This window comes from Burkholderia sp. AU39826 (genome assembly GCF_020419965.1).
Taxonomy (GTDB): domain Bacteria; phylum Pseudomonadota; class Gammaproteobacteria; order Burkholderiales; family Burkholderiaceae; genus Burkholderia; species Burkholderia semiarida.
In genome coordinates, this window is sequence record NZ_JAIZQG010000019.1 from 1 (window position 1) to 55,301 (window position 55,301).

Here is a 55,301-nt window from a genome sequence, read left to right on the forward strand (position 1 = left end):
GCCGTGCGTGGCGCCGCCGCGACCGACGCGGCGCGGGCCGCCGCGAGGCGGGCCGATGCTGACGGTTGCGGCGCCGGCCGCGCGGCATTCGATGCCGGCTCGGCCGTGCCGGCGACGACCGTCGCGATGGCGGCCGGGTCCGCCGCACGCGGCGGCGCGCCGTACCCAGCGTTCGCGCGGGCGGCTGCGTAGACGGGGACCGGCGCGGGAGCCGGCGCGGCGGCCGGCGGCGGCACGCTCGTCACGACCATCTGGGCGGCCGGTTGCGCCGCGTAGCCGGCGCCGGCCGCGCGCTGCGCGCCCGAAGCGGAAGCGGCGCCCGCATTCGCGCCGAACTCCCCGCCGCTCGCCGCGTTGGCGTGCGCGAGCGCGGTTTCGGCCGTCTCGCCGCGTCCGGGAATCACGATCATCCCGTCGTCCGCGCGCACGGCGGGCGCGGCGATCCACAGCGCCGCGGCGAGCGCGAATGCACGCCGGACGTGCGTGAGCCGCCCGTTCCTGTCGCGAAGTGCGCCGCTCGTCATCGCCGTGTCCTCGATCCGTTGATTCGCTTCGCATTCTAGGGAGCGCGGGCGTCGCGCAAACGATGAATAGAGGGGGCCTTTGCCGCGTTATTCGCCCGATTGCCGGTTGCGTGCCGCGCCTACCATCGCTGTCATGGAAAAAAGCCGCTCGGGCCGCCATCCGGCGCGAGGGGCGTGCAGCGCTTCATACGGAGAGACGCACACATGCTGGACAAACTCGATGCGGAATTCGCGTTCGGCCGACAGGCGCTCGACGTGCGCGCCTACCGGCAGGAACTGCTGTCGTCGAACATCGCGAACGCCGACACGCCCGGCTACCAGGCCCGCGACGTCGATTTCGCGTCGACGCTCGCGCGCTCGCTGAAGCAGACGGGCGGCGGGCTCGCGCCGAGCAACGCCGCGCCACTGCCGATGGCGCAGCCGGCCGGCGTGACGAGCGGCATGTCGATGGTGTCGACGGCGCCGGGCCACATGGCCGGCACCGCGAAGCTGATTCCGACCGGCGGCCCGTCGGACGACTACGGCCGCGCGCAATACCGGATGCCGCTGCAGCCGTCGCTCGACGGCAACACGGTCGATCTCGACGTCGAGCGCGTGCAGTTCGCGAACAACGCGCTGCACTACGAAACCGGGATGACCGTGATGACCCAGCAGATCAAGGCGATGATCGCCGCGATCTCGACGAACTCGTAAGCGCCGCTTCCGAATCCGGACCCGGACCCAAGCACAAGGAGCCTCCATGCCTTCGTTGATGAACATCTTCGGCGTCGCCGGTTCGGCGCTGTCCGCGCAATCGCAGCGCCTGAACGTGACCGCGTCGAACCTCGCGAACGCCGACAGCGCGACCGGCCCCGACGGCAAGCCGTACAAGGCCAAGCAGGTCGTGTTCGCGACCGACCCGATGGGCGGCGCGCGCACCGCGTCCGGCCAGGGCGTGGGCGGCGTGCGCGTGACGAAGGTGATGGACGACCCGTCGCCGATGAAATCGACCTACGACCCGGCGAACCCGGCCGCCGACGCGAACGGCTACGTGCAGATGCCGAACGTCGATCCGGTGCAGGAGATGGTGAACATGATCTCGGCGTCGCGCTCGTACCAGGCCAACGTCGAGACGCTGAACACCGCGAAGACGCTGATGCTCAAGACGCTGACGATCGGCTCGTAAGCCGCGCGCCGCCGACCCGACCGACCCGACACCGACAGTTCCGACAGAAGGCCACCCAGGATGACTTCCTCCAACACGACGATCGGCAGCAACGGCACCAACGTGTCGACGCTGCCGACCGACACGATGAACACCAACAAAGTGTCGTCGACCAACGGCACGTCGGCGAGCGACCTGCAGGCGACGTTCCTGAAGCTGCTCGTCACGCAGTTGCAGAACCAGGATCCGACGAGCCCCGTCGACAGTTCGCAGATGACGTCGCAGCTCGCGCAGATCAACACGGTGAGCGGCATCGCGCAGTTGAACACGTCGCTCACGTCGCTGTCGTCGCAGCTCGCGGCCGGCCAGCAGACGCAGGCCGCGCTGCTGATCGGCACCAACGTGCTCGCGCCGGGCAACAGCGTCGGCGTGAAGAGCGGCGCGGCGTCGCCGTTCGGCGTGTCGCTCGCGAACGACGTGTCGAACCTGACGATCACCGTGAAGGACAAGACGGGCGCCGTCGTCAACACGATCGACGCGGGCAAGCAGGCGGCCGGCACCGTGCCGTTCAACTGGACGCCGACGGACGCGGCCGGCAACGCGCTGCCCGACGGCACCTACACCGTGAGCGCGCAGTACACGGGCAGCGACGGCAAGACGTATGCGCCGACCGTGCTCGCGGCCGCGACGGTGCAGAGCGTGATCAAGCAGGCGGACGGCACCGCGGGGCTCGTGCTGTCGAACGGCACGACGGTGGGGCTCACCCAGGTTGCGTCGATCTTCCCGAACACGAAGTCGTCCTCGTCCGGCGACACCACCACCAACTGATTGATCGAGCTTTTTCCTAACGGAGACCGAAATGGGTTATCAACAGGGTCTGAGCGGCCTCGCCGGCGCATCGAACGCGCTCGACGTGATCGGCAACAACATCGCGAACGCGAATACGGTCGGCTTCAAGTCGAGCACCGCGCAATTCGCCGACATGTACGCGAACTCGGTCGCGACGTCGGTCAACACGCAGATCGGCATCGGCACGTCGCTGAACGCGGTGCAGCAGAACTTCGGGCAGGGCACGATCAACACGACGAACTCGTCGCTCGACGTCGCGATCAACGGCAACGGCTTCTTCCAGATGTCGAACAACGGCGTGACGACGTACTCGCGCGACGGCACGTTCCAGCGCGACAAGAACGGCTTCATCGTCGACTCGCAGGGCCGTAACCTGATGGGCTACGCGGCCAACGGCGGCGGCGTGATCAACACCGCGCAGACCGTGCCGCTGCAGGCGCCGACCAGCAACATCGCGCCGACCGCGACGACCAAGATCACCGGCCAGTTCAACCTGAACTCGCAGGACAAGGTGCCGGCCAAGACGCCGTTCGACCCGAACGACAACACGACGTACAACTATTCGACGTCGATCCAGGTGTACGACTCGCTCGGCGGCTCGCAGCCGGTGAACATGTACTTCGTGAAGTCGGCGGCCGGCACGTGGGAAGCGTATGCGAACGTGCAGGGCGCCGCGACCCCGACCGACCTCGGCACGATCACCTTCGATTCGTCGGGCGCGATCAAGAGCACGACGCTGCCGGGCTCGACCACGCCGACCACGTCGCTCGGCCAGTTCGACTTCACGGTGCCGACCACCGACGGCTCCACGACGCCGCAACAACTGACGCTCAACCTGACCGGCACGACGCAGTACGGCGGCAAGAACGGCGTGAACAACCTCGCGCAGGACGGCTACGCGAGCGGTACGCTGACGACCTACACGATCGGCGCCGACGGCAAGCTGACCGGCAACTACTCGAACGGCCAGACCGCCGTGCTGGGCCAGATCGCGATCGCGAACTTCAACAACCCGAACGGGCTGGTGAACCTCGGCGGCAACCAGTACGCCGAATCGTCGGCGTCGGGCGTGCCGCAGGTGTCGGCGCCGGGCAGCACGAACCACGGCACGCTGCAGGGCAGCGCGCTCGAGAACTCGAACGTCGATCTGACGGCGCAGCTCGTCAACCTGATCACCGCGCAGCGCAACTACCAGGCGAACGCGCAGACGATCAAGACGCAGCAGACCGTCGACCAGACGCTCATCAACCTGTAAGCGCGGATAACCGGCAGCCATGGACCGACTGATCTATACGGCGATGACGGGCGCGTCGCAGTCGCTCGACCAGCAGGCGGTGGTCGCGAACAACCTCGCGAACGCGTCGACGACGGGCTTTCGCGCGCAGCTCGCGACGTATCGCGCGGTGCCGATGAATTTCGGCGACGGCAGCAACATCGACCCGACGACGACGCGCACCTACGTGCTGGCGTCCACGCCCGGCGCCGATTACGCGCCGGGTCCGATCACGCGCACCGGCAACCCGCTCGACGTGGCCGTGCAGGGCGCCGGCTGGCTGTCGGTGCAGACGGCCGACGGCAGCGAGGCGTACACGCGCGCCGGCAACCTGCACGTCGACGAGAACGGCCAGCTCGTGAACGCGAGCAACCTGCCGGTGATCGGCAACGGCGGCCCGATCTCGGTGCCGCCGAACGCGGAAGTGACGATCGGCAAGGACGGCACGGTGTCCGCGCTGATGCCGGGCGACCCGCCCACCGCCGTCGCGATCGTCGACCAGATGAAGCTCGTCAATCCCGACCCGGCCACGCTCACGCGCGGCAACGACGGGCTGTTCCGCACCGCCGACGGCAATCCGGCCGACGTCGACCCGAACGTGGTCGTCACGCCGAATTCGCTCGAAGGCAGCAACGTGAACCCGGTGACCGCGATGGTCGCGATGATCGACAACGCGCGCGCGTTCCAGCTTCAGTCGAAGCTGATCCAGACGGCCGACCAGAACGAGCAGACGGCGAACCAGCTGCTCAATTTCAGCTGAGCGGCACGGCCCTCGCTATCAGGAGAAGATTCAAATGAACCGTTCGCTCTACATCGCCGCCACCGGCATGAATGCGCAACAGGCGCAGATGGACGTGATCTCGAACAACCTCGCGAACACCAGCACGAACGGCTTCAAGGCGTCGCGCGCGGTGTTCGAGGATCTGCTGTACCAGACCATCCGCCAGCCCGGCGCGAACTCGACGCAGCAGACCGAGCTGCCGTCGGGCCTGCAGCTCGGTACCGGCGTGCAGCAGGTCGCGACCGAGCGCCTTTACACGCAGGGCGGCCTCACGCAGACCGGCAACTCGAAGGACGTCGCGATCAACGGCGCGGGCTTCTTCCAGGTGCTGATGCCGGACGGCACCAACGCGTACACGCGCGACGGCTCGTTCCAGACCAACGCGCAGGGCCAGCTCGTCACGTCGAGCGGCTACCAGGTGCTGCCGGCGATCACCGTGCCGCAGAACGCGCAGTCGCTGACGATCGGCAAGGACGGCGTCGTGTCGGTCACGCAGCCGGGCTCGAGCAACGCGGTGCAGATCGGCTCGCTGCAGATCGCGACCTTCATCAACCCGGCCGGCCTCGAGGCGAAGGGCGAGAACCTGTTCGCGGAAACGACGTCGTCGGGCGCGCCGAACGTGTCGCAGCCGGGGCTGAACGGCGCGGGCGTGCTCAACCAGGGCTACGTCGAGGCGTCGAACGTGAACGTCGTGCAGGAACTCGTCAACATGATCCAGACGCAGCGTGCCTACGAGATCAACAGCAAGGCCGTGACGACGTCCGACCAGATGCTGCAGACCGTCACGCAGATGAAGAGCTAACCGGAAGTCCCGTCGTCGCCATGAAGCAGGTTCGCCTCCCCTCGTCAGCCACCGTCCGCGCCGCGTGCGCGGTCGCGGTGGCGGCGCTCGCCGGTTGCGCGCAGATTCCGCGCGACCCGATCATCCAGCAGCCGATGACGGCGCAGCCGCCGATGCCGATGTCGATGCAGGCGCCCGGCTCGATCTACAACCCCGGCTTCGCGGGGCGGCCGCTGTTCGAGGATCAGCGCCCGCGCAACGTCGGCGACATCCTGACGATCATGATCGCGGAGAACATCAACGCGACCAAGTCGTCGGGCGCGAACACGAACCGGCAGGGCAACACCGATTTCAACGTGCCGACGGCCGGCTTCCTCGGCGGGCTGTTCGCGAAGGCGAACCTGTCGGCGACCGGCGCGAACAAGTTCGCGGCCACCGGCGGCGCGAGCGCGGCGAACACGTTCAACGGCACGATCACGGTGACCGTCACGGGCGTGCTGCCGAACGGCAACCTCGTGGTGAGCGGCGAAAAGCAGATGCTGATCAACCAGGGCAACGAATTCGTGCGCTTCTCGGGGGTCGTCAACCCGAACACGATCTCGGGCGCGAACTCCGTCTATTCGACGCAGGTCGCCGACGCGAAGATCGAATACTCGTCGAAGGGCTACATCAACGAAGCCGAGACGATGGGCTGGCTGCAGCGCTTCTTCCTCAACATCGCGCCGTGGTGATGACGATGCGAACGACCCTGTTCAGCCGCCTGTCGGCCCACGCGCACACGGCCGCGCGGCTCGCCGTCGCGTTCGCGGCGGTGGCCGCCGCGTGCGTGCTCGGCGCCGCGCCCGCGCACGCGGAACGCCTGAAGGATCTCGCGCAGATCCAGGGCGTGCGCGACAACCCGCTGATCGGCTATGGCCTCGTCGTCGGCCTCGACGGCACGGGCGACCAGACGATGCAGACGCCGTTCACGACGCAGACGCTCGCGAACATGCTCGCGAACCTCGGCATCTCGATCAACAACGGTTCGGCCAACGGCGGCCCGTCGTCGCTGAACAACATGCAGCTGAAGAACGTCGCGGCCGTGATGGTGACGGCCACGCTGCCGCCGTTCGCGCGGCCCGGCGAGGCGCTCGACGTCACCGTGTCGTCGCTCGGCAACGCGAAGAGCCTGCGCGGCGGCACGCTGCTGCTCACGCCGCTGAAGGGCGCGGACGGCCAGGTCTACGCGCTCGCGCAGGGCAACATGGCGGTCGGCGGCGCGGGCGCCAGCGCGAACGGCAGCCGCGTGCAGGTGAACCAGCTCGCGGCCGGCCGGATCGTCGGCGGCGCGATCGTCGAGCGCGCGGTGCCGAACGCGGTCGCGCAGATGAACGGCGTGCTGCAACTGCAACTGAACGACATGGACTACGGCACCGCGCAGCGCATCGTGTCCGCGGTCAACGCGAGCTTCGGCCCGGGCACCGCGACGGCGCTCGACGGCCGCACGATCCAGCTCGCGGCGCCGGCCGATTCCGCGCAGCAGGTCGCGTTCATGGCGCGGCTGCAGAACCTCGACGTGAGCCCGGACAAGGCCGCGGCCAAGGTGATCCTGAACGCGCGCACCGGCTCGATCGTGATGAACCAGATGGTCACGCTGCAAAGCTGCGCGGTCGCGCACGGCAACCTGTCGGTGGTCGTCAACACGCAGCCGGTGGTGTCGCAGCCGGGGCCGTTCTCGAACGGGCAGACGGTGGTCGCGCAGCAGTCGCAGATCCAGTTGAAGCAGGACAACGGCGCGCTGAAGATGGTGACGGCCGGCGCGAATCTCGCCGACGTCGTGAAGGCGCTGAACACGCTCGGCGCGACGCCCGCGGACCTGATGTCGATCCTGCAGGCGATGAAGGCGGCCGGCGCGCTGCGCGCCGACCTGGAGGTGATCTAAATGGCAGCCACGCTCCCCAACGCAAACGACCTCACGCAGCGCTTCGCGCTCGACGTGCAGGGTTTCGATGCGCTGCGCGCGCAGGCGAAGCAGTCGCCGCAGGCCGGCGCGAAGGCCGTCGCCGGCCAGTTCGACGCGATGTTCACGCAGATGATGCTCAAGAGCATGCGCGACGCATCGCCCGACGGCGGCTTGCTCGATTCGCACACGTCGAAGATGTACACGTCGATGCTCGACCAGCAGCTCGCGCAGCAGATGTCGACGCGCGGGATCGGCGTGGCCGACGCGCTGATGAAGCAGTTGCTGCGCAACGCGGGCGTCGGCGCCGGCGGCGGCGCGGCGGACGTTGGCGCGGGCGGCATGGGCGGCATGGGCGTGGGCGGCCTCGGCACGGCCGGCAACGAAGGCGGCCTCGCCGCGATGAACGCGATGGCGAAGGCCTATGCGAACGCGGCGAACAACGGCGGCCTTGCCGGCGCGCGCGGCTATTCGGCCGGCAGCGCGCTGACGCCGCCGCTCAAGGGCGCGAGCGGCGTGCGCGACGCGGACGCGTTCGTCGACCGGCTCGCGGGCCCCGCGCAGGCGGCCAGCGCGACGACCGGCATCCCGGCGCGGTTCATCGTCGGCCAGGCCGCGCTCGAATCGGGCTGGGGCAAGCGCGAGATCCGCGCGACGGACGGCTCGACCAGCTACAACGTGTTCGGCATCAAGGCGAACAAGGGCTGGACCGGCCGCACCGTGTCGGCGCTGACCACCGAATACGTGAACGGCACGCCGCGCCGCGTGGTCGCGAAGTTCCGCGCGTACGACTCGTACGAGCACGCGATGACCGACTACGCGAACCTGCTGAAGAACAACCCGCGCTACGCGGGCGTGCTCAGCGCGAGCCGCAGCGTCGAAGGCTTCGCGCACGGGATGCAGAAGGCCGGCTACGCGACCGACCCGAATTACGCGAAGAAGCTGATCTCGATCATGCAGCAGATCGGCTGACGGCCCGCCCGCCACCGATTGGCCCCTTCGGACCGCGCCCGGCACCTTGCCGCGCGCGGTTTCAACGTTTGCGACAAATAAATGGCCGTTTCGATCTAAACTTTCGGTCAGCACTGCCGCTAAGTGTGAGAGACCTGCGACCGGGCCCCCGTTCTGGCCCGGTTTTATTGCGCACCGGTTGCCCCGGGCGCCCATGACAAGAAAGACCGGCTAGCCATGAATATCGAAACGTCGACGGACCCCAGCCTGGATGCAGGCCACTCCGGGCCCGACTATGCCCGCCGCAATCCGCTGGAAATCGGCGTGCAGCTGCGCAACCTGGTGAATCGCGGCGATTTCCTGACCGTCCAGTACCCGGGCGGCCAGCTCGTCACGCGTTTGCTCGAGGTCGACGTCGGCGCGCGGACGTTCACGTTCGACTGGGGCGCGCTGTCGGAGCAGAACGCCGGCATCCTCGGCGCGTCGCACTGCACGTTCGCGGCCGCGCCGGAGGGCGTGCGCGTCGAATTCACCACGGGCACGCCGCGCGAGACGCGCTACGAGGGGCTGCCCGCGTTCGTCGCCGATTTCCCCGACGTGCTGGTCTGCATCCAGCGCCGCGAATATTTCCGCGTCGACGCGCCGATCGTCGATCCGTTCCTGTGCCGCGGCAAGCTGCCGGACGGCGAAAGCTTCCTGTTCGAGGTGCACAACCTGTCGCTCGGCGGCGTGGGGCTGCGTACGGCCGACGAGCGCGTCGAGGCGCTCGAGGTCGGTACGCTGCTGCCGGACGTCGAGCTCGAGCTGACGGGCCACGGCAAGCTGTCGCTCGACCTGCAGCTCGTGTCGCAGCGTTCGACGCAGATGCCGAACGGGGCGCGGCGCTACCAGCTCGGCTTCCGCTACATGTCGCTGCCGGGCAGCGCGGAGAACACGCTGCAGCGGCTGATCACGCAGCTCGAAATGAAGCGCCGCTCGCTCGCGCGGGCCTGACGCGCCCCAGCGGGCGGCCCCCACGGGCGGCCCGCGCGGCGCCGCCGGCGCCTCGTGCCGGCCGCTTCCGACGGCGACGCACGCTCGTGCGCCGCGCGTGCATTTTTTCCTCAATTTTTTCGATCCGCGGCCGTTATACCGGGAGTCACGCAACCCGGCGGCCGCAACGCGCGGCCGGCTCATCAGGATCGCGCATGTCCAACACACTCATGAACCTCGGCGTCAGCGGCCTGAATGCCGCGCTCTGGGGCCTCACGACGACCGGCAACAACATCAGCAACGCCGCGACGCCCGGCTATTCGGTCGAGCGGCCCGTGTATGCCGAAGCGAGCGGCCAGTACACGGGCAGCGGCTACATGCCGCAAGGCGTGAACACCGTCACCGTGCAGCGGCAGTACAGCCAGTACCTGAGCGACCAGTTGAACACCGCGCAGACGCAGGGCAGCGCGCTGTCGACCTGGTACACGCTCGTCGCGCAGCTGAACAACTACATCGGCAGCCCGACGGCCGGCATCTCGACCGCGATCACGAGCTACTTCACCGGCTTGCAGAACGTCGCGAACAACGCGTCCGACCCGTCCGTGCGGCAAACCGCGATCAGCAACGCGCAGACGCTGGCCAACCAGATCAACGCGGCCGGCCAGCAGTACGACGCGCTGCGCCAGAGCGTGAACACCCAGCTCACCAGCACGGTGTCGCAGATCAACACGTACACCGCTCAGATCGCCGAGCTGAACCAGCAGATCTCGGCGGCGAGCAGCCAGGGCCAGCCGCCGAACCAGCTGATGGACCAGCGCGACCTCGCCGTGTCGAACCTGTCGAGCCTCGCCGGCGTCCAGGTCGTGCGCAACGAGGGCGGCTACAGCTTGTTCCTCGCGGGCGGCCAGCCGCTCGTCGTCGCCGACAAGAGCTACCAGCTCGCGACCGTCTCGTCGCCGTCGGACCCGAGCGAGCTGACCGTCGTGTCGCAGGGCATCGCCGGCGCGAACCCGCAGGGGCCGAACCAGGCGTTGCCCGATTCGTCGCTGTCGGGCGGCACGCTCGGCGGCCTGCTCGCATTCCGCAGCCAGACGCTCGACCCCGCGCAGGCGCAGCTCGGCGCGATCGCGACCAGCTTCGCCGCGCAGGTCAACGCGCAGAACGCGCTCGGCATCGACCTGTCGGGCAATCCGGGCGGCAACCTGTTCAGCGTGCCGTCGCCGACCGTGTACGCGACCCAGGGGAATACGGGCAACGCGTCGCTGTCGGTGTCGTTCGCGAACGCGTCGCGGCCGACGACGAGCGACTATACGCTCTCGTTCGACGGCGCGAATTACACGCTGACCGACCGCGCGAGCGGCGCGGTGGTCGACCAGAAGGCGGGCCCGATGCCGGTTTCGCTCGGCGGGCTGAACTTCTCGGCCGCGACCGGCACGCAGATGCAGCCGGGCGACAAGTTCACCGTGCTGCCGACGCGCGGCGCGCTGAACGGCTTCGGCCTTGCGACGACGAGCTTCTCGGCGATCGCGGCCGCGTCGCCGGCCGTCACGTCGGCGGCGAGCACCAACACGGGCACGGGCAAGATCACGCTGGGCGGCGTGACCTCGGGCTATCAGGTGCCGACAACCAAGCTGACCTTCGACGCGACGGCAAAGACGCTGACGGGCTTCCCGGTCGGTACGACGGTGACGGTCGGGACGACGCCGCCGACGACGGTGACCATCGTGAATCCGACGGACACCGTCCCGTACGACCCGGCGTCCGGCGCGACGATGACGATGTCGGGGACGGCCGCGGGCGCACTCAACGGCGTGAGCGTGTCGCTGTCCGGCGCGCCGGCGACCGGCGATTCGTTCACGATCGGGCCGTACGCCGGCGGCACCAGCGACGGCTCCAACGCACGGGCGCTGTCGCAACTCGTCAATGCGAAGGCGCTCGGCGGCGGCACGACGACCCTCACGGGCGCGTACGCGACCTACGTCAACGGCATCGGCAACACGGCGACGCAGCTCAAATCGTCGAGCACCGCGCAGACCGCGCTGGTCGGTCAAATCACGCAGGCACAGCAGTCGGTGTCGGGCGTGAACCAGAACGAGGAAGCGGCCAACCTGATGCAGTACCAGCAGCTTTACCAGGCGAACGCGAAGGTGATTCAGACGGCGGCGACGCTGTTCCAGACCGTCCTTGGCCTGTTCAACTGACCGGATTCGAGAGGATAGAAACGATGCGGATCTCCAGCGCCCAGTATTTCCAGCTGAACGTCACGCAGATGAACGACCAGCAGGCCCAGCTTGCGCAGCTGTACCAGCAGATCGCGAGCGGCGTGAGCCTGCAGACGGCGGCGGACAATCCGGTCGGCGCGGCGCAGGCCGTGCAGTTGTCGATGACGTCGGCGACGCTGTCGCAGTACGCGACCAACCAGACCACGGCGCTCGCGTCGCTGCAGGCCGAGGACCAGGCGCTGCAGAACGTGAGCGGCGTGCTCACGAGCGCGCAGACGCTGCTCGTGCGGGCGGGCGACGGCTCGCTGTCCGACAGCAACCGGGCGGCGCTGGCGACGCAACTGCAGGGCTACCGCGACCAGTTGCTGACGCTCGCGAACACCAACGACGGCGCCGGCACCTACCTGTTCGCCGGCACGAACAATTCCGCGCCGCCGTTCAAGGCCGCGCCGAACGGCAGCGTGGCGTATGTCGGCGACACCGGCACGCGCGACGTGCAGATCGCCGATTCGAGCACCGTGTCGCAGAGCGACACGGGGGCGGCCGTCTTCATGTCGGTGCCGGCGATCGGCAGCACGCCCGTGCCGTCGGCGGGCGCCGCCAATGCGGGCACCGCCACGATCGGCACGGTGGCCGTGACGAACCCGGCGGCCGCGACGAACGGCCATCAGTTCGCGATCACGTTCGGCGGCACGCCCGCCGCGCCGACCTACACGGTGACCGACAACTCGGTCAGCCCGCCGAGCACCACGCCGGCGCAGGCCTATTCGGCCGGCTCGGCGATCTCGCTCGGCAACGGCATGACGGTGGCGGTGTCGGGCACGCCGGCCGTCGGCGACACGTTCGCGGTCGACCCGGCGCCGCAGGCGAGCGGCGGCGCCGACATATTCTCGACACTCGACGCGATGATTTCGGCGCTGAACAAGCCCGTGACCGGCAACCCGGTGGCGAGCGCCGCGCTGACGAATGCGCTGATGACGGGCTCGACCAAGCTCGGCAACACGATGCGCAACGTCACGACGATCCAGGCGTCGGTCGGCGGCCGCGAGCAGGAAGTCAAGGCGATGCAGGCCGTCAACCAGTCCGCGGCGCTGCAGACGAGCAGCAACCTGTCGGATCTGACGAGCACCAACATGGTGACGACGATCAGCCAGTACCTGCAGGTGCAGAACGCGCTGACCGGCGCGCAGAAGGCCTACGTGCAGTTGCAGAACATGTCGCTGTTCCAGTACATCAATCCGTGACGTACGCGGCGCCGGCTGCGATGTGAGCGCATGCTTACTTCGCGGCCGGCGCGCGCCGCCGCCCCGCGCGTCGGGCGCGGACGGGCGCTTCACCGGGCCGCGCGCCCGCGCACCGGTTCTCTGGCGCGACCTGCCGCGCCCGCACCTGGCCGTTCCGCTTGCCGGCCCCGCCTGCCGGTTCGCTTGCCAGCCCCATTTCCGCTCCGTAAACTCGCGCCAGATTCCAGACCGGCGCATCCCTGGCGGCCGGCGACCGACGACCGACAGGAGCGCTTTCCCCATGTCCGATTCCTACTTCCCGCGCTGGCGGGTCCAACCGACCGGCGCGGCCTCGCGCGTGGTCGGCCCCGACGAACGTCTCGCGTGGCCGCAGATGGTCGCGATGGGCGTGCAGCACGTCGTCGCGATGTTCGGTTCGACCGTGCTCGCGCCGCTGCTGATGGGCTTCGACCCGAACCTGTGCATCTTCATGTCGGGCATCGGCACGCTGCTGTTCTTCGTGCTGGTCGGCGGGCGCGTGCCGAGCTACCTCGGCTCGAGCTTCGCGTTCATCGGCCTCGTGATCGCGGTGACGGGCTACGGCGGCAGCGGCCCGAACCCGAACATTCCGGTCGCGCTCGGCGGGATCGTCGCGTGCGGCGTCGTATACGTGGCGCTCGGCGCGCTGGTGCAGGCGATCGGCACGCGCTGGATCGAGACGCTGATGCCGCCCGTCGTGACCGGCGCGGTGGTCGCGGTGATCGGGCTGAACCTCGCGCCGATCGCGGTCAAGGGCGTGTCGGGCTCGACCTTCGATTCGGTGATGGCGCTCGTCACGGTGCTGTGCGTCGGCGGCGTCGCGGTGTTCGCGCGCGGGACGGTGCAGCGCCTGCTGATCCTCGTCGGGCTCGTGATCGCCTACGTGATCTACGCGATCGCGACCAACGGGATGGGCCTCGGCAAGCCGATCGATTTCGCGATCGTCGCGCATGCCGCGTGGTTCGGCGTGCCGGGCTTCCGCGCGCCGGTGTTCGATCCGCACGCGATGCTGATGCTCGCGCCGATCGCGGTGATCCTGGTCGCGGAGAACCTCGGCCACATCAAGGCCGTCAGCGCGATGACGGGCACCAACCTCGACCGCTACGTCGGTCGCGCATTCATCGGCGACGGGCTCGCGACGATCGTGTCGGGCAGCGTCGGCGGCACGGGCGTGACCACCTACGCGGAGAACATCGGCGTGATGGCCGTCACGCGGATCTATTCGACGCTGGTGTTCGCGGTCGCCGCGCTGATCGCGATCGGGCTCGGCTTCTCGCCGAAGTTCGGCGCGGTGATCCAGACGATCCCGGGCCCCGTGCTCGGCGGCGTGTCGATCGTGGTGTTCGGGCTGATCGCGGTGACGGGCGCGCGGATCTGGGTCGTCAACAAGGTCGACTTCTCCGACAACCGCAACCTGATCGTCGCGGCCGTCACGCTGGTGCTCGGCGCCGGCGACTTCTCGCTGAAGATCGGCGGCTTCGGGCTCGGCGGGATCGGCACCGCGACGTTCGGCGCGATCATCCTGTACGCGATCCTGCGCAAGGAGAAGGAGCCGGGGCCGGTGGTGTGAGGCGCGGGGAGGCCGGCGCATCGGCCGTCACGGATTCGGCTGCACCGAAAACGTGAGCGGCCACGCAAAGGTCCCGTCCTTCGCCTTCGGCGCGAACACGAAGCGATAGGTCAGCGTGAACGTCGTGTTCAGCGCCGTATACGGCACGTTGATCGTGCCGCCCGTTCCCGGCAGCACCACCTTGCCGCCGAAGCCGCTGATCTCGATCGAACTGAACTGCGACAGGCTCGCGGCGGCAACCTGTACGCGCACCGTATAACCGGCCCGGTCGTTGGTCTGGACCGCGAGGGTCGTCCCCGACGGGTTGTTCGCGTTCGGCACGGCCAGGTAGCCGATGCTCGTGTCCTTGTTCGCGATCACGAGCTTCGCCGGATGGGTCGCGTTCAGCCGCGCATACGCCTGGACCGTTGCCCCGACCTGCACGGGGCGGCTGGCCTGCTTCGCGGCGCTCGGGCCGGGCACCGCGCCGACGAGCGCGATCGAGAGCGCGGCCAGTGCGGCCAGCAGCCCGCGCGCGCGGCCCGCACCGCGTGGCGCGAGTGGCGCCCCGAGTGGCGCCGCACCGGTCCGTCCGCGGGCGCGCCGCGCTGCGGCGGCGCTCGCTGTCTGGGTTCGATTCATGTCTGCCCCCGTTGTCCGAGTCCGTGATGGTGGTCGATGGCGGCATGCGCGACGCACGCGCCGTTGCCACGCCTAGTAGTTGAACAGGATCGTGATGTTGTGGTCCGCGTAGCTGCCCGGCACGGCGTTCTGGCCGCCGCGGATCAGCCCGTACACGGTCGCGCTGAATGCGCCGGCGCCCGTGATCTTGCCCCATGAAATCGTCGACGTGCCGCTCGTGCCGTCTCCCCAGACCGACGTGTGCGCGCTGTCGAGATACAGGTTGTAGCCGAGCGTCTGTGTGTCGCCGGTGCGCGTCATCAGCCGGTTCGCGAACGTGCCGCCGCCCGCGCTCGCCGTGACCGTCGGCGTCGCGTTGCCGCTGCCGGTGCAGTTCACCGAGACGGTGACGGCCGACGTCGCCGCGTTGATGGTGTCGTACGTGCCGAACACCATCGACGACGGTGCCGTCATCGTGCACGTCGTCGCCGCGCGCGCGGCCGGCGCGGCCATCAGCGCGGCGCCGGCCGCGAACAACGCGAACGCGGCGGACGCCGCGGAGGTCGCGGCCGTCGCGCGAACGCGCGGGAGCCGGACCGGCCGCCCGGCATGCTTGCGATGTCTCATGGTGTGACTCCCTTGCAAAGATGGGTGCCGAGGTCCGGCAGCGGATCGTCACCGGCGGGAAAGCGCACGGTCACGTCGCACTGCCGGTCGCGCCACGCCGCATGCAGGCGGTTCTGCTCCGACAGTCCGGTGACGTACACGACGCCGTCGCGGCCCACTGGAAACGCGTCCTTCCGCCCGTCGATCGTGACGATCGCGCCGGCCGGCAGGTGCGCGCCGTCCGCGAGATCGAGCGTGAGCATCGCGCCGCGCGAGCGCGTGATCGGGAACACGAGCGCCATGCCGCTGCGGAAGTAGGGCACCGCGTCGAGCTTCAGCGTGCCGATCGTCGCGTCGAACGGCAGGTCGGCCTGCTCGATCGAAATCGGGTTGTTTTCATACGCGCGCAGCCGCGGCAGCAGCGCGACGCCGCTCGCGTCCGTGTGCGCGACGAGCTGGTTGTCCGCGAGGATGCCGACGTTGGCGAAGCCCGGCACCTTGACCAGCGCGAAGCTGTCGGTGATCTGTCGCGACAGGCGCGCGGTGCCGTCGACGAACGCGACGCCGCCCGCGACGTTGGCGCGCACGCCGGCGCGGCCGCGATACGCCGCCGCCTCGACGCTGTAGGTGCCGGTGCGCGTCTGCAGCGTCGCGCTCGCGTCCTGCGTGTCGTTGCCGGCCTGCAGCGCGTAGCCGAAACCTTCGCCGACCGGCAGGCTGCGCTGCAGTTGCGCGAGCATTTCGGTGCGGCCCTGCTGGTGCGTCATCGTGACGGATGCGCTCGTGCGGTTGTCGACCGGAATCGTCCACGCGACGCCGACGATCGTCGCGCCAGCGCCGCTCAGCGGCTTGCTGACGCTGACGTTGGCGAAGCCGAAGCGACCGAGCTGCGCGCTGTAGCTGAGCGACAGCAACTGGGTCTTGTAGCCGTCGCGATCGTCGAGGAACACGTGCGCGAGCCCGAGCGAGCCGAAGCGGCCCATCCCGAGGCCGACGTTGACGCTCGTCAGCAGCTTCGGCGCGAGCCTGCCCGGCTCGAGCCCGATCTGCGCGAAATGCGGGGTCGCCCATTGCGCGTGCGCGCCGATCTCCACGAGGCCGGCCTGGCTCTCGGCGCCGATCGTCGCCAGCGCGCCCGCGCCATCGGCGCTGCGGCTCGCCGCCGCCGCCGCGTTGAGGACGCCGAGCGGCCCGGCCAGCACCACGCCGCCGACGCCGACGTTTTGCCGCGACGCTTCGGCTTCCGCGTGGATCTCGCCGGTGAACCGGTCGGTCATGCCGATCCGGTGCGTCGCGCTGGCGAACCAGCGCCCGTAGTCGTTGCTCGCGAGGCCGAAATCGCGCCGCTCCTTGCCGATCTCGTACGAGAAATCCTGCATCCCCCGCTTCAGCAGATTCGCGCTTGCGTAGAACGATTGCGTGATCACCTGCTCGCGACCCATCACGTCGCGCACCACGACCCGCACGTCGCCCTGGCCGGTCACCACCGGCACGTTGTTGATCGCGAACGGGCCGGGGGCGACCTCGCGCGTCGACGTCAGCGCGTTGTTGACGTAGACGTCGACCGTCGAAGGCAGCACGGCCTGCCCGCTCACGCCCTGCAGCGGGATCGTGACGAGCCCCGGCTGCGTCGCGAAATTGGTCGCGTACTGGATGCCGCCGAAGCGGACCGCGCGGCCCCACATGCCCGCGCGGCTGATCGCGTCGCCGATGCGCAGGCTCGCGAGATGGCCGGGCCGATCGGTCGTCCACGTGGTTTCGAGGCGCGTGAGGCGCCGCGTCGGGCCCGCTTCGTCCGCGAGAAACGTGCCGACGCCCACGCCGAAGCGGTTGAAGAAGCCAAGCTCGAACAGCCCGGAGCCGTGCGTCTGGCCCGCGGCCTGTTCGGCAAGCAGGTCGTAGTTGAAGAAGCCGCCGATGCCCGGCTCGACGGCCGACGCGCGGTGCCGCTCGGTCTCGTCGAAGGTCGCGCCGACGAATGCCTGGGCCGGAGCGCTGATCGCCATCGTCAGATTCTGCTCGTCGACGGTGTACGTGAGGCCCGCGATCGCGTTCAGCGGGTAGTACGGCGTGTCGTTGCCGGCCAGCGGCGCGACGTCCGGCCGCCTGAGCCGCCAGCGCTTCAGGTCGTCGGCCGACACGTAGAACGCGCCGTCGGCCGCCTTGATCAGCAACGCGGTTTCGTCGAGGCCCTGGCGGTTGATGTCGACCTGGTACAGCAGCTCGGCCGGGCCGCCCGCCGCGCCATGCGACGCCTGCGCGGCCGCGGCGGCCGGTGCCGCGACGAGACGCTCTTGTGCGTGTGGGGTCTGCGCGCTCATGAGAATCGCGATCAGCAGCGCCGCGTCAGCGCGCGTTCGGCGCGAGCGTCGTATCGATGTCGCCCGCATCGGAGTAGCCGATCAGGTGCATGCCGGAGGCAACGGCCGGCGCGGTTCCGGCGCCGGGCTTGAACGTCAGTTCGCGCGACTGGCCGGGCAGCACGTACGCGAATTCCGCATGCGTGGCGACGGGGCGATCGCTGCCCGGCGCGAGCAGCGCGAGGTTCGCCACCTGCGCATGCGCGGTGCCGTCGTTGGTCACACGCAACGCGAGCGTGCCCGAGCCGCCCGGGCGCGGCTCCGCGCTCCAGCGCAGCCGCGGGGCGGTGTCGACGGCCGGCTTCACGAAGATCGGCAGGCTCATTTCCAGCGCGATCTGCACGCCGGTGAAACCGGGCTTCGGCGCGGGCGGAATCTCCTGCAGATACAGCCGGTAGCTGGTTTCGCGGTCAGCGGCGGGCGGATGCCGCAGGCCGACGCGCACGACCTGCGCACTGCCGGGCGCGATCGTGAAGATCGGCGGCGCGGCGATCAGGTCGCCGGTCGACGCATAGACGTCGTCGCCCGCGTTCTGCGACCACGCGACGGTGCGCAGTTGGACGATCACGGGCTGGTCGGGCGATTCGTTGCGCACCGTCAGCGCGACGCTGCGTTGCGCGGCCGACAGCTCGACGCGCACGGGCGACACGGTGAAGTCGGTGGCCCGGCTGTCGGCGGAGGCGGCGGCGAGCGTCACGGCCGCGAGCCAGGTCGCGAGTTTGTACACGTTCGGTTTCATCACGGATCCACCTCGAGGGGTTCGCTGCTGGATGTTCGACGTCTGCCGGTCGGGAGGGCGCGCATCTGCGCTGCCGCACGCCCTCCGCGCGGCACTAAAACGTGACGGTGACCGTCACCGTGTCCGCATAGCTGCCCGGCACCGCATTGGGCTGGTCCGGCACCTTGCCGTACACGGTCTTGGTGATCGCCTGCGCCATCGCCATCCCCTGGCCGGTGCCGTTGACGGTATCGCTCGGCGGCGTGTTGCCCCACACGACCGTGCGGTTCGAATCCTGGTACAGCGAGTAGTTGAGCTGGTTCGAGCCGCTCGTCATGATGCGGTTGGCGACCGTGGCGCCGGACGTCGTGCCCGCATTCAGGCCGATGTTGAAGTTCGTCCCGTTCGTGCAGCGGACCGTGATCGCGGACTGCGCCGATTGATCGCCGGTTCCCGGTGTGTAGGCGGGGAAAGTCAGCGCGCCGGCCGAGTCGATCAGGCACGTTGCGTTGACGGTGGCGGATACGCCGAACGTCGTGGTGGTCTGTCCGGCCGATGCCGAGAGGGCCGTGCAGGCGAGCGATGCGGCAAGCGCCGCGTGGGTCAGTACGGAGTGCTTCATGATGCAGTTCTCCCTTGAGAGCTGGAATGTGCGGCCGGTGCGTCGAGCCGTTCGGGACGAGATCTCGATCGTCAGCGCGCGATGCGTCTTCTGGTCGTGTCGGAATCGGGTCGCTTGGTGGGCGGGCACCTCCTTTGTGTCGTCGTGCGGAATCGGGCGCGCGGCCGGGCAGCCCGGCCGCTGCTGCGGCGCGTACCGCGCGAGCCGTGGCCGTTGCCGCTCGCGTGCGCGTCGGCACGCGGGCGGCGCCGCCCTGGCGAGCGGCACGACTCGGCGCGGCGCGCATGCGCGCGGCCAGGGATTTCCGGGGTTCGCCTATCGGATCGGCGCGTCGTGACTTCGGGTCACGGTGTGGGCCGTGTGCGCGCATCGGACGGCGACGGTGCGAAGCCGCGCCGCCGGCATCAGCGGATGCGTGACAGGAGCAGTGATGCAGGACAGCAGCCGTGTGACGGCCGATATGAGATTCGACATGATTTCCCCGACCCGCTTGATGATTGTTCGTCGCCTGCATCGAGCCGCCGGCCCGTGCAGTGTCGTTGTCTGCACCGCTGCATCAGCAAGCAACGGGCCAACGCGCGCAGCGCCGCGCAAACAGGGGCGGGGAGGACTGCGTGGGGCCGTCGGCGACGGTGTGCGTGCGCAAATGTTTCAGTCGTGCAACACGCAGCGGCGCGGGCTGGCCGGCGGCGGGCCCGGCGGGCGGGCGACGGCGGGATGACGGGGGCGGCTCACGGCGCACGCAGCCGCGATTCCGCTGGGGAATCGCACGCGCCGCAGGCCGATCGGTTTCATTCGTGCAACGTGCGCGCGGCCGTTTCGGTCAGGTGTCGGCGGCACCGCGCATCATGCGTTCACATTCGACTGCGCGGCGAGCCACGCACAGAACTGCGCGACGAGCGGATCGTCGGCCGGCGCGCCCGGCGCGATCCACCAGTAGCTGCGCGTCGCGATGCGCGGGCCGGGCAGCGGCATCACGAGGCGCCCGCTCGCGAGTTCGTCGTCGATCAGCGGTAGCGGGCCGAGCGCGACGCCGAGCCCGTCGACGGCCGCCTGCAGCGCCAGGTAGAAGTGGTCGAACGACTGCCGCTTGCGCCCCTTCATCGTCACGCCGGCCGCCGCGAACCAGTCGCGCCAGCCTTCCGGCCGCGTATCCGAATGCAGCAGCACGTGCCGCGCGAGATCGTCCGCGCGGGTAATCGGCGCGCGCTTGAGCAGCGCCGGGCTGCACACCGGGATCACGCTTTCGTCGAGGAAGTGGCCGCTCGTGCAATTCGGCCAGTGGCCGGGGCCGCGGCGGATCGCGACGTCGAAGCCGTTCAGCGTGTCGAGCGGCGCGTTCGACGTCGACAGCTTCAGCTCGACGTTCGGCACGTCGCGCTGGAACCGCGACAGGCGCGGCAGCAGCCATTTCATCGCGAAGGTCGGCAGCGCATTGATGCGCAGCACGCGCGCCGCGCCGGTGCTGCGCAACTGTTCGGTCGCGTGCGCGATGCTGTCGAACGCCGCGCGCACGGTGTCCAGGTAGCGGCGGCCTTCGTCGGTGAGCTTCACGCGCTTGCCGTGGCGATGGAACACCGGCTTGCCGAGCCATGCCTCGAACCCGGCGATCTGCCGGCTGATGGCACCGTGGGTCACATGCAGTTCGTCGCCCGCGGCGCTGAAGCTTTCATGTCGTGCCGCGGCTTCAAAGGCCCGAAGCGCGGAAAAGGGTGGGAGATCGCGTGCCATGCTTGTGATTCTAGATCACAAGTGCGCGCCGATAAAATCGTTTTGACGGCATCCCGAACGGCGGTAACCTCGGTTGACCGCTTGATGAGGAGCCCCATGCAATCCGCCTTCCCGCCGGCCTCGCCGCCGCCTGCCGCGTCCCCCCGCAGCGTCGGTCTCGCCGAGCTGTTCACCGGTTTCCTGTCGCTCGGCCTGATGTCGTTCGGCGGCGCGTTGCCGTTCGCGCGGCGCACGATCGTCGACGAGCGCAAGTGGCTCTCCGCCGACGAATTCACCGATCTGCTCGGCCTCTGCCAGTTCCTGCCGGGTGGCAACGTGATCAACCTGTCGGTCGCCGTCGGCATGCGCTTTCGCGGCGTGGCCGGCGCGTTCGCCGGCATTCTCGGGCTGATCGCCGGCCCGACGCTCGTCGTCGTCGCGCTCGGCGTGCTGTACGCGAAGACGCAGAACGATCCGCGCGTGCAGCACCTGTTCGCGGGGCTCGCGGCCGCGGCGGCCGGCCTGCTCGTCGCGATGGCCGTGAAGGTCGCGAAGCCGCTGCTTCAGGCGCCGCGCGCGGCGGCCGCGATCGCGGTGCTCGCGTTCGTGGCGATCGCGGTGCTGCGCATGCCGCTCCTGACCACGATGCTGGTGCTGACGCCCGTCAGCATCTGGCTCGCGTCGCGCCGCCGCGCGGCCGGCACGTCGCGGCCGGCGCCGGCTGCCGCGCGGGGCACGCACGATTCGCCCCACGGGCAACAGGAGCGCCGGCCATGAGCGACACGCTGATCGCCATCGCGACGATCTTCAGCCAGTTGTCGCTGCTCGCGTTCGGCGGCGGCAACACGATCCTGCCGGAGATGCAGCGGCAGGTCGTCGACGTGCATCACTGGATGAGCGCGCACGAGTTCACCGCGCTGTTCGCGCTGGCCCAGGCGGCGCCGGGGCCGAACATGATGATCGTGTCGCTGGTCGGCTGGCACGTGGCCGGCTGGGCCGGGCTGCTGGTCGCGTCGCTCGCGAAGTTCGGGCCGTCGTCGATCGTCACCGTGCTCGCGCTGCATGCGTGGGAGCGCTTTCGCGACCGGCCGTGGCGCCGCTACGTGCAGCAGGGGATGATGCCGGTGACGGTCGGGCTCGTCGCGGCAAGCGCGGTGCTGATTTCCGATGCGTCGAACCGCACCGCGATCCAGTGGGGCATCACGGCCGCATGCGCGGTGCTGGCGTGGCGCACGCGCATTCATCCACTGTGGCTGCTCGCGGGCGGCGCGTTGATCGGGCTCACGGGCATCGGGCAGTGACTGGCGTGTCGCATGTCGCCGGCCGTTGCGCGCGACGGTTCAGCGGCTAGTGCGACGCGCGGCGCCCGGTGGCGCACGTTATATTGGCGCACGGCAGGCGGCGAAGCCCGGCCGCGCAGTGCCGGCGGCGCGCCGCGCCTGCCGGCACGACCGACATTCGCGCCGCCCGCCGCGCACACCACGGAGGATCGATGGATCTCGACGGCGCCAGCCGCAATCTCACTGTCGCCGCATTGCTGACGCTGTCCGGCGGCTATCTCGACGCGTACACCTACGTCGGCCACGGCCACGTGTTCGCGAACACGATGACCGGCAACGTCGCGCTGCTCGGCATCAACCTGTCGGCCGGCGAATGGGCCGCCGCGCTGCACCACGTGCCCCCGCTCGGCGGCTTCGTGCTCGCGGTATTCGTCGCGCATCTGTTCGGCCTCGCCGCGCGGCGCGGCTGGATGCGTCATACGGCGTTCGTGAGCCTGATCGTCGAGATCGCGTTTCTCGGCGTCGCCGCGAGCGGCCTCGTCGGTGCGTCGAGCGCATGGCTGATTCCGGGCATCTCGTTCGTCGCGACGTTGCAGACGCTGTCGTTCACGCATCTCGAGGAACTGTCGTACACGTCGGTGATGACGACCGGCAACCTGCGGCGTGCCGCGCAGAAGCTGTTCGTCGGGCTGATCCCGCGCTACGACGCCGGCGCATTGCACGACTCGGCGCTGCTCGCGACGATCAGTTTCTGTTTCCTGGCCGGCGCGGTGGTCGGCGGCCTCGTGACGCGGCTCGTGCCGGACATCGCGCTGTGGGGCGCCGTGCTGCTGCTCGTCGGCGCGTTCGCGGAGATCGTGCGGCGGGCGTGGCGGCGCGCGGGGAACGGCAGTGCGGGTAGCGAGGACGGTAACGGCGACGCAGGCACCGGCAGCGACGGGGCGACGCAAACGGCCTGACGGCAGGCGGCAGGCGGCGGCGGGCGGCAATCGGCAAGCAGCAAGCAGCAAGCAGCGGACAGCAAGCGGCAGCCAGCGCAACGATTTCGCCGCAATCCGCGTGACCGCACCGCACCATCGTCGAGCCTCGCAGTGCCGTACTCGCCCGCCGGCGCCGCCGCGCACCGCCACCTCCCGTCGACCCACCGCGCGAGCCAGGCCCCGCGCGGGAAACGTTGCTCCCGGACGACAATCGCGCGCTTGCCGCGTATTTCAATTTCTTTCAGCGTTCGCACTCGTCTTATGATTCAGCCCACATCGCGCGCGCCATGAACGTGTGCGATCGCCACCCGGCTGCGCACGCGGCCGGTCACGAATGGAGACACCTAAAAAAGGAACGCTCATGAAGCAGACCACCCGACTCGCCGCTATCGCAGGGGGCGCGGCGCTGGCCTTCGCCAGCCAGTACGCAGCAGCACAAAGCTCGGTCACGCTGTGGGGCGTCGCCGACGCCAGCATTCGTTACCTGACAAACGCCAACGCCAAGAACGACGGCCTGCTGTCGATGAGCAACGGCGCGATCACGAACAGCCGCTTCGGCATCTACGGCACGGAAGACCTCGGCGGCGGCCTGAAGGCCGTGTTCAACCTCGAGAGCGGCGTGAACCTGCAGAACGGCGCATTCGCCGACAGCGGCCGCCTGTTCAACCGCGCGGCGTACGTCGGCCTGCAGAGCCCGTACGGCACGGTGACCCTCGGCCGCCAGAAGACGCCGCTGTTCGACCTGCTGGCGGACACCTACGATCCCCTGACCGTCGGCAACTACCTCGAAAACGCGTGGCTGCCGGTCGCCCTCGGCGGCGGCCTGTATGCGGACAACCAGATCAAGTACACGGGCAAGTTCGCGGGCCTGACCGCGAAGGCGATGTACTCGACCGGCACCAACTACGAATCGACCGGCGCCGGCGGCTTCTCGGGCCAGATTCCGGGCTCGCTCGGCAAGGGCAATGCATGGGGCGTGTCGCTGTCGTACGTGATGGGCCCGCTCAGCATCGCGGCCGGCGCGCAGCAGAACAGCGACAACTCGGCGCGCAAGCAGACGATCTACCACGCGAACGTCGTGTACGCGTTCAGCAAGGCGAAGATCTATGCGGGCTACCTGCGCTCGAAGGACGACACGGGCTTCGTCGACAGCCTGCTCGCGCAGCAGTCGATCCCGGTCGCGAAGGGTACGGGCCGCATCGACGACGGTCCGTTCGCCGGCGTGAGCTGGCAGGTCAGCGCGCCGCTGACGCTGACGGGCGCGTTCTACTACGACCACATGCGCAATGCGATGACCACGAACGGCACGCTCGCGAGCGGCAACCGCTACGCGATCGTCGGCATCGCCGAGTACGCGCTGAGCAAGCGCACCGAAATCTACGGCACCGTCGACTTCAACAAGACGAACGGCGCGGCGAACGTCGAGCTGCCTGGCCGCAGCAACCAGACCGGCATCGCGATCGGCCTGCGCAATATCTTCTGACGAACGTCGGAAAATGCATGCGCCGGCTTCGTTCGGCGCGCATCGAAGAGGCTCCGCGGAGCCTCTTTTTTTTCGTCGCGCGACCTTCATGCGCGCGCCCGACTATTCGGCGAACGCTCCATTGCGGCAGTCCCGCGCCGTAAGCGATCCGTCGGCAATCCCGAACACACTTTTACAGTACGCGCGCGGGCTTTCCGCTACGCTGCGTGCATCGCGCGTGGCATGCCGTCCGGCGTGCGCGTGCGTCGTTCCGATCGCGCTCCGCGAGCGCGGCCGGCCTGGTGCGTAACTTCTGTATCCGGCGATGACAAATGCGGTTCGCCGGTTTCTTTCGTGGGACGATGCGCTCACGATTTTCTTGAAAGGGGATGACGATGGGTATCCTGAATGTCGTGGGTGAAATCGCCGGCGCAGTGGCCGCCGTCGAAGGCGTGGAAAAGCTGGACCCGGATGCGGGCCTGCTGACCAAGGCGGCCGCGGCCGTCGCCGGCTTCAAGGGCGCCGAGGCGATCGAAGGCATGCTCGAGAAGAAGGACGAGCAGACGCAGCAGGCAGACGATACGCAGGCGACGGACGGCAGCGACACGTCGCAGGCATGAGCATGGCGGCCGGTCCGGCCGCGGGCGCGCCCTTCGCGCGCACGGGCCGGCCGGTGCCGCGCAACCGGCAGGTCGGGCATGCGGTCGATCGGTGACGCATGGCACAACCGCCAGCCGGTTTGACCGGCGAGAGGCGTCGTCTCTCGCCGTTTTTTATCGGGCGCGCGCCATGCGCCGCACGAATCCCCGAATCTTGCTATCGTGCCCCCATCCGAACTGCGATGAGGGAATGCGATGGATTTCGACTACGACCTGTTCGTCATCGGCGCCGGCTCGGGCGGGGTGAGGCTCGCGCGCATGTCCGCGTCATACGGCGCACGCGTCGGCATAGCGGAAGAAGAGCAGATCGGCGGCACCTGCGTGCTGCGCGGCTGCATCCCGAAGAAGCTGCTCGTCTACGCGTCGCACTACCCGCATGAAGTCGACGATGCGAAGGGCTTCGGCTGGACTTTCGGCGCCGGCACGCTCGACTGGCCCGCGCTGATCGCCGCGAAGGATCGCGAGATCAACCGGTTGAGCGACATCTACATCAGCCTGCTGCGGCAATCCGGCGTCGACATGCACGCCGGCCGCGCGACGCTCGTCGACGCGCACACGGTCGCGGTCGACGCGCACACGGTCGCGGTCGGCGCGCGCACGATCCGTGCGCGCCACATCGCGATCGCGACCGGCTCGCGTCCGGTGTTGCCGCCGCGGCCCGGCATCGAACACGCGATCACGTCGCGCGAGGCGCTGTCGCTCGCGACGTGCCCCAAGCGCATCGCGGTGGTCGGCGGCGGCTATATCGCGGTCGAGTTCGCGGGCATCTTCAACGGCTTCGGTAGCCACGTCGACGTGTTCTATCGCGGCGAAAAAATCCTCCGCGGCTTCGACGACGACGTGCGCCAGTTCCTGACCGACGAGATGACGAAGCAGGGCGTCACGATTCACCCGCGCGCGGTGATCGAATCGATCGAGCGCGCGAGCGACGGCACGCTGTTCGTGCGCGTCGGCGACGCGCGGCACGGGCCGTACGATCAGGTGCTCTATGCGACGGGCCGCGTGCCGAACGTCGACGGGATCGGGCTCGAGCAGGCGGGCATCCTGCTCGATGCGCGCGGCGCGATCGCCGTCGATGCGTATTCGGCGACGTCGGTGCCGTCGGTCCACGCGATCGGCGACGTCACGTCGCGGCCGCAGCTCACGCCGGTCGCGACGCGCGACGCCGGCTTGCTCGCGCGCACGCTGTTCGGCGGCTCGCGCGTGGCGGTCGATCACGCGTACGTGCCGTCGGCCGTGTTCAGCCAGCCGGAGGTCGCGACGGTCGGCCTGACCGAGGCCGATGCGCGTCACGCGCACGGCGACGTCGATATCTACCGCACGTCGTTCAAGGCGCTGCGTCACACGCTGTCGGGCCGCGACGAGCGCACGCTGATGAAGCTCGTCGTCGCGCGCGACAGCCAGCGCGTGGTCGGCGCGCACATGGTCGGCCGCGATGCGGGCGAGATCATCCAGGGCATCGCGATCGCGATTCGCGCGGGCGCGACGAAGGCGCAGTTCGACGACACGATCGGCATTCATCCGACCGCGGCCGAGGAATTCGTGACGATGCGGCAGAAGGTGGCCGACTAGGGCGTGAACACGCGCTGGGACGGACCGGGCGCGCCGGCTCGCGGGGCCGCCGTGCGCGTTGCACCCATGCTCGGTCGGCGCGTCGTATATCACGCGCTGGCCGACGATTCGGAAAGCACGTCCATTCTTCTCAAGAAATACCGTCTCGATAATCAGGCTTGGTATGATCGACAAAAATCATATACGGGGCCGATCATGCGCGAACAACAGCGCAGTAACCAGAATCATCGCGTAGCGGGCGCACGTGGGAGCGCCGATTCATGCGCCGCGCGTTCGCATCTTGCCGCGACCGATCCGTTGCGCGCATTTTCTCTTCGCATGCCGCCCTCTCCGTCGCCGTCCGGGCGATGAAGTCGCGCGCGCCGAAGCACGCCCAGGCCGTTTCGATCACCGCATCAACCGCCGGCTCTTCAGTCAGCCTGTGAGCCGGCATGCCCGTTCCGGGCCATCTTTCCACGCAAGGAGACCAGCAGTGAACATTCAGACACGACGCACCGTCCTCGTGGCGGCCGCGGTCGTCGCGGCGCTGTCCGGCTGCGCGACCGAATCGTCGCGCACGCTCGACGTGCCGGCCGTCAGCAGCGCGCAGAAGCCGTACGCGGGCAAGCCCGTCGCGATCGCCGTCGGCAAGTTCGACAACCGTTCGAGCTACATGCGCGGCATCTTCTCCGACGGCATCGACCGCCTCGGCGGACAGGCGAAGACGATCCTCGTCACGCGCCTGCAGCAGAGCCGCCGCTTCAACGTGCTCGATCGCGAGAACCTCGACGAGATCAAGCAGGAAGCGGGCTTCATGAAGAAGGCGCAGGCCGTGAAGGGCGCGAACTACGTCGTCACCGGCGACGTGACCGAGTTCGGCCGCAAGGACGTCGGCGATCATCAGCTGTTCGGCATTCTCGGCCGCGGCAAGACGCAGGTCGCGTACGCGAAGGTCAACCTGAACATCGTCGACACGACCACGTCGGAAGTCGTCGCATCGAGCCAGGGCGCGGGCGAGTTCAGCCTGTCGAACCGCGAGGTGATCGGCTTCGGCGGCACGGCCGGCTACGACTCGACGCTCAACGGCAAGGTGCTGGATCTCGCGATCCAGGAAGCCGTGAACCATCTTGCGGAGCAGGTCGACGCCGGCGCATTGAAGGTCGCGCAGTAAGCGTCGCAACCCGCCGCAGCGGGCGCCGGGGCCGGCGCCGCGCTCGACCGATTCAACACGACATCACAAGAGAAAAGACCATGAAACGGGGTAACTGGCTGCCGGCGACGGCCGCCGCCTTGCTGCTCGCCGGCTGCGCGAGCTCCACGCCGCCGCTCTATCAGTGGACCGGCTATCAGCCGCAGGTGTACGAATACTTCAAGGGGCAGAAGTCGCCGCAGGAGCAGATCGACGCGCTCGAAAAAGCGCTGCAGGAGATTCGCGGCAAGGGCCATACGCCGCCGCCGGGCTTCCACGCGCATCTCGGCATGCTGTACGCGAGCATCGGCAGCGAGCAGCAGGCCGAACAGGAACTGCAGGCCGAGAAACAGCTGTTTCCGGAGTCCGCGACCTACATGGACTTCCTGCTGAAGAAGAAAACCGGTGCGCCGAAGGCCGCTGACCCGAAGGCGGCCGGCCAGAAGGCGGTCGACCAGACGGTCGCCGGCCAGAAGAACGCCGATCCGACCACCGCCAAACAGTGAGCGACGCACCCGTCATGTTCAAGACACTCTCATTCAAGCTGCTGTCCGTGCTGTCGCTCGTCGCGTTGCTGAGCGCGTGCGCGCAACCGGTGAAACGGCCCGACTACACGGCGTTCAAGAAGAGCCAGCCGCGCTCGATCCTCGTGCTGCCGCCGCTCAACGAGACGTCCGACGTGGGCGCGACCTACGGGCTGCTGTCGCAGATGACGCTGCCGCTCGCCGAGTCGGGCTATTACGTCGTGCCCGTCGCCGTGATGGACGAGACGTTCAAGCAGAACGGCCTGACCAATGCGGCCGAGATCCAGGAGACATCGCCCGCGAAGCTGCGCGAGATCTTCGGCGCGGACGCCGCGCTGTATTCGAAGGTGTCGCAGTACGGCACCGTCTACCGGGTTCTCGCGAGCGCGACGGTCGTGTCGGCATCGGCGAAGCTCGTCGACCTGCGTACCGGCGACGTGCTGTGGCAGGGCCGCGCGAGCGCGAGCAGCGACGAAGGCAACAACAACGGCGGCGGCAGCCTGATCGGCATGCTCGTGGTGGCCGCGGTCAAGCAGATCGCGAACACGCTGATGGACCAGAGCCACGACGTTGCGGCGTACACCAGCACGCGACTGCTGTCGGCCGGTCCGCCGAACGGGCTGCTGTACGGTCCGCATTCGCCGAAGTACGGCACGGACTGAGCGGCGCAGGGCGCGCGGGCGTTTCATGCGCCCGTCGTGCCGCCTGCATGCAATCCGGCCGAACGGCTGCCCCATGTGCGCGCGCGGTGTGTGCTTGCCGCGTTTTCGCGCTCACGGCCGTATCGCAATCCAGTGCCGCACAATCACGCTCAATGCACGCCGAACGCATCCAGCAGCCGGTACCAGCTCATCGCGAGCACCAGTGCCGGCGTGCGCAGCGCCTCGCCGCCGGGGAAGTCGCGATGCCGGATCTTGTCGAACAGGTCGAAGCGGCTCGCCTGTCCGTCGATCGCTTCGGCGATCAGCTTGCCCGCAAGCGCGGTCGTGTTCACGCCGTGCCCTGAAAACCCCTGCGCGAAGTACGTCGTCGGCGTGATGCGGCCGAAATGCGGCGCACGGTTCATCGTGATGTCGACGAAGCCGCCCCACGCATAATCGACCTTCACGTCCGCGAGCTGCGGGAACGTCTTCAGCATGTCCGCGCGCATCGCCGCGGCGAGATCGCGCGGCTCGCGCGTCGAATAGCTGACCTTGCCGCCCCACACGAGCCGCGTGTCCGGCGCCGGCCGGAAATAGTCGAGCACGAAGCGGCTGTCGCAGATCGCCGCGCGCGTGGGCATCAGCGCGTCGGCGCGCGCCTGGCCGAGCGGCTCGGTCGCGATCACGTAGGTGCCGACCGGCATGATCTTCCTCGACAGCGCGGGCGCGAGCGTGCCGACGTACGTATTGCACGCGAGCACGACGAAGCGCGCACGCACGTTGCCGCCGCTCGTCTCGACGACGTGGCCGCCGGACACGTCGCGCACGCGCGTCACGCAGCTGTCCTCGTGAATGCGCACGCCTGCTTCGGTTGCCGCCCGCGCGAGGCCGAGCGTGTAGTTCAGCGGATGGAGGTGGCCGCTGTCCGGGTCGTACAGGCCGCCGCGATAGCGTTCGGACTGCACGTAATCGCCGAGCGCGTCGGCTTCGACGAAGTGGAAGCGGTCGTAGCCGAAGCGCTGCGCGGCTTCGTCGCGCCACCGCTTCAGCGCGTCGGCGTCGCGCTCGGTGTTGGCCGCGGTCAGATAGCCGGGCATCAGCGCGCAGTCGATGCCGTGCCGCGCGATGCGCGACTTCACGAGCGACAGCGTTTCGAGCCCCATGTCCCAGATGCGCTTCACGTCGCCTTCCGGCATGAATCGCGCGAACGTGTCGATGTCGCACGCGAAGCCGCCGATCAACTGGCCGCCGTTGCGGCCGCTCGCTGCCCATCCGACCCGCGACGCTTCGAGCACGGTCACCGAATGGCCGCGCTCGGCGAGGTTGAGCGCGGCGGACAGGCCCGTGAGGCCCGCGCCGATCACGCACACGTCGGCGTCGGTCGTGCCGGCGAGCGGCGCGTGGCGGGTCGTATCGTTGGCGGTCGCCGCGTAGTACGACGCGACGTGCGGCTGGTTGGCGAATGTCTGCATGATAGGAAGCGCGGAGTGAAAGGGCTCAGAACAGCTCGCGTACGCGGTGGTACAGCATGCCGAGCTCGAGCGCGGGCTGCCGCCATGCGTCGCCGCCGGGAAAGCGCCGATGACGCAGGCGCGCGAACAGGTCGAACGCGTGCGTGTCGCCCGCGATCGCACCCGCGACCGCGCGCCCGGCGATGCCGGTCAGCGCGACGCCGTGGCCGCTGAAGCCCTGGACGTAGAAGAAGTTCGGATCGATCGCGCCGAAGTCCGGCGTGCGGTTGCGCGTGACGTCGACGAAGCCGCCCCACGCGTGCTCGACGCGCACGTCGCCGAGCTGCGGGAACACGCTGACCATGCGCTGCCGGATCGCTTCGGCGAGCGCGGCGGGCGATGCGCCGGCCGAATTCGCGCGGCCGCCGAACAGCATCCGGTGGTCGGCCGACAGGCGGAAGTAGTCGAGGAAGAAATTGTTGTCGCACACGGCTTCGCGTCGGGCGATCAGTGCGTCGGCGCGCGCGCGGCCGAGCGGCTCGGTCGCGATGATGTACGACGCGATCGGCGCGATGCGCGCGGCGGTCGCCGCCGGCAGCACGCCGCCGGGGCCCGCGTTGCAGCACGACACGACGAAGCGGCAGCGCACCTCGCCCGACGGCGTGCGCACGACGGGCCGCGCGCCGCGCACGACGTCGAGCGCGGGCGTGTGCGCATACAGCGCGACGCCCTCGCGGCGCGCGGCATCGGCGAGCCCGAGGCAGTACTTGAGCGGATGCAGATGGCCCGACAGCGGATCGTGCACGCCGGCCAGATAGCGCGTCGATGCAATGCGCGCCTGGATCTCGCCGGTATCGAGCCACGCGAGCGACGGATGGCCCCAGCGCGACGTCGCGGCGTTCATCCACGCACGCAGGTCGTCGATGCGGCGCGGCTTCGTCGCGACCGTCAGGTAGCCGCGCGTGAAGTCGCAGTCGATTCCGTAGCGCGCGATGCGCTCGGCGATCAGCGCGACGCCGTCGAGCGACAGCGACCACGCGGCGCGCGCCCCGTCGGCGCCGAGCTGCCGCTCGATCGCTTCGTCTTTCGCGAAGCCCGTGATCGCCTGGCCGCCGTTGCGGCCCGATGCGCCCCAGCCGGGCCGGTGCGCATCGATCACGGCGACGGACAGCCCGCGCGCGCGGCAGTCGAGCGCCGTCGACAGGCCCGCGAAGCCGGCGCCGATCACGCACACGTCGACGTCGATCGCCGCTTCGAGCGTCGGATCGTCCGCCGCGGGCCGCGCGGCGGTTGCTTCGTAGTACGAGTCGCGCGCGAGCGCATCGGCGCGGCGGGTGAAAGACTGCGTCATGAAAACGACTCCCTCGACAAGGCCGCGCGCTGCGCGCGGCCACCCAAAAAACGGCGCGGGACGCCGTGCGTGCGGCACGGCGCCCCGCGCGTGCCGCATCAGAACGAATAGATGAACTGCGTCGCGAGCAGGTCGTTGGACTTGCCGTACGACCCGTCGTTGCGCAGGAACACCTTGTTGTTCGCCCAGTCGTGCCGGTATTCGACCTTCACGGTGATCTGCTGGGTCGGATAGAACAGCAGGTCGAGCGCGACGTCCTGGCGCACCGCGCCCTTGCACTCGAAGCCCAGGCCGCCGCCGGCCTTCGACATCGCGAGGCAGTCCGCGTCGACGCCGAAGCCGTTGCTCGGGTCCATCCCGTTGCCGTTCAGCGCGATACCGCCGCCGCCGCCGCCGTTCTTCGAGTTCGCGAGCAGGTCGTAGCGCAGCGTCACGCCCATGCGGCCGACCACCGGCGCGTTGAACTTGCGGTGCGCGAGCAGCGACAGCCCGTACCACTGCGCGAGCCCGCCGTTGAACGCCGCATGCTGCTGGCGGCCGTAGTCGACTTCGGCGTTGTACTGAACGTCGGCGAGCGTGTAGGTCGCGTCGAGTTCGCCGAAGAAGAACGAACCGTAGCCGCTCGGCGCCGCGCCGCCCGGGCCGTAGTGGACGTTGCCCTGATCGTCGATCGCGCTCGCCAGCGTCTGCCGACCGATGTTGAACGAGCCGCCGATGTCGAGCGCGCTCGACCACGTGTAGTCCGCGCGCGCGGTGAAGGTCGGCACCTTGTTGCTGGTGGTGATCGGATCGCCGAGCGCGTTGGTGCCCGTCTGCGTGACCGAACCGTACGTGCGGTACTGCTCGTTGCCGAGGAAGAACTTCCACGCCCAGGCGCCCTTCGTGTAGTTCGCGCCGACACCGACGTAGCTGCCCGGATCGGAGAAATCGTACAGCAGGTTGTGCGTGAGCGTGAGCATCTGGTTCGACTGCTGCACCTCGTAGCCGCCGAAGCTCGGGATCAGGCCGGCCACCAGCGTGGTCGACGCGGTGATCGGCACGTTGACGACCGCCGTGTTCAGCAGGTTGTCGGTGATCGAGCCGCGCGAGTTCTGCAGCAGCGTGATGCCGTTGCCGCGGTTCGGCATCAGCGTGATCTCGGCCGACGGCGCCATCGGGCCGACGCCGAACGTCTTCTTGATGTCGAGGTAGAGATCGCCGAACGTGCTGTTGAAATAGTTGTACGCGTTCTCGTGGTTCGCGAACAGGAACGACGACGTGCCGGCCGCGCGGTTGTAGACGTAGGTCGGATCGATGTAGCCGGTGACCGACAGGCCGGCGAGCGGGCCGGTGTTGGCCGCGTCGGTCAGCGAGTCGACCTTCAACTGCTGGTTCGCGATCTGCTGCTTCATTTCGCTGACCTCGTCGTTGGTCAGCATGGCGCGCGCGCGGCCGTAATCCGGCGAGCCCGGATCGGCCGCGACCGCGACGGCGCTGCCGCCGCCGGCCATGCCGCCGCTCGCGCCGGACGCCGCGACGGCCGCCGCGCCGCCCGGCTTCGCGGCGAGCTGCGCCTGCATCGCCTTCATCTGTTTCTGCAGCGCCGCGACCTGCGCCTGCAGCGCCTTGATTTCGGCGGATGTCGAACCGGCCAGCGCGATGCCCGGCAACGCGCCGGCCACCAGCAGGCAGATCAGTTTCTTCTTCATTGCGGATTCTCCTAGTCGTGCGCCTGTCAAATCGGGATCGAATCGCGCGCCCCCCCTGGGGCAGCGCGTGTTGCTTGTCTGCAGTGCTTGTTGTCGTCGAAGCGGGCGGCGGGCCGTCAGGCCGCCGCGAACGCCGCCTTCAAGTCGGCCATCCGGCGCCGCTCGCGCGCGATCATCATCCGGTTCACGACGATCACGCCGATCGTCACGGCCGTGATGAACAGCGTCGCCAGCGCATTCATCTCGGGGTTCAAGCCCAGCCGCACGCGCGAGAACACCACCAGCGGCAGCGTCGTCGAGCCGGGCCCGGACAGGAACGCCGACAGCACCAGATCGTCGATCGACAGCGTGAACGACAGCAGCCACCCCGACAGCAGCGCCTGCGAGATCAGCGGCAGCGTCACCACGAAGAACACCTTCAGCGGCGTCGCACCCAGGTCGAGCGCGGCCTCCTCGAGCGACTTGTTCATCTCCTTCACGCGCGACTGCACGATGATCGCCACGTACGACACGCACAACATCACGTGGCCGATCCAGATCGTCACCATCCCGCGCCCCTTCGGCCAGCCGAACATCTGCTCGAGCGCGACGAACAGCAACAGCAGCGAGATTCCCTGGATCACCTCCGGAATCACCAGCGGCGCGTTGATCATCCCGGTGTACAGCGTGAAGCCCTTGAAACGGCCGAAGCGCGCGAGCACGAAGCCCGCCCACGTGCCGATCACGACCGACGCGGTGGCCGTCAGGAGACCGATCTTCAGCGACAGCCACGCGGAGTTGAGCAGCTCGTCGTCGTCCAGCAGCGCCGCGTACCATTTCAGCGAGAAGCCCGACCACACCGTCACCAGCTTCGATTCGTTGAACGAGTACACGACGAGGCTGATGATCGGGATGTACAGGAACAGGAAGCCGAAGGCGAGCACGCCCGTCGACAGCGGTTTGTTCGGCTTGATCATTTCGCGTCTCCCAGTTCCTTGACCTGGTAGTACTGGAACAGGGCCATCGGCACCAGCAACAGCAGCACCATCGCGACCGTCACCGCGGACGCCATCGGCCAGTCCATGTTGTTGAAGAATTCATCCCACATCACGCGGCCGATCATCAGCGTGTCGGCGCCGCCGAGCAGCTCCGGGATCACGTACTCGCCCACCGCCGGGATGAACACCAGCAGGCTGCCGGCGATGATCCCGTTCTTCGACAGCGGCAGCGTGATGCGCGTGAACGCGACCCACGGCTTCGCACCGAGGTCGTACGCGGCCTCGAGCAGCGTCAGGTCCATCTTCACGAGGTGCGCGTAGAGCGGCATCACCATGAACGGCAGGTACGAATAGACCATCCCGATGTAGACGCCCGCATCGGTGTGGTAGAGCCGCAGCGGCGTGTGGATGATGCCGAGCGCGATCAGCGTGTGGTTCAGCAGGCCGTCGTCCTTCAGGATGCCGATCCATGCGTACACGCGGATCAGGAACGACGTCCAGAACGGCAGCATCACGGCCATCATCAGCACGTTGCGGCGGTTCGGCTCCGAGCGCGCGATGTAGTACGCCATCGGGTAACCGATCAGCAGGCACAGCACGGTCGACACGGCGGCCATCTTCAGCGAGCTGAGGTAGGTCGCGATGTACAGGTCGTCCTGCAGCAGGAACGCGTAGTGCGACAGTTGCAGCGCGAAGTGCACGACGCCGTCCTTGATCTCGACGAGCGACGTGTACGGCGGGATGCCCATCACCTGGTCGGCGAAGCTGATCTTCAGCACCAGCACGAACGGCAGCGCGAAGAACACGGCCAGCCACAGGAACGGCACGCCGATCGCGACGGTGCGGCCCGACGGCAGCAAGCGCGACAGCGGGGCGAAGCGGCCCGGGCGGGCGCGGCCCGCGCCGGTGCGCGCGGCGCCGGTCGACACCGGCGCGGAAGGCGTGGAAGCGGAGGTTCTCATCGTGGCGTCCTCACTGCGTCAGCACGACGCCGCTGGCCGGCGACCACGACACGAACACGTCGTCGTTCCACGCCGGCGCGCCGTCGTTCATCAGGTGCGAGCTCGACAGGTTCGACACCACCGTCTTGCCGCTCGGCAGGCGCACGTGATACAGCGAATAGCTGCCCATGTACGCGATGTCGGTGACGACACCGCGCGCCCAGTTGTGCTTCGAGCCCGGCTTCTCGCGCGACACGTGGATGCGCTCCGGACGCACCGAGATGCCGACCGGCATGCCGAGCGGGCCGGTCACGCCGTGGCTCACGTACATGCGGGTTTCGAGGTCGTCGCTCTCGACGAAGATGTGATCGGGCTCGTCCTCGACCACGCGCCCCTCGAACAGGTTCGTCGAGCCGATGAATTCGGCCGAGAAGCGGCTGTTCGGGTATTCGTAGACTTCGCCGGGCGAGCCGATCTGCACGATCTTGCCTTCGCTCATCACCGCGAGGCGGCTCGCCATCGTCATCGCTTCTTCCTGATCGTGCGTGACCATCACGCAGGTCACGTCGACCTTCTCGATGATGTTCACGAGTTCGAGTTGGGTCTTCTGGCGGATCTTCTTGTCGAGCGCGGACATCGGCTCGTCGAGCAGCAGCAGCTTCGGGCGTTTCACCAGCGAGCGGGCCAGCGCGACGCGCTGCTGCTGGCCGCCCGACAGCTGATGCGGCTTGCGCTTCGCATACTTGCTCATCTGCACGAGCGCGAGCGCATCGGCCACGCGCTCCTTGATCTCGTTTTTCGGCGTCCCTTCCTGCTTCAGGCCGAACGCGACGTTCGATTCGACCGTCATGTGCGGGAACAGCGCGTACGACTGGAACATCATGTTGACCGGGCGGCGGTACGGCGGCAGCGACGCGAGGTCCTCGCCGTCGACGAAGATCTTGCCGGAGGTGGCCGTTTCCAGCCCGGCGAGCATGCGCAGCAGCGTGGACTTGCCGCAGCCCGAGCTGCCGAGCAGCGCGAACAGCTCGTTCTTCGCGATCGTCAGGTTCACGTTGTCGACGGCCGTGCTGTCGCCGAATTTCTTCACGACGTTTTCGATGCGCACGAATGCATCGTTCTGCGTACGGGGCGCGGCGGCCGGTTGGGTCTGGCGTGCGGCAGCGGAAGAGGGTATCGATTGCATGGGAGTCACCATTCGTTCTTCACGGATTGCAGGCGTGAGCGTCCCCGCGCGAGGCGCGCAACGCGACTCGCGAGCAACGGCTCGTGCCGGATGGAACAGGGCGCGCGTGGCGCGCGGGCGGACGGAGGTCCGCGGATCTCAGGCGGGCAGGCGTACCGCGATGCCTGCGCCGCCGCGATGCATGGCGGTCAGTGGCCCGTCTTCAACTGCGCCCACAGACGGTTCTCGAGGCGCAGGATGTCGGCCGGCATCGGCTTCATCAGCACCATCTTCTTCAGCACGTCTTCGGGCGGGTAGACGGTCGGGTCCTGCGCGACGGCCGGCGTGACGAACGGGTGGGCGGCCTTGTTCGCGGTCGGGTAGAACACCGTGTTCGTGATCGCCGCGTTGACCTTCGGGTCGGAAATGTAGTTGATCCACTTCATCGCGGCTTCCGGGTGCGGCGCATCCTTCGGGACCACCATCACGTCGAACCACAGCAGGCCGCCTTCCTTCGGGTTCGCGAACTTGATGTCGTACGAGCGCTTCGCCTCGGCCGAGCGGCGGTGCGCGATGCCGACGTCGCCCGACCAGCCGAGCACGACGCACACGTCGTTGTTCGCGAGGTCGTTGATGTAGCCGGACGAATTGAACTGGGTGATGTACGGGCGGACTTTCTTCAGGACCTCGAACGCAGCCTGGTAATCGGCCGGGTTCTTGCTGTTCGGATCCTTGCCCATGTACTGCAGCGTGGCGGCGAACACGTCCACGGCCTGGTCGAGGAACGACACGCCGCAGCTCTTCAGCTTTTCCATGTTGGCCGGGTCGAACACCAGCGCCCAGCTGTCGACCGGCGCCTTGTCGCCGAGCGCCTTCTTCACCGCCTGCGCGTTGTAGCCGATGCCGTCCGTGCCGTACGCCCAGGGCACGCCGTACTGGTTGCCGGGGTCGGCGTCGGCGATCATCTTCATCAGCAGCGGGTCGAGGTTCGCGAGGTTCGGGATCTTCGACTTGTCGAGCTTCTGGTACACGCCGGCCTGGATCTGCTTGGCCATGTAGTTCGAGGTCGGCACGACGATGTCGTAGCCCGAGCTGCCGGCCAGCAGCTTCGCCTGAAGCGTGTCGTCGCTGTCGTAGTTGTCGTACTTGACGTGGATACCCGTCTGCTTCTGGAAGTTCGGGATCGTGTCCGGCGCGATGTAGTCGGACCAGTTGTAGACGTTCAGGTCCTCGGCATGGGCCGACGGGCTGGCGACCGACGTGAACGCGGCCACTGCGGCAAGGGCCGCGATGGAACAGGCTTGGCGAAGTAAGCAGGCACGCATGGTGGAATTCCCCTGGATGATGGCGGCGTGCGGCGCCCGCCGCACGCCTGTAGGCAAAACCGTTACGAAATACCCAGTTGCTGGGCGGTGGCGTCGACGGCCTTCTTCGCCTTCGACACGAGCTGGTCGATTTCCTGGCGCGAGATCACGAGCGGCGGCGACAGCAGCATCCGGTCGCCGGTCGCGCGCATGATCAGGTTGCCGTTGAAGCAGAAGTCGCGGCAGATCGTGCCGACGTCGCCGCCGTTCGCGAAGCGGCGGCGTTCGGCCGGCGCTTCGGCCAGTTGCAGGCTCGCGACCATCCCGTGGCCGTGCACTTCGCCGACGATCGGATGACGTGCGAAGGTTTCGCGCATCAGCGCCTGGAAGTAGGGGCCCGTGTCGGTCTTCACGCGCTCGACGATCCCTTCGTCGCGCAGCAGCTTCAGGTTCGCGACCGCGACGGCCGCCGCCACCGGGTGGCCCGAATACGTGAGGCCGTGGTTGAATTCGCCGTTGTCGATGATCGGTCGCGCGACGCGCTCGTGTATGCCCACCGCGCCCATCGGTACATAGCCCGACGTCAGGCCCTTCGCCATCGTGATCAGGTCCGGCTCGAAGCCGAAGTGCTGATGCGCGAACCATTCGCCGGTGCGTCCGAACCCGCCGATCACCTCGTCGGCCACCAGCAGGATGTCGTACTTGCGGCAGATCCGCTGGATTTCCGGCCAGTACGTCGACGGCGGGAAGATCACGCCGCCCGCGCCCTGGAACGGCTCACCGATGAACGCGGCGACGTTCTCCGCGCCGAGTTCGAGGATCTTCGCCTCGAGCTGCTGCGCACGCCCGAGGCCGAACGCTTCGGGCGTCTCGCCCGGCTGCGCTTCGCCGAAGAAATACGGCTGGTCGATATGCACGATGTGCTCGACCTTCGACGGCATCTGCTCGTGCATGTAGCCCATCCCGCCGAGCGTGCCGCCCGCGATCGTCGAGCCGTGATAGCCGTTCCTGCGCGAGATCACGTATTTCTTCTGCGGCTTGCCCTGCACGCGCCAGTACTGGTGCACGAGGCGCAGCACGGTGTCGTTGCCTTCCGAGCCGCTGTTGCAGTAGAAGAAGTGGTTGAAGCCGGCCGGCGTCACTTCCGCGAGCATCGCGGAAAGCTCGATGATCGGCGGGTGCGTGGTCTTGAAGAACGTGTTGTAGAACGGCAGTTCCTGGATCTGGCGATACGCGGCGTCGGCGAGTTCCTTGCGGCCGTAGCCGACGTTCACGCACCAGAGGCCGGCCATCCCGTCGATGATCTTGTTGCCGTCCGAATCCCACAGATAAACGCCGTCGGCCTTCACGATCACGCGGCTGCCGGCGCGGTTGAGCGCGCCCATGTCCGAGAACGGGTGGATGTGGTGCGCGGCGTCGAGCGCGCGGTATTCGGCGGTCGAGCGCGCCTGCGTCGCGCGCGGCGCGGCGGCCGTGGCGCTCGGCGCGGCCGGCTGGATCCAGGCAGATTCGTTGCGGTAAGTCATGTTTCCTCCGTGATTCCGTATGCGGTTGGCACGCTTACACGTGCAGCAGCAGATGGCGGCGTTCCCACGAGCTGATCACGCGGAAGAACGCTTCGTATTCGGTTTCCTTCAGCGCGAAATACGCCTTCAGGAACTTGGGCCCGAGGATCTCGCCGAGCGGCTCGCACGCGGCCATCAGCGTCAGCCCTTCCTCGAGATTGCGCGGCAACTGGTACGGCAGGCTGTAGCCGTCGCTCACCAGCGGCTCGGTCGGCTCCAGGCGCTGCGTCATGCCGAGGTAGCCGGCCGCCAGCGTCGCGGCGAGCGCGAGGTACGGGTTGCAGTCCACGCCCGGGATGCGGTTTTCGATGCGGCGCGCGGCCGGGCCCGAATGCGGAATGCGGAACCCCACGGTGCGGTTGTCGTAGCCCCACTGCACGTTGATCGGCGCGGCCATGAAGCGCGACAGGCGGCGGTACGAGTTGATGTACGGCGCGAAGATCGGCATCAGCGCCGGCGTGTACTTCTGCAGCCCCGCGAGGTAGTTGTAGAACATCGACGTCGCGCCGCCCGTCTCCTGCGACGTGAACAGGTTCTGGCCCGTTTCCTCGTCGACGATGCTCTGGTGCACGTGCATCGCCGAGCCCGGTTCGTCTTCCATCGGCTTGGCCATGAACGTCGCGTACATGTTGTGACGCAGCGCGGCCTCGCGCACCGTGCGCTTGAACAGGAACACCTGGTCGGCGAGCGACAGCGCGTCGCCGTGCATGAAGTTGATCTCCATCTGCGCGGCGCCGACTTCGTGGATCAGCGTGTCGATGTCGAGGTTCTGTGCTTCGCAGTACTCGTAGATGTCCTCGAACAGCGGGTCGAACTCGTTGACGGCCTCGATCGAATACGACTGGCGGCCCGTTTCCGGGCGGCCCGTGCGGCCGACCGGCGGGCGCAGCGGCAGGTCGGGGTCCTTGTTCATGTCGACCAGGTAGAACTCCAGCTCGGGTGCGACGACGGGCTTCCAGCCCTTCGCCTTGTACAGGTCGAGCACGCGGCGCAGCACGTAGCGCGGCGAGATCTCGACCGGCGAGCCGTCGAAATGCACGCAGTCGTGGATCACCTGCGCGGTCGGGTCGACGGCCCACGGGATCAGGCGGATCGTCGACGTGTCGGGCACGCACACCATGTCGGGGTCGGTCACGCCGGTGAGCGATCCGTCTTCCGGATAGTCGCCGGTGACGGTCTGCACCATCACGGCCTGCGGCAGGCGCATCGATTCGCCGGACGTGAACTTGTTGCGCGGCGTGATCTTGCCGCGCGCGATGCCGGCCATGTCGGGAATGATCGCTTCGATCTCGGTGATCCGGTGCTGCTTCAGAAAGCCTTCGATGTCTTGCATGTCTGTTCTCGTTGTCTGGTGGGCGCGCTCAGGCGAGCGCGGCGGCGGCCGTGGCCCGCGTGCGGGCGGCGCGGCGGGCGCGGCAGGCATCGCCGAACGCGCGGAAGATCGCGCTCGACAGCGGGTTCTGCGCGTGCCGCCATTCCGGATGCCACTGCACGGCGAGCGCGAACGCCGGCGCGTCGGCGACGCTCACGGCCTCGATCAGGCCGTCCGGTGCGACGGCCTCGATCGCGAGGCCCGCGCCGAGCCGCGCGATGCCCTGCTTGTGCAGCGAGTTCACGTGCACTTCGTCGCGGCCGCCGGCGAGCGCATGCAGCTTGCCGCCGGGCGTCAGGCACACGACGTGCGCGGGGCCGTATTGCGTGTCCAGCGGCGCGTCGTCGTCCTCGCGGTGATCGGCGAGGCCGGGCACGTCGTGCACGTGCTGGTGCAGCGTGCCGCCGAAGACGACGTTCAGCTCCTGGAAGCCGCGGCATACGGCGAGCACGGGCACGCCCGCGACGATGGCCGCACGCAGCAGCGGCAGCGTCGTCGCGTCGCGCGCCGGGTCGTGCTTCGTGCCCGGCGCACTCGGTTCGCCGCCATACAGATGCGGCTCGACGTTCGAGTAGCTGCCGGTAAACAGCAGCCCGTCGACCGCGTCGAGCACGTCGTCGGTCGACTGGCGCTCGCCGAGGGCCGGCAGCACCATCGCGAGCGCCTGCGCGCCGTCGACGATCGCGGCGACGTACTTGTCGCCGACCGTATGCGACGCGTGGGCGCCGATCTGGCTGAGGTCGGCGGTGATGCCGACGAGAGGTTTCCTTTCCATGACGTCAATCAGTAATCCGTAGGGACGTGACGTGCATCGAGCCGAATGCGGAAAAACGCGGGCGCGACACGACCCCGCAGCCGGGCGCGAGGCGCACGGCCGCTGGTGAATGGGCGCAACGGGATGGCGTGGCGATCCGCGCTGCGCGCGACGGTCAGGCCGTCGTTCGGTTCATCGCGATGCGCGACGCGGCAACGCATGCGCGCACGCGTTCCGTCACCGCATGGACGATGCGGTTGGAGAATCGGCGGACGAAACGAACGGCGTAAAGAAAGGAGAGGCGCTACGGCAGCAGCGACGCCACTTCGTCGGTATCGACGGCGACGAATGCGCGTGCGGAAACGGCGTTGTGGCGCCGAACGGAACGACGGGACAGGATGGTGTAGATCGACAGGTGAAGCAGGCGAGGACTATGCCAGCCGCAACTGCCGTCGGAAGCGGGACCGGCGCTGCGCAAACTTCGCACATCGCCTCGATCCCACCTCACCAGAGGGCCACGGACTCTCACGATTACACTCGACTGGTTTGTTGAAAGTATTGAACACCTGATCGTTTCGACGCGCGGGGCGTTTAAAATAATCGAGGCGCCGGCCCTGCGTCATTCAACATTGACGGGCATCGATTGCTGCATTGCGATGCCGCTTTGACGCTGACCTGAGAGCCAGCATATACGAGCCAATAACGGCGTCAAATGTTTTTTAATGGTCCTGCATCAGGGCTTTCCCGAGCAGTACGAATAAAAGATTCATAAAGGGAATAGTGGGCGCGCCGTCCATTATTTCGAACGCCTTTCAGGGTTTTCCCCGCTGATGTGCGTCATAAAGTGATTAGAATATTCAACGGCTGTCCCATGCGTCGTTTCACTTTGCCATCGCACTTATCGTGTCCGAAACCGAACCGATGTCCACCGAAGTCGCCGAGCGCCTGCGTTTCGTGCGCAACAAGCATGGCCTGTCGCAGCGCGAACTCGCGAAACGCGCCGGCGTCACCAACGGCACGATCTCGCTGATCGAACAGGGGCGCGTGAGCCCGTCGGTCGGCTCGCTGAAGAAACTGCTCGAATGCATTCCGATGAGTCTCGCCGAGTTCTTCACGTTCGAACTCGTCGAATCGCGCGCGATCGTGTCGCGTCGCGACGAGATGCCGAACCTCGGCAACGAGTCGCTCGCGTTTCAGCTCGTCGGCGCGAACGTGAAGGACCGCAACATGTGCATCCTGCGCGAAACCTATCAGCCGCTGGCCGACACGGGCCCCGAGATGCTGGTGCACGCGGGGCACGAGGGCGGCGTCGTCGTGTCGGGCCGGCTCGAGCTGACCGTCGACGGCGCGACGTGGCTGCTCGACCCCGGAGACGGCTACTACTTCGAAAGCCGTTTGCCGCATCGTTTTCGCAATCCCAGCGCGGAACTGATCTGCGAGGTCGTCTCGGCCAATTCGCCGGCGACCTTCTGACCGCGCGTCACCGCATTCGCTGCAGGCCGGCCGCGTGCCACGCGCGCGGCGTGCCGCATCGCGAATGCCACAACATTGAGGTATCCCGATGAACAAGTTGACTTTGGCTGACTGGCAACGCAAGGCGGCGTCGCTCGAGATCGAAGGGCGCGCATTCATCGATGGCGCGCCGCGCGACGCGCACGGCGGCAGGACCTTCGACTGCGTGAGCCCGATCGACGGCCGCGTGCTGGCGAAGGTCGCCGACTGCGGCGAAGCGGACGTGAACGCCGCCGTCGCGGCCGCGCGCCGCGCTTTCGATGCGGGCGTGTGGGCCGGCCTGAACCCGCGCGAGCGCAAGGCCGTGCTGCTGCGCTGGGCCGCGCTGATGCGCGCGCATCTCGACGAGCTGTCGCTGCTCGAGACGCTCGACGCGGGCAAGCCGATCGGCGACACGACGACGGTCGACGTGCCGGGCGCCGCGTACTGCGTCGAATGGTTCGCCGAGGCGATCGACAAGGTCGGCGGCGAGGTCGCGCCGGCCGATCACCATCTCGTCGGCCTCGTCACGCGCGAGCCGGTCGGCGTGGTGGCCGCCGTCGTGCCGTGGAATTTCCCGATCCTGATGGCCGCATGGAAATTCGGCCCCGCGCTCGCGGCCGGCAACAGCGTCGTGCTGAAGCCGTCGGAGAAATCGCCGCTGACCGCGATCCGCGTCGCGCAGCTCGCGTTCGAGGCCGGCATGCCGGCCGGCGTGTTCAACGTGGTGCCGGGCGCGGGCGAGCCGGGCAAGCTGCTCGCGCTGCATCGCGACGTCGACTGCATCGCGTTCACGGGCTCGACGGCGGTCGGCAAGCTGATCATGCAGTATGCGGCGCAGTCGAACCTGAAGCGCGCGTGGCTGGAGCTCGGCGGCAAGTCGCCGAACATCGTGCTGCCCGACTGCCCCGATCTCGACCGCGCGGCGCAGACGGCGGCCGGCGCGATCTTCTACAACATGGGCGAGATGTGCACGGCGGGCTCCCGGCTGCTCGTGCATCGCGACATCAAGGATGCGTTCATCGAGAAGCTCGTCGCGGCCGCGCGCGCGTACGTGCCGGGCAATCCGCTCGATCCGTCGGTGTCGATGGGCGCGATCGTCGACGGCATCCAGCTCGAGCGCGTGCTCGGTTACATCGAGGCGGGGCGCGGCGAAGGCCGGCTCGTTACCGGCGGCGCACGCGTGCATGCGGAAACGGGCGGCTTCTACGTCGAGCCGACGGTGTTCGAGGTGAAGCCCGATGCGAAGATCGCGCGCGAGGAAATCTTCGGGCCCGTGCTGTCGGTGATCGTGTTCGACGACGTCGACGAGGCCGTCAGGATCGCGAACGACACCGAGTACGGGCTGGCCGCGGCCGTATGGACGTCGAACCTGACGACCGCGCACGACGTGTCGCGCCGGCTGCGCGCGGGCACCGTGTGGGTGAACTGCTATGACGAGGGCGGCGACATGAACTTCCCGTTCGGCGGCTACAAGCAGTCGGGCAACGGCCGCGACAAGTCGCTGCATGCGCTCGAGAAGTACACCGAACTGAAGTCGACGCTGATCCGGCTGCGCTGACCCATGGCCGGCTGCCGGCGCCTCGCCGTTCGGCGGTGCGCCGGCGATCGCGAGCGCGTTACGCGCTGCGCAGCGCGGGATGGAAGCCGGCGGCTTCGATGATCGACCGCACGCGTTCGGCGCCTTGCGCCGACTCGACCTTGACGATCTTCGCCGCGACGTCGATGTCGAGCTTCGCGGCGGGATCGGCGGCCGTCACCGCGCGCGTGATCGCGTTGGCGCAACCGCCGCAGGTCATGTCCTGGACTTCGAATTCCATCGTGTGTTCTCCGGGTTGGTGGTTGACGGATACGTTCAGCATGAAGCTTGCCATGGTGGGAAGGTCAAGTGCGCCGCATACGGCGGTGGGCATCGCATCAGCCATTTGTAATGCTGAGGTCTGACGAATGGGCATTCGCATGCGGGCGTCAGTCCGAATCTTTCCCGATTGACGGCCGCGCATTGCCGGCAAAACCCGGCAAAGCCTTGCGCGGCAACGCGCGCGTCGCGTCGACGGCGCGCGATCTCCATGCCGCGAGTAAGGGTACTTCGGGGTGAAAATGCGAATCGATCTTAGTATCGATTCCCTTCCATATTTCAAACCATTACGCACATGACCCGTTTCGCTATCGGTTTCGCATTGGCCCTGCTGGGCGCGTCGGCCACGTCCGCCTTCGCTGCCGACGACGTCGTCAACCTCACGCTGAAGGACCACAAGTTTTCGCCGGACGGCGTGACGATTCCTGCCGGCAAGAAGGTGAAATTCGTCGTGAAGAACCTCGACGCGACGCCCGCCGAATTCGAGAGCGACGACTTCAAGGCGGAGAAGGTCGTGCCGGCCGGCAAGTCGGTCGAGATCCTCGTCGGGCCGCTGAAGGCCGGGACCTACGAGTTCCACGACGAGTATCACGAAGCGCAGTCGAAGACGCACCTGACCGTCAAGTAAGCCGATACCGACATGCTGTCCACTGCCCTGATCGTCTTTCGTGAAGTGCTCGAGGCCGCGCTGGTGGTCTCGATCGTGATGGCCGCCACGAAGGGCGTGCCGCGGCGCGGCTGGTGGGTGGGCGGCGGGCTGGTCGGCGGCGTGGTCGGCGCCGGCCTGATCGCGGCGTTCGCCGACGTGATCTCGCAATGGGCGTCCGGCATGGGGCAGGAGGTCTTCAACGCGGGCGTGATGTTCGTCGCGACGCTGATGCTCGCGTGGCACTGCATCTGGATGAGCCGGCACGGCCGCGAAATGGCGCTGCACATGGGCGAGGTCGGCCGGGCGGTCGCGGCCGGCCGCCGGCCGCTGACCGGGCTCGCGATCGTGGTCGGCGTCGCGGTGCTGCGCGAGGGTTCCGAGGCCGTGCTGTTCCTGTACGGGATCGCGGCGGGAGACCCGGGGCAGACGCCGCAGATGATCGCGGGCGGGCTGCTCGGCGTGCTCGGCGGCGCGGGCCTCGGCTATGCGATGTATGCGGGCCTGCTGCAGATTCCGCTCAAGCGCCTGTTCTCCGTCACCAACGGGTTGATCGTGTTGCTGGCGGCGGGCATGGCAAGCCAGTGCGTCGGCTTCCTGCTGGCCGCGGGCCTCGTGCCGTCGTGGGGCGATGCGGTGTGGGACACGTCGTGGCTGCTCAAGGAATCGAGCATCGTCGGCAAGGCGCTGCATACGCTCGTCGGCTATACCGCGCGCCCGGCGGGTATCCAGATCGCCGTGTACGTCGCGACGCTGGTGGCGATCGTCGTGCTGGCACGGCTCGTCGGCCGGCCGCGGGAGACGGTGAGGCCGCCGCACGCCGCGGCGTGAGTCGAGGGGTTCGAATGAAAGAAGGGGCGTCGCGGACGCCCCTTCTTCATTTGCGGTGCGCGCCGCACCTGCGCGGCCTCATCGGTGACGGCCGTGGATGCGCGCTTGCGTTCGGTCAGCTGTGGTTGTCGATCCACGCGCGCGCCCATTCGAGCCCTGCATCGCGCGCGTCGTCTTCGGTGTCGAACACGCCGAGCACGCCCGACGCCTCGACCAGCCGGTTGTTCTGCGTGATCGTGCCGCTCGCCGCGAAGCGCTCGGGCTGCATGATCTCGTCCTGCTGCAGGATCGCGTGGCCCCAGATCTGGTAGCCGTGGTAGGTCTGCGCTTCCATTATCGAGTCACCTCCGCGGAGCGGCCGTGCGTGCCGACCTGCAGCACGTTGCCGTCCGGCGTGTATTGACGCGGGATGTCGGAGAACGTGAGCGCATGCGTCGCGTCCGGTGCGCCCGGCTGCATCACCGTGAGATGCCCCGGCGCGGGTTGCGCCACGGGGCGCGGGGCGGCCGGCGTGTCGGTCGCGGTGGCGGCCGGGCGGTGCGGGCCGGCTTTCACGGCCTGCGCGACGCGGCGCTTGTGCGGTTTCGCGGCGGCTTTCGGCGTCGCGCTCGCGTGCTTCTCCGCGCTCTTGCCGGTACGCGCGTCGGCGCCCGGGCGCGCAGCCGGCGTGCGAGCCGCGGGTTGCCGCGCCTCGGGCGGGTTCCAGACCTCGACATAGTGCTCGGCGGCCCAGCTCGTCGACGCGAACGTCAGCGCCAGCAATCCGCATCCAAACAGTCTTACCATTGTCTCTCCGTCATATTCGTTGCGGCGCGCGTGCGGCCGGGCCGTGCATGGGCAGTCGGGGAAGCCGGCTCAGGAGAACACCTCGAGCCCGTGTTTTTCGACGATCTGGAGCATGCGCGCGGCGATGCCGCTCGGCCGCTTGTCGCCCTGTTCCCATTGGCGGATCGTCGATGTCGTCGTGTTCAGGTAGAGCGCGAACACGCTCTGGCTGACGTTGACCGACTTGCGGATGCGGGCGATCGCTTCCGGATCGAATTGCGGCGCGGCTTCGATGCAGAGATCGTCGTATTCGCGCATCGTCTTCTTGTCGAGCAGGTTGGCGCGATAAAGCCCCGACGCGGCGCTGTGGATCGCCTCCGTTGCGTCGCTCTTGAATCGACCCTTGGCCATTGCAAATCTCCACAAGCGCTTTCAGTGCGACCGGCGTCGCGATGTCGCTGTCGGTGTGTCGACCTACGTCCGCGGCGAGCTTTCCGAGGCGCTTCTTCCAGACGTTGCCGCCGGGATCGGCGCCCTGGCCGCGGGCCAGTTCCCGCACCGCGCGGCAGAGCTCGCCACCGGCGATTCCCGCTTTCCCGGCTGCCTGGTGAAACCACTTCGTCTTGAACACGCGTCGTACGGAAGCAGGCATGTCGAGCCGGTCGAGTAAGCACAGGATTATATACCACTACGTGGTACATATTTCGACCTGGCCGAATGGCCGGTCTTGCGCGCGCACGCGGCGGGGACGGCCCGGCGAGGGGCCATCCCGTCGCGCGGCATTACTCCACCGTCACCGATTTCGCGAGGTTGCGCGGCTTGTCGACGTCGGTGCCGCGCGCGCACGCGGTGTGATACGCGAGCAGTTGCAGCGGCACGACGTGCAGGATCGGCGACAACTGGCCGTAGTGTTCCGGCATCCGGATCACGTGCAGGCCGTCGTCGTTGACGATTTGCGTGTCGGCATCCGCGAACACGTACAGCTCGCCGCCGCGCGCGCGCACTTCCTGCATGTTCGACTTGAGCTTCTCGAGCAGCGTGTCGTTCGGCGCGACCGTCACCACCGGCATCGCTTCGGTGACGAGCGCGAGCGGCCCGTGCTTCAGCTCGCCGGCCGGATAGGCTTCGGCGTGGATGTACGAGATTTCCTTCAGCTTCAGCGCGCCTTCGAGCGCGATCGGGTAGTGCAACCCGCGGCCGAGGAACAGCGCGTTTTCCTTGCGCGTGAATTCCTCCGACCACGCGATGATCTGCGGCTCGAGCGCGAGCACGCTGTTCAGCGCGGCCGGCAGGTGGCGCAGCTCCTTCACGAATTGCGCTTCCTGCGCGGCGTCCACGTGCCCGCGCAGCTTGCCGAGCGTCGCGGCCAGCACGAACAGCGCGACGAGCTGCGTCGTGAACGCCTTCGTCGACGCGACGCCGATCTCGGTGCCCGCGTGCGTCAGGAACTGCATCTCGGTCAGGCGCACCATCGCGCTCGTCGCGACGTTGCACACCGCGAGCGTATGCGTATGGCCGAGCGACTGCGCATGCTTGAGCGCGGCGAGCGTATCGGCCGTCTCGCCCGATTGCGAGATCACGAGCACGAGCTGGCGCGGGTTCGGCACCGACTCGCGGTAGCGGTATTCGCTGGCGATCTCGACCTGGGTCGGGATCTTCGCGATCGATTCGAGCCAGTACTTCGCGGTGAGGCCCGAGTAGTAGCTCGTGCCGCACGCGAGGATCAGCAGGCTGTCGATCTCGGCGAACGCGGCGGGCGCGGCATCGCCGAACAGCGTCGCGTCGAAGGCTTCCGTCTGCGGCACGGTGTCGCCGATCGCGCGCGGCTGCTCGAAGATTTCCTTCTGCATGAAATGGCGATAGGGCCCGAGCTCGACCGCGCCGCCGTACGCGCTGACCACGCGGATCTCGCGCTGCACGGTGGCGCCGTGGCGATCGACGATCGTCACGCCGTCGAGCGACAGCTCGCACACGTCGCCTTCCTCGAGGAACGTGAAGCGGTCGGTGCTGCCCGCGAGCGCGAGCGCGTCGGACGCGAGGAAGTTCTCGCCGTCGCCGTGACCGACGACGAGCGGCGAACCCTGGCGCGCGCCGACGACGGTGTGCGGCTGGTCCTTGTGGATCACGGCGATCGCATACGCGCCGTGCAACTGGTGAACGGCTTCGCGCACCGCGTCGAACAGGTTGCCGCGGTACAGGCTGTGCACGAGGTGCGCGATCACTTCGGTGTCGGTCTGCGACACGAATTCGTAGCCCTTCGCGCGCAGCGTTTCGCGCAGCGTCTCGAAGTTCTCGATGATGCCGTTGTGCACGAGCGCGAGTGCGTTCGACGAGAAGATCGGGTGTGCGTTGTGCGTGACGGGCGCGCCGTGCGTGGCCCAGCGCGTGTGCGCGACGCCGGTCGAGCCTTCGAGGTGCGTCTCGCGCACCTGCGCATCGAGATCGGCGACGCGCGCGACGCTGCGCGCGCGCTTCGGTGCGTCGGGCTCGAGCACGGCGACGCCGCACGAGTCGTAGCCACGGTATTCGAGGCGCCGCAATCCTTCGATCAGCACCGGAACGATATTACGCTGCGCAACTGCGCCGACAATGCCGCACATGAATGGTCAGTCCTGTAAGTCGACGCGGGCGCCGCGCGGGCGCCCGCAAAAGGTTCAGCTCTTCTTCTTGACCGGGCGGACGTAGCCGCTCTTCGCGGTCTGCGTCTTCTCGTTCAACGCGAGGACGCCATCGGCGACGTCCTTCCAGATCGTCGTGCCGGCGGCGATCGTCACGCCGCGGCCGACGCGCACGGGCGCGACGAGCTGCGTGTCGGAGCCGACGAACACGTCGTCCTCGATCACGGTGCGGAACTTGTTCGCGCCGTCGTAGTTGCAGGTGATCGTGCCCGCGCCGATGTTCACGCGCGCGCCGATGTCGGCGTCGCCGATGTACGTGAGATGGTTCGCCTTCGAGCCGTGGCCGATCACCGCGTTCTTCACCTCGACGAAGTTGCCGACGTGGGCTTCGTCAGCGAGCTGCGCGCCGGGGCGCAGCCGCGCGTACGGGCCGATCACGGTGTTCGCGCCGAGCGTGGCGCCGTCGATGTGCGTGAACGCGTCGATGCGCGTGCCCGCGCCGATCGATGCGTTGCGGATCACGCAGTTCGCGCCGATCGTCACGTTGTCGGCGAGCGTCACGTTGCCTTCGAACACGCAGTTCACGTCGATCGACACGTCGCGGCCGCAGCGCAGCGTGCCGCGCACATCGACGCGCGCCGGATCGGCGAGCGTGACGCCGTCGGCGAGCAGCGCGTCGGCCACGTTGCGCTGGTGAATGCGTTCGAGCTCCGCGAGCTGCGCCTTGCTATTCACGCCGAGCGTTTCCCATTCGTCGTCGGGCTGCGACGTGACGACCTCGAAGCCGGCCTCGATCGCGAGTTCGACGACGTCGGTCAGGTAGTACTCGCCCTGCGCGTTTTCGTTCTTCAGCGCGCCGAGCCACATCGACAGCTGGGCGGTGGGCGTGACGATGATGCCGGTGTTGATCTCGGCGATCTTCAGCTCGTCCGGCGACGCATCCTTCTGCTCGACGATGCGCGTGACGAAGCCGGCCGCGTCGCGCACGATCCGGCCGTAGCCGGTCGGGTCGTCGAGCGTGACGGTCAGGATCCCGTAGCGGCCGTCGTGCGCGGCATCGACGAGACGGCGCAGCGTCGACGCGCGCGTGAGCGGCACGTCGCCGTACAGCACGAGCGTCGGTTGCGCGGGATCGAGCAGCGGCAGCGCCTGGCGCACCGCGTGGCCGGTGCCGAGCTGTTCGGCCTGCACCGCGAACTGGACGTCGGGCGCGGCGACGGCGGCCTGGACCTGCTCGGCGCCGTGACCGACGACGACGACCAGCCGGGACGGCTGCAGCGTGCGTGCGGTGTCGATGACGTGGGAGAGGAGCGGCCTGCCGGCCAGGGGGTGAAGCACTTTCGGCAGCGCGGAGCGCATGCGCTTGCCGGTGCCTGCCGCCAAAATCACGATATTCATGGCGCCAGCTTGTCAGAGGAGTTCGAAGCCGTCCATTTTAGCATGCGGCCCCTGGCGCTCCGGGCCTGTCGCGGCGGGGCGACGGCGCCGGAAAGGGCGGCCGGCGCCCGGTTCCGGCGGCTGTTCCGCCCCTGCTTACAGGTCGTCGAACTGGACGATCGAGATCGGCCGGGCGGCGCCCGGCGCCGCCGACTCGTCACCCGACGCGCACGGTTCCTCGTCGAACGCGATGTCGCCTTGCGGGTCGGCCTCGCCCGTCGCGCGCAGCGACTGGAACGGATACAGCGTCGTGTCCATCAGGTGCGACGGCACGACCTTCGCGAGCGCGTTGAACATGTTGTCGACGCGGCCCGGGAAGCGCTTGTCCCAGTCGCGGATCAGCGCCTTCATTTCCGCGCGCTTCAGGTTCGGCTGGCTGCCGCACAGGTTGCACGGGATGATCGGGAATTCGCGCAATTCCGCGTATTTCTCGAGATCGGTTTCCTTCACGTACGCGAGCGGGCGGATCACGATGTTCCTGCCGTCGTCCGACTGCAGCTTCGGCGGCATCCCCTTCAGCTTGCCGCCGTAGAACATGTTCAGCAGCAGCGTCTGCACGATGTCGTCGCGGTGATGGCCGAGCGCGATCTTGGTCGCGCCGAGCTCGCCGGCCACGCGGTACAGGATCCCGCGGCGCAGCCGCGAGCACAGCGAGCAGGTCGTCTTGCCTTCCGGCACGAGCCGCTTGACGATGCTGTAGGTGTCCTGGTTCTCGATGTGGAACGGCACGCCGACCTGCGTCAGATATTCGGGCAGCACGTGCTCGGGGAAGCCCGGCTGCTTCTGGTCGAGGTTCACCGCGACGATGTCGAAGTCGATCGGCGCGCGCTCGCGCAGCCGCAGCAGCACGTCGAGCATCGCGTAGCTGTCCTTGCCGCCCGACAGGCACACCATCACCTTGTCGCCGTTCTCGATCATGTTGTAGTCGCCGATCGCCTGGCCGACCTGGCGCACGATCCGCTTGAACAGCTTGTTGTTCTCGTACGCTTCCTTCTGCTCGCGGCGCGTGAGCGCGGGGCGGCCGGCCGACGCGGCGGCGTCGTCCAGCGTGGCGGCGTCGGCCGCCGTGTCGTTCATGTGGGGGGCGTTCATGCGCGCTCCTCGTCCTTGATGCGAAAGACTTCGACGCCGACGGCGTCGCAGTCCGGATAGGCGTCCGGTTTCTCGGTACGGACGCGTACCGCGCGCACGGTGTCGTGCGCCAGCAGGTGCGCGGCGATCGAATCGCACAGCGTTTCCTGCAGGTGGATGTGGCCGCGCGCCAGGCATTGCGCGACGCTCTGCTTCATCAGGTCGTAGTCGACGACTTCGTGCAGCCGGTCGTCGACGGGGGTGGACAGCGCGAGCGGCACGAACAGGTCGATGTTGATGACGACGCGTTGTTCGCCGCGCTTCTCGTGTTCGAAGGCCCCGATGTTGATGTGCACCTCGTAGTCGCGCAGGTAGAGCCTGCGGCAATCCGCGAGGCGGGGGTGCAGGAGAGCGGAAAACATGGTCGTCCCAGTCAAATTGGCGTGCGCGCACGCAAAGCGGCGCGGGCGGCGGCTCTCAGGCCGCGCCCGCGCGGTTCATTCATTCGAGCCGGCGGCCGGCGGCACCAGGTGCTCGCCGCCGTCGACGGTCAGTGTCGCGCCGGTGACGCCGGGCGCGCTCGCGAGATAGCAGGCGGCCGCCGCGATGTCGTCCGCGTGCGGCGCGTGGCCGCGCACCAGCGCCGCGACCCGCACCTTCGGCGCGAGCGCCAGCGCGAGCGCCGACGTCGCGCGGTTCAGTGCGGCCTGCATCAGCGCGTGCGACAGTTGCGCCGGTGCCGGGTGAAACAGGGCCTGATCCAGTACGTGGATCGCGCACGCGCGCAGCGTTTCGTCGTCGCGCGCGTCGTCGGGCGTCGCGTCGGCGAGTGCGCGCGCCACAGCGAGCGGCGCGGTCACGTTGCGTGCGAGTGCAGCGGCGAGCGACGCGCCGTCCACCGTGTGCGCGTCGTCGGCGCCGGCGCTGGCGCTGACGAACACCGCGCACGCGGGCCGGCCGAGCGCTTCGCCGCACGCGGCGACGAGCGCGGCCGCATCGGTTTCCAGGGCCGGATCGGCGTCGAGCACGGCCGCACGGCGGCCGAGTGCCGCGACTTCGGCGACGAGCGCGTCGGCGGCCGCGCGCGGCGCGCCATGGCTGCGCTGCAGCGCGACGTCCCAGCCGCGGCGGGCGAAACCCGTCGCGAGCGCACGGCCGATCGACGCGGCGTCGGCCGCGCTGCCCAGGGCGCCCGTGACGAGCACCACGCGTGGGGTCGACGTATCGGCTGAAACGGTCATTTACAATGCCGGGATGAACCCGAAAGCTCACGAACCCGCTAGTTTACCTGCTCCCGGCCCTGACGCGCTCGCGCAGTCCGAAACCCTCGCCGCGCAACTGCGCGACGAGATCGCGACGGCCGGCGGCTGGCTGTCGTTCGACCGCTTCATGGAGCGCGCGCTGTATGCGCCGGGCCTCGGTTATTACAGCGGCGGCGCGCGCAAGTTCGGGCGCCGCGCCGACGACGGCAGCGACTTCGTGACGGCCCCCGAGCTGTCGCCGCTGTTCGCGCAGACGCTCGCGAATCCTGTCGCCGAAGCACTGGCGGCGAGCGGCACGCACCGCGTGATGGAGTTCGGCGCCGGCACGGGCAAGCTCGCGGCCGGGCTGCTCGCGGCGCTCGACGCGTCGGGCGTCGAACTCGACGAATACCTGATCGTCGACCTGTCCGGCGAGCTGCGCGAACGGCAGCGCGACACGATCGAAGCCGCGGTGCCGGCGCTGGCCGCGAAGGTGCGCTGGCTCGACGCGCTGCCCGAGCTGTTCGACGGCGTCGTGGTCGGCAACGAGGTGCTCGATGCGATGCCGGTGCGCCTCTTCGCGAAGGCGGACGGCGCGTGGCGCGAGCGCGGCGTCGCGCTCGACGCGCGGCACGCGTTCGTGTTCGACGACCGGCCGGTCGGCGCCGCCGGCCTGCCGGCGGTGCTCGCGGCGCTCGACGTCGGCGACGGCTACGTGACCGAAACGCACGAGGCCGCGCTGGCGTTCACGCGCACCGTCTGCACGATGCTCGCGCGCGGCGCGGTGCTGCTGGTCGACTACGGTTTCCCTGCGCACGAGTACTACCACCCGCAGCGCGACCGCGGCACGCTGATGTGCCACTACCGCCACCACGCGCACGACGACCCGTTCGTGTACCCGGGCCTGCAGGACATCACCGCGCACGTCGAATTCACCGGCATCTACGACGCGGGCGTCGCGACCGGCGCCGATCTGCTCGGCTACACGTCGCAGGCGCGCTTCCTGTTGAACGCGGGCATCACCGACGCGCTGGCCGCGATCGATCCGTCCGACGTCCACGCGTTCCTGCCGGCCGCGAACGCGGTGCAGAAGCTGATCTCGGAGGCCGAGATGGGCGAGCTGTTCAAGGTGATCGCGTTTTCGCGCGGGATCGACGGCACGCTCGACGCGTTCGCGCGCGGCGACCGTTCGCACGCGCTCTGACGGGCGCGACACATGTACGTTCCCCATGTAAACGGGCCTCAGGCATGCTGCGCTGGCTATTGACGACGTTCATCGCGGTGATGATCCTCACGCGCTGCTGGCCGTGGCTCGGCAAGCTCGGCATCGGGCGGATGCCGGGCGACGTCACGCTGACGCTCGGCGGGCGGCGCTACCCGTTCCCGTTCATGTCGACGCTGGTGCTGACGATGCTGGTATCGATGGTGGCGCGGCTGCTCTGAATCGAGCGGGACGGCGCGTCGCGGTCGCGCCGCGGCGCGCGCGTGAGGGTGCTGCGCGTCACAGCTCGATTTCGCCGAGGATCCGGTGCGCGAGCGCCTTGGCTTCCTCGAACGCTTCTTCCTCGCTCGAACTCGTCGTGTGGACGTCGTAGCGCATGTTCT

General features: G+C 68.4%; 57 protein-coding genes and 2 pseudogenes (1 of these 59 running past the window's edge). 30 read left to right on the forward strand and 29 right to left on the reverse strand.

All coding sequences use genetic code 11. From position 1 onward, the window contains the following. A pseudogene (locus LGM42_RS25410) lies at nt 1–524 on the reverse strand (flagellar biosynthesis protein FlgA); the annotation flags it as partial. 204 nt (nt 525–728) lie between these two features. On the opposite strand from LGM42_RS25410, the gene flgB reads away from it, so the two are divergent. The 13 genes from flgB to LGM42_RS25475 all read left to right on the forward strand — a co-directional run bounded on the left by flgB (nt 729) and on the right by LGM42_RS25475 (nt 14,268). Beyond that, the gene (flgB, locus tag LGM42_RS25415; RefSeq protein WP_059583906.1) at nt 729–1,217 is read left to right on the forward strand and encodes a flagellar basal body rod protein FlgB; all 489 of its coding nucleotides are present in this window, start codon (nt 729–731) and stop codon (nt 1,215–1,217) included. 46 nt (nt 1,218–1,263) lie between these two features. After that, nucleotides 1,264–1,689: a flagellar basal body rod protein FlgC gene (gene flgC, locus LGM42_RS25420; RefSeq protein ID WP_006485701.1), complete on the forward strand. Its 426-nt coding sequence runs from the start codon at nt 1,264–1,266 to the stop codon at nt 1,687–1,689. Between the two features lie 60 nt (nt 1,690–1,749). Continuing rightward, complete coding sequence (gene flgD, locus LGM42_RS25425) at nt 1,750–2,496, forward strand: flagellar hook assembly protein FlgD (RefSeq protein WP_099316895.1); 747 nt, start codon at nt 1,750–1,752, stop codon at nt 2,494–2,496. A gap of 31 nt (nt 2,497–2,527) precedes the next feature. Continuing rightward, nucleotides 2,528–3,772, forward strand: a complete 1,245-nt coding sequence (gene flgE / locus LGM42_RS25430; RefSeq protein WP_060312180.1) for a flagellar hook protein FlgE — start codon at nt 2,528–2,530, stop codon at nt 3,770–3,772. A gap of 19 nt (nt 3,773–3,791) precedes the next feature. Continuing rightward, nucleotides 3,792–4,550: a flagellar basal-body rod protein FlgF gene (gene flgF / locus LGM42_RS25435; RefSeq protein WP_059583901.1), complete on the forward strand. Its 759-nt coding sequence runs from the start codon at nt 3,792–3,794 to the stop codon at nt 4,548–4,550. A gap of 34 nt (nt 4,551–4,584) precedes the next feature. After that, a complete protein-coding gene (flgG, locus tag LGM42_RS25440; RefSeq protein WP_006485706.1) occupies nt 4,585–5,373 on the forward strand; it encodes a flagellar basal-body rod protein FlgG in 789 nt (262 codons plus the stop codon). A 20-nt stretch (nt 5,374–5,393) separates the two neighbouring features. Continuing rightward, the gene (gene flgH, locus LGM42_RS25445; protein WP_059583900.1) at nt 5,394–6,083 is read left to right on the forward strand and encodes a flagellar basal body L-ring protein FlgH; all 690 of its coding nucleotides are present in this window, start codon (nt 5,394–5,396) and stop codon (nt 6,081–6,083) included. Nucleotides 6,084–6,088: 5 nt separating this feature from the next. Further along, nucleotides 6,089–7,273: a flagellar basal body P-ring protein FlgI gene (locus LGM42_RS25450; protein WP_060010306.1), complete on the forward strand. Its 1,185-nt coding sequence runs from the start codon at nt 6,089–6,091 to the stop codon at nt 7,271–7,273. Further along, on the forward strand, nt 7,274–8,263 hold the full coding sequence (gene flgJ, locus LGM42_RS25455) for a flagellar assembly peptidoglycan hydrolase FlgJ (RefSeq protein WP_060312177.1): 990 nt from the start codon (nt 7,274–7,276) through the stop codon (nt 8,261–8,263). It abuts the gene before it with no gap. Nucleotides 8,264–8,479: 216 nt separating this feature from the next. After that, nucleotides 8,480–9,235 carry a flagellar brake protein gene (locus LGM42_RS25460; protein ID WP_059583897.1) on the forward strand — a complete coding sequence of 252 codons (756 nt, stop codon included), beginning with the start codon at nt 8,480–8,482 and terminating at the stop codon, nt 9,233–9,235. 194 nt (nt 9,236–9,429) lie between these two features. Beyond that, complete coding sequence (gene flgK, locus LGM42_RS25465) at nt 9,430–11,415, forward strand: flagellar hook-associated protein FlgK (protein WP_060312175.1); 1,986 nt, start codon at nt 9,430–9,432, stop codon at nt 11,413–11,415. Nucleotides 11,416–11,438: 23 nt separating this feature from the next. Next, nucleotides 11,439–12,680, forward strand: coding sequence for a flagellar hook-associated protein FlgL (gene flgL, locus LGM42_RS25470; RefSeq protein ID WP_059583893.1), 1,242 nt, complete (start codon nt 11,439–11,441; stop codon nt 12,678–12,680). 280 nt (nt 12,681–12,960) lie between these two features. Then, nucleotides 12,961–14,268, forward strand: a complete 1,308-nt coding sequence (locus tag LGM42_RS25475) for a solute carrier family 23 protein (protein ID WP_060312171.1) — start codon at nt 12,961–12,963, stop codon at nt 14,266–14,268. A 27-nt stretch (nt 14,269–14,295) separates the two neighbouring features. Here the strand turns inward: LGM42_RS25475 and LGM42_RS25480 are convergent, their stop codons facing one another. The 5 genes from LGM42_RS25480 to LGM42_RS25500 form a co-directional block, all read right to left on the reverse strand. Continuing rightward, nucleotides 14,296–14,889 carry a hypothetical protein gene (locus tag LGM42_RS25480; protein ID WP_081059246.1) on the reverse strand — a complete coding sequence of 198 codons (594 nt, stop codon included), beginning with the start codon at nt 14,887–14,889 and terminating at the stop codon, nt 14,296–14,298. 72 nt (nt 14,890–14,961) lie between these two features. Beyond that, nucleotides 14,962–15,495: a spore coat U domain-containing protein gene (locus tag LGM42_RS25485; protein ID WP_226225879.1), complete on the reverse strand. Its 534-nt coding sequence runs from the start codon at nt 15,493–15,495 to the stop codon at nt 14,962–14,964. Then, nucleotides 15,492–17,795: a fimbria/pilus outer membrane usher protein gene (locus LGM42_RS25490; protein ID WP_226233606.1), complete on the reverse strand. Its 2,304-nt coding sequence runs from the start codon at nt 17,793–17,795 to the stop codon at nt 15,492–15,494. Before LGM42_RS25490 ends, LGM42_RS25485 begins: the two co-directional genes overlap by 4 nt. A gap of 25 nt (nt 17,796–17,820) precedes the next feature. Further along, nucleotides 17,821–18,573, reverse strand: a complete 753-nt coding sequence (locus tag LGM42_RS25495) for a molecular chaperone (RefSeq protein ID WP_059583888.1) — start codon at nt 18,571–18,573, stop codon at nt 17,821–17,823. 94 nt (nt 18,574–18,667) lie between these two features. Then, nucleotides 18,668–19,174 (reverse strand): spore coat U domain-containing protein, encoded by a 507-nt coding sequence (locus LGM42_RS25500; RefSeq protein WP_059583886.1) that lies wholly within the window; start codon nt 19,172–19,174, stop codon nt 18,668–18,670. On the opposite strand from LGM42_RS25500, the gene LGM42_RS25505 reads away from it, so the two are divergent. Further along, nucleotides 19,173–19,511 carry a hypothetical protein gene (locus LGM42_RS25505; RefSeq protein ID WP_226233608.1) on the forward strand — a complete coding sequence of 113 codons (339 nt, stop codon included), beginning with the start codon at nt 19,173–19,175 and terminating at the stop codon, nt 19,509–19,511. The two genes, LGM42_RS25500 and LGM42_RS25505, sit on opposite strands and share 2 nt — an antisense overlap. Before the next feature lie 509 nt (nt 19,512–20,020). Here the strand turns inward: LGM42_RS25505 and LGM42_RS25510 are convergent. Next, nucleotides 20,021–20,905: a transcriptional regulator GcvA gene (locus tag LGM42_RS25510; protein ID WP_059583884.1), complete on the reverse strand. Its 885-nt coding sequence runs from the start codon at nt 20,903–20,905 to the stop codon at nt 20,021–20,023. Between the two features lie 96 nt (nt 20,906–21,001). Here LGM42_RS25510 and LGM42_RS25515 point away from each other — a divergent pair, with 96 nt between their 5' ends. From LGM42_RS25515 to LGM42_RS25560, 10 genes are all read left to right on the forward strand, one after another. Beyond that, nucleotides 21,002–21,661, forward strand: coding sequence for a chromate transporter (locus tag LGM42_RS25515; RefSeq protein WP_226233609.1), 660 nt, complete (start codon nt 21,002–21,004; stop codon nt 21,659–21,661). Then, nucleotides 21,658–22,185, forward strand: a complete 528-nt coding sequence (locus LGM42_RS25520; RefSeq protein ID WP_059583880.1) for a chromate transporter — start codon at nt 21,658–21,660, stop codon at nt 22,183–22,185. The genes LGM42_RS25515 and LGM42_RS25520 overlap by 4 nt, the downstream gene beginning before the upstream one ends. Before the next feature lie 191 nt (nt 22,186–22,376). Continuing rightward, nucleotides 22,377–23,123 (forward strand): YoaK family protein, encoded by a 747-nt coding sequence (locus tag LGM42_RS25525; RefSeq protein ID WP_226233610.1) that lies wholly within the window; start codon nt 22,377–22,379, stop codon nt 23,121–23,123. Nucleotides 23,124–23,505: 382 nt separating this feature from the next. Further along, nucleotides 23,506–24,627, forward strand: coding sequence for a porin (locus tag LGM42_RS25530; protein WP_059642415.1), 1,122 nt, complete (start codon nt 23,506–23,508; stop codon nt 24,625–24,627). 374 nt (nt 24,628–25,001) lie between these two features. Continuing rightward, nucleotides 25,002–25,226, forward strand: a complete 225-nt coding sequence (locus LGM42_RS25535; protein WP_226233611.1) for a hypothetical protein — start codon at nt 25,002–25,004, stop codon at nt 25,224–25,226. Nucleotides 25,227–25,460: 234 nt separating this feature from the next. Next, complete coding sequence (gor, locus tag LGM42_RS25540) at nt 25,461–26,837, forward strand: glutathione-disulfide reductase (protein WP_226233616.1); 1,377 nt, start codon at nt 25,461–25,463, stop codon at nt 26,835–26,837. Nucleotides 26,838–26,840: 3 nt separating this feature from the next. Beyond that, on the forward strand, nt 26,841–27,188 hold the full coding sequence (locus tag LGM42_RS25545; RefSeq protein ID WP_226233618.1) for a hypothetical protein: 348 nt from the start codon (nt 26,841–26,843) through the stop codon (nt 27,186–27,188). A 127-nt stretch (nt 27,189–27,315) separates the two neighbouring features. Then, nucleotides 27,316–27,987 carry a CsgG/HfaB family protein gene (locus LGM42_RS25550; protein WP_185716591.1) on the forward strand — a complete coding sequence of 224 codons (672 nt, stop codon included), beginning with the start codon at nt 27,316–27,318 and terminating at the stop codon, nt 27,985–27,987. An 80-nt stretch (nt 27,988–28,067) separates the two neighbouring features. After that, nucleotides 28,068–28,511 carry a DUF4810 domain-containing protein gene (locus tag LGM42_RS25555; protein WP_059583873.1) on the forward strand — a complete coding sequence of 148 codons (444 nt, stop codon included), beginning with the start codon at nt 28,068–28,070 and terminating at the stop codon, nt 28,509–28,511. 14 nt (nt 28,512–28,525) lie between these two features. Beyond that, nucleotides 28,526–29,191 carry a DUF799 domain-containing protein gene (locus LGM42_RS25560; protein ID WP_060312158.1) on the forward strand — a complete coding sequence of 222 codons (666 nt, stop codon included), beginning with the start codon at nt 28,526–28,528 and terminating at the stop codon, nt 29,189–29,191. A gap of 149 nt (nt 29,192–29,340) precedes the next feature. On the opposite strand, the gene LGM42_RS25565 is transcribed toward LGM42_RS25560, so the two are convergent. The 11 genes from LGM42_RS25565 to LGM42_RS25615 all read right to left on the reverse strand — a co-directional run bounded on the left by LGM42_RS25565 (nt 29,341) and on the right by LGM42_RS25615 (nt 42,225). After that, nucleotides 29,341–30,642 carry an NAD(P)/FAD-dependent oxidoreductase gene (locus tag LGM42_RS25565; protein WP_226233620.1) on the reverse strand — a complete coding sequence of 434 codons (1,302 nt, stop codon included), beginning with the start codon at nt 30,640–30,642 and terminating at the stop codon, nt 29,341–29,343. Between the two features lie 25 nt (nt 30,643–30,667). Next, nucleotides 30,668–31,972: an NAD(P)/FAD-dependent oxidoreductase gene (locus LGM42_RS25570; RefSeq protein ID WP_226233622.1), complete on the reverse strand. Its 1,305-nt coding sequence runs from the start codon at nt 31,970–31,972 to the stop codon at nt 30,668–30,670. A gap of 98 nt (nt 31,973–32,070) precedes the next feature. After that, entirely contained in the window at nt 32,071–33,660 is a 1,590-nt protein-coding gene (locus LGM42_RS25575) for a DUF3138 family protein (protein ID WP_226233623.1), read from the reverse strand. A gap of 116 nt (nt 33,661–33,776) precedes the next feature. Continuing rightward, the gene (locus LGM42_RS25580; protein ID WP_059583866.1) at nt 33,777–34,616 is read right to left on the reverse strand and encodes an ABC transporter permease subunit; all 840 of its coding nucleotides are present in this window, start codon (nt 34,614–34,616) and stop codon (nt 33,777–33,779) included. After that, nucleotides 34,613–35,599, reverse strand: coding sequence for an ABC transporter permease subunit (locus LGM42_RS25585; protein ID WP_124864467.1), 987 nt, complete (start codon nt 35,597–35,599; stop codon nt 34,613–34,615). Before LGM42_RS25585 ends, LGM42_RS25580 begins: the two co-directional genes overlap by 4 nt. A 10-nt stretch (nt 35,600–35,609) precedes the next feature. Next, on the reverse strand, nt 35,610–36,764 hold the full coding sequence (locus LGM42_RS25590; protein WP_011546395.1) for an ABC transporter ATP-binding protein: 1,155 nt from the start codon (nt 36,762–36,764) through the stop codon (nt 35,610–35,612). Nucleotides 36,765–36,952: 188 nt separating this feature from the next. Then, nucleotides 36,953–38,068, reverse strand: a complete 1,116-nt coding sequence (locus tag LGM42_RS25595; protein ID WP_059583859.1) for a polyamine ABC transporter substrate-binding protein — start codon at nt 38,066–38,068, stop codon at nt 36,953–36,955. Between the two features lie 62 nt (nt 38,069–38,130). Then, complete coding sequence (locus tag LGM42_RS25600) at nt 38,131–39,573, reverse strand: aspartate aminotransferase family protein (RefSeq protein WP_226233624.1); 1,443 nt, start codon at nt 39,571–39,573, stop codon at nt 38,131–38,133. Nucleotides 39,574–39,607: 34 nt separating this feature from the next. Then, nucleotides 39,608–40,945 carry a glutamine synthetase family protein gene (locus LGM42_RS25605; RefSeq protein WP_059576368.1) on the reverse strand — a complete coding sequence of 446 codons (1,338 nt, stop codon included), beginning with the start codon at nt 40,943–40,945 and terminating at the stop codon, nt 39,608–39,610. A gap of 28 nt (nt 40,946–40,973) precedes the next feature. After that, nucleotides 40,974–41,759 carry a gamma-glutamyl-gamma-aminobutyrate hydrolase family protein gene (locus tag LGM42_RS25610; protein WP_226233627.1) on the reverse strand — a complete coding sequence of 262 codons (786 nt, stop codon included), beginning with the start codon at nt 41,757–41,759 and terminating at the stop codon, nt 40,974–40,976. Nucleotides 41,760–42,042: 283 nt separating this feature from the next. Next, complete coding sequence (locus LGM42_RS25615) at nt 42,043–42,225, reverse strand: hypothetical protein (protein WP_059576381.1); 183 nt, start codon at nt 42,223–42,225, stop codon at nt 42,043–42,045. Nucleotides 42,226–42,659: 434 nt separating this feature from the next. Here LGM42_RS25615 and LGM42_RS25620 point away from each other — a divergent pair, with 434 nt between their 5' ends. Beyond that, nucleotides 42,660–43,211: a cupin domain-containing protein gene (locus tag LGM42_RS25620; protein WP_059641368.1), complete on the forward strand. Its 552-nt coding sequence runs from the start codon at nt 42,660–42,662 to the stop codon at nt 43,209–43,211. 88 nt (nt 43,212–43,299) lie between these two features. Next, nucleotides 43,300–44,790, forward strand: a complete 1,491-nt coding sequence (locus LGM42_RS25625; protein ID WP_059641229.1) for an aldehyde dehydrogenase — start codon at nt 43,300–43,302, stop codon at nt 44,788–44,790. 58 nt (nt 44,791–44,848) lie between these two features. Here the strand turns inward: LGM42_RS25625 and LGM42_RS25630 are convergent, their stop codons facing one another. Continuing rightward, nucleotides 44,849–45,049 (reverse strand): heavy-metal-associated domain-containing protein, encoded by a 201-nt coding sequence (locus LGM42_RS25630; RefSeq protein WP_059576472.1) that lies wholly within the window; start codon nt 45,047–45,049, stop codon nt 44,849–44,851. A 333-nt stretch (nt 45,050–45,382) separates the two neighbouring features. On the opposite strand from LGM42_RS25630, the gene LGM42_RS25635 reads away from it, so the two are divergent. Beyond that, nucleotides 45,383–45,715, forward strand: coding sequence for a cupredoxin domain-containing protein (locus LGM42_RS25635; RefSeq protein WP_006488047.1), 333 nt, complete (start codon nt 45,383–45,385; stop codon nt 45,713–45,715). Between the two features lie 12 nt (nt 45,716–45,727). Then, nucleotides 45,728–46,564: an FTR1 family iron permease gene (locus LGM42_RS25640; RefSeq protein WP_059576386.1), complete on the forward strand. Its 837-nt coding sequence runs from the start codon at nt 45,728–45,730 to the stop codon at nt 46,562–46,564. 115 nt (nt 46,565–46,679) lie between these two features. Here LGM42_RS25640 and LGM42_RS25645 read toward each other — a convergent pair whose 3' ends face one another. The 9 genes and pseudogenes from LGM42_RS25645 to LGM42_RS25685 all read right to left on the reverse strand — a co-directional run bounded on the left by LGM42_RS25645 (nt 46,680) and on the right by LGM42_RS25685 (nt 53,696). Then, nucleotides 46,680–46,898: a hypothetical protein gene (locus LGM42_RS25645; RefSeq protein ID WP_006477594.1), complete on the reverse strand. Its 219-nt coding sequence runs from the start codon at nt 46,896–46,898 to the stop codon at nt 46,680–46,682. Continuing rightward, nucleotides 46,898–47,350: a hypothetical protein gene (locus LGM42_RS25650; protein WP_059576388.1), complete on the reverse strand. Its 453-nt coding sequence runs from the start codon at nt 47,348–47,350 to the stop codon at nt 46,898–46,900. The genes LGM42_RS25645 and LGM42_RS25650 overlap by 1 nt, the downstream gene beginning before the upstream one ends. 69 nt (nt 47,351–47,419) lie before the next feature. After that, nucleotides 47,420–47,740: a helix-turn-helix domain-containing protein gene (locus tag LGM42_RS25655; protein WP_059576393.1), complete on the reverse strand. Its 321-nt coding sequence runs from the start codon at nt 47,738–47,740 to the stop codon at nt 47,420–47,422. Continuing rightward, nucleotides 47,736–47,981 (reverse strand): annotated as a pseudogene (locus tag LGM42_RS25660) (type II toxin-antitoxin system RelE/ParE family toxin); the annotation flags it as partial. The gene LGM42_RS25655 and the pseudogene LGM42_RS25660, both read right to left, overlap by 5 nt. A gap of 130 nt (nt 47,982–48,111) precedes the next feature. Continuing rightward, nucleotides 48,112–49,929: a glutamine--fructose-6-phosphate transaminase (isomerizing) gene (gene glmS, locus LGM42_RS25665; protein ID WP_226233628.1), complete on the reverse strand. Its 1,818-nt coding sequence runs from the start codon at nt 49,927–49,929 to the stop codon at nt 48,112–48,114. A gap of 54 nt (nt 49,930–49,983) precedes the next feature. Continuing rightward, complete coding sequence (gene glmU, locus LGM42_RS25670; protein WP_226233629.1) at nt 49,984–51,345, reverse strand: bifunctional UDP-N-acetylglucosamine diphosphorylase/glucosamine-1-phosphate N-acetyltransferase GlmU; 1,362 nt, start codon at nt 51,343–51,345, stop codon at nt 49,984–49,986. Between the two features lie 135 nt (nt 51,346–51,480). Continuing rightward, nucleotides 51,481–52,476, reverse strand: a complete 996-nt coding sequence (ttcA, locus tag LGM42_RS25675) for a tRNA 2-thiocytidine(32) synthetase TtcA (RefSeq protein WP_059576403.1) — start codon at nt 52,474–52,476, stop codon at nt 51,481–51,483. Continuing rightward, a complete protein-coding gene (locus tag LGM42_RS25680; RefSeq protein WP_059576406.1) occupies nt 52,473–52,877 on the reverse strand; it encodes a dihydroneopterin aldolase in 405 nt (134 codons plus the stop codon). The genes ttcA and LGM42_RS25680 overlap by 4 nt, the downstream gene beginning before the upstream one ends. 75 nt (nt 52,878–52,952) lie before the next feature. Then, complete coding sequence (locus LGM42_RS25685) at nt 52,953–53,696, reverse strand: SDR family oxidoreductase (RefSeq protein WP_226233630.1); 744 nt, start codon at nt 53,694–53,696, stop codon at nt 52,953–52,955. 13 nt (nt 53,697–53,709) lie between these two features. Here LGM42_RS25685 and LGM42_RS25690 point away from each other — a divergent pair, with 13 nt between their 5' ends. Next, a complete protein-coding gene (locus tag LGM42_RS25690; RefSeq protein WP_226233631.1) occupies nt 53,710–54,900 on the forward strand; it encodes a class I SAM-dependent methyltransferase in 1,191 nt (396 codons plus the stop codon). Between the two features lie 44 nt (nt 54,901–54,944). Then, nucleotides 54,945–55,139, forward strand: a complete 195-nt coding sequence (locus LGM42_RS25695; protein WP_011546377.1) for a DUF2905 domain-containing protein — start codon at nt 54,945–54,947, stop codon at nt 55,137–55,139. Between the two features lie 58 nt (nt 55,140–55,197). Here the strand turns inward: LGM42_RS25695 and LGM42_RS25700 are convergent, their stop codons facing one another. Beyond that, nucleotides 55,198–55,301, reverse strand: partial view of a hypothetical protein gene (locus LGM42_RS25700; protein ID WP_006484657.1) — the end only. The gene runs 118 nt beyond the window's last position; only the last 104 of its 222 coding nucleotides appear in the window; its start codon lies beyond the right edge, outside the window — the gene reads right to left on this strand; its stop codon occupies nt 55,198–55,200.

Coding starts and splice junctions, on each gene's coding strand:
- flgB (WP_059583906.1), top strand. CDS start 729: ATGCTGGACAAACTCGATGCGGAATTCGCGTTCGGCCGACAGGCGCTC.
- flgC (WP_006485701.1), top strand. CDS start 1,264: ATGCCTTCGTTGATGAACATCTTCGGCGTCGCCGGTTCGGCGCTGTCC.
- flgD (WP_099316895.1), top strand. CDS start 1,750: ATGACTTCCTCCAACACGACGATCGGCAGCAACGGCACCAACGTGTCG.
- flgE (WP_060312180.1), top strand. CDS start 2,528: ATGGGTTATCAACAGGGTCTGAGCGGCCTCGCCGGCGCATCGAACGCG.
- flgF (WP_059583901.1), top strand. CDS start 3,792: ATGGACCGACTGATCTATACGGCGATGACGGGCGCGTCGCAGTCGCTC.
- flgG (WP_006485706.1), top strand. CDS start 4,585: ATGAACCGTTCGCTCTACATCGCCGCCACCGGCATGAATGCGCAACAG.
- flgH (WP_059583900.1), top strand. CDS start 5,394: ATGAAGCAGGTTCGCCTCCCCTCGTCAGCCACCGTCCGCGCCGCGTGC.
- LGM42_RS25450 (WP_060010306.1), top strand. CDS start 6,089: ATGCGAACGACCCTGTTCAGCCGCCTGTCGGCCCACGCGCACACGGCC.
- flgJ (WP_060312177.1), top strand. CDS start 7,274: ATGGCAGCCACGCTCCCCAACGCAAACGACCTCACGCAGCGCTTCGCG.
- LGM42_RS25460 (WP_059583897.1), top strand. CDS start 8,480: ATGAATATCGAAACGTCGACGGACCCCAGCCTGGATGCAGGCCACTCC.
- flgK (WP_060312175.1), top strand. CDS start 9,430: ATGTCCAACACACTCATGAACCTCGGCGTCAGCGGCCTGAATGCCGCG.
- flgL (WP_059583893.1), top strand. CDS start 11,439: ATGCGGATCTCCAGCGCCCAGTATTTCCAGCTGAACGTCACGCAGATG.
- LGM42_RS25475 (WP_060312171.1), top strand. CDS start 12,961: ATGTCCGATTCCTACTTCCCGCGCTGGCGGGTCCAACCGACCGGCGCG.
- LGM42_RS25480 (WP_081059246.1), bottom strand. CDS start 14,889: ATGAATCGAACCCAGACAGCGAGCGCCGCCGCAGCGCGGCGCGCCCGC.
- LGM42_RS25485 (WP_226225879.1), bottom strand. CDS start 15,495: ATGAGACATCGCAAGCATGCCGGGCGGCCGGTCCGGCTCCCGCGCGTT.
- LGM42_RS25490 (WP_226233606.1), bottom strand. CDS start 17,795: ATGAGCGCGCAGACCCCACACGCACAAGAGCGTCTCGTCGCGGCACCG.
- LGM42_RS25495 (WP_059583888.1), bottom strand. CDS start 18,573: ATGAAACCGAACGTGTACAAACTCGCGACCTGGCTCGCGGCCGTGACG.
- LGM42_RS25505 (WP_226233608.1), top strand. CDS start 19,173: ATGATGCAGTTCTCCCTTGAGAGCTGGAATGTGCGGCCGGTGCGTCGA.
- LGM42_RS25500 (WP_059583886.1), bottom strand. CDS start 19,174: ATGAAGCACTCCGTACTGACCCACGCGGCGCTTGCCGCATCGCTCGCC.
- LGM42_RS25510 (WP_059583884.1), bottom strand. CDS start 20,905: ATGGCACGCGATCTCCCACCCTTTTCCGCGCTTCGGGCCTTTGAAGCC.
- LGM42_RS25515 (WP_226233609.1), top strand. CDS start 21,002: ATGCAATCCGCCTTCCCGCCGGCCTCGCCGCCGCCTGCCGCGTCCCCC.
- LGM42_RS25520 (WP_059583880.1), top strand. CDS start 21,658: ATGAGCGACACGCTGATCGCCATCGCGACGATCTTCAGCCAGTTGTCG.
- LGM42_RS25525 (WP_226233610.1), top strand. CDS start 22,377: ATGGATCTCGACGGCGCCAGCCGCAATCTCACTGTCGCCGCATTGCTG.
- LGM42_RS25530 (WP_059642415.1), top strand. CDS start 23,506: ATGAAGCAGACCACCCGACTCGCCGCTATCGCAGGGGGCGCGGCGCTG.
- LGM42_RS25535 (WP_226233611.1), top strand. CDS start 25,002: ATGGGTATCCTGAATGTCGTGGGTGAAATCGCCGGCGCAGTGGCCGCC.
- gor (WP_226233616.1), top strand. CDS start 25,461: ATGGATTTCGACTACGACCTGTTCGTCATCGGCGCCGGCTCGGGCGGG.
- LGM42_RS25555 (WP_059583873.1), top strand. CDS start 28,068: ATGAAACGGGGTAACTGGCTGCCGGCGACGGCCGCCGCCTTGCTGCTC.
- LGM42_RS25560 (WP_060312158.1), top strand. CDS start 28,526: ATGTTCAAGACACTCTCATTCAAGCTGCTGTCCGTGCTGTCGCTCGTC.
- LGM42_RS25565 (WP_226233620.1), bottom strand. CDS start 30,642: ATGCAGACATTCGCCAACCAGCCGCACGTCGCGTCGTACTACGCGGCG.
- LGM42_RS25570 (WP_226233622.1), bottom strand. CDS start 31,972: ATGACGCAGTCTTTCACCCGCCGCGCCGATGCGCTCGCGCGCGACTCG.
- LGM42_RS25575 (WP_226233623.1), bottom strand. CDS start 33,660: ATGAAGAAGAAACTGATCTGCCTGCTGGTGGCCGGCGCGTTGCCGGGC.
- LGM42_RS25580 (WP_059583866.1), bottom strand. CDS start 34,616: ATGATCAAGCCGAACAAACCGCTGTCGACGGGCGTGCTCGCCTTCGGC.
- LGM42_RS25585 (WP_124864467.1), bottom strand. CDS start 35,599: ATGAGAACCTCCGCTTCCACGCCTTCCGCGCCGGTGTCGACCGGCGCC.
- LGM42_RS25590 (WP_011546395.1), bottom strand. CDS start 36,764: ATGCAATCGATACCCTCTTCCGCTGCCGCACGCCAGACCCAACCGGCC.
- LGM42_RS25595 (WP_059583859.1), bottom strand. CDS start 38,068: ATGCGTGCCTGCTTACTTCGCCAAGCCTGTTCCATCGCGGCCCTTGCC.
- LGM42_RS25600 (WP_226233624.1), bottom strand. CDS start 39,573: ATGACTTACCGCAACGAATCTGCCTGGATCCAGCCGGCCGCGCCGAGC.
- LGM42_RS25605 (WP_059576368.1), bottom strand. CDS start 40,945: ATGCAAGACATCGAAGGCTTTCTGAAGCAGCACCGGATCACCGAGATC.
- LGM42_RS25610 (WP_226233627.1), bottom strand. CDS start 41,759: ATGGAAAGGAAACCTCTCGTCGGCATCACCGCCGACCTCAGCCAGATC.
- LGM42_RS25620 (WP_059641368.1), top strand. CDS start 42,660: ATGTCCACCGAAGTCGCCGAGCGCCTGCGTTTCGTGCGCAACAAGCAT.
- LGM42_RS25625 (WP_059641229.1), top strand. CDS start 43,300: ATGAACAAGTTGACTTTGGCTGACTGGCAACGCAAGGCGGCGTCGCTC.
- LGM42_RS25630 (WP_059576472.1), bottom strand. CDS start 45,049: ATGGAATTCGAAGTCCAGGACATGACCTGCGGCGGTTGCGCCAACGCG.
- LGM42_RS25635 (WP_006488047.1), top strand. CDS start 45,383: ATGACCCGTTTCGCTATCGGTTTCGCATTGGCCCTGCTGGGCGCGTCG.
- LGM42_RS25640 (WP_059576386.1), top strand. CDS start 45,728: ATGCTGTCCACTGCCCTGATCGTCTTTCGTGAAGTGCTCGAGGCCGCG.
- LGM42_RS25645 (WP_006477594.1), bottom strand. CDS start 46,898: ATGGAAGCGCAGACCTACCACGGCTACCAGATCTGGGGCCACGCGATC.
- LGM42_RS25650 (WP_059576388.1), bottom strand. CDS start 47,350: ATGGTAAGACTGTTTGGATGCGGATTGCTGGCGCTGACGTTCGCGTCG.
- LGM42_RS25655 (WP_059576393.1), bottom strand. CDS start 47,740: ATGGCCAAGGGTCGATTCAAGAGCGACGCAACGGAGGCGATCCACAGC.
- glmS (WP_226233628.1), bottom strand. CDS start 49,929: ATGTGCGGCATTGTCGGCGCAGTTGCGCAGCGTAATATCGTTCCGGTG.
- glmU (WP_226233629.1), bottom strand. CDS start 51,345: ATGAATATCGTGATTTTGGCGGCAGGCACCGGCAAGCGCATGCGCTCC.
- ttcA (WP_059576403.1), bottom strand. CDS start 52,476: ATGAACGCCCCCCACATGAACGACACGGCGGCCGACGCCGCCACGCTG.
- LGM42_RS25680 (WP_059576406.1), bottom strand. CDS start 52,877: ATGTTTTCCGCTCTCCTGCACCCCCGCCTCGCGGATTGCCGCAGGCTC.
- LGM42_RS25685 (WP_226233630.1), bottom strand. CDS start 53,696: ATGACCGTTTCAGCCGATACGTCGACCCCACGCGTGGTGCTCGTCACG.
- LGM42_RS25690 (WP_226233631.1), top strand. CDS start 53,710: ATGAACCCGAAAGCTCACGAACCCGCTAGTTTACCTGCTCCCGGCCCT.
- LGM42_RS25695 (WP_011546377.1), top strand. CDS start 54,945: ATGCTGCGCTGGCTATTGACGACGTTCATCGCGGTGATGATCCTCACG.